General features: G+C 71.8%; 53 protein-coding genes (1 of these 53 only partly in view). 13 read left to right on the top strand and 40 right to left on the bottom strand.

All coding sequences use genetic code 11. The annotated features are described in order from the left end of the window. The 8 genes from ASG88_RS10965 to ASG88_RS10930 all read right to left on the bottom strand — a co-directional run. Positions 1–659, bottom strand: the start of a protein-coding gene (locus ASG88_RS10965; RefSeq protein ID WP_235534809.1) for a rhamnulokinase. The gene continues 808 nt to the left of window position 1, outside the view; the window shows 659 of its 1467 coding nt (coding positions 1–659); the start codon lies at positions 657–659; its stop codon lies beyond the left edge, outside the window. A 59-nt stretch (positions 660–718) separates the two neighbouring features. Further along, entirely contained in the window at positions 719–2773 is a 2055-nt protein-coding gene (locus ASG88_RS10960; protein WP_056887481.1) for a bifunctional rhamnulose-1-phosphate aldolase/short-chain dehydrogenase, read from the bottom strand. Positions 2774–2832: 59 nt separating this feature from the next. Then, positions 2833–3996 (bottom strand): L-rhamnose isomerase, encoded by a 1164-nt coding sequence (gene rhaI / locus ASG88_RS10955; RefSeq protein ID WP_056887480.1) that lies wholly within the window; start codon positions 3994–3996, stop codon positions 2833–2835. Then, on the bottom strand, positions 3993–4385 hold the full coding sequence (locus ASG88_RS10950; RefSeq protein WP_056887479.1) for an L-rhamnose mutarotase: 393 nt from the start codon (positions 4383–4385) through the stop codon (positions 3993–3995). The genes rhaI and ASG88_RS10950 overlap by 4 nt, the downstream gene beginning before the upstream one ends. Positions 4386–4576: 191 nt before the next feature. Beyond that, the gene (gene rhaS, locus ASG88_RS10945; RefSeq protein WP_056887478.1) at positions 4577–5620 is read right to left on the bottom strand and encodes a rhamnose ABC transporter substrate-binding protein; all 1044 of its coding nucleotides are present in this window, start codon (positions 5618–5620) and stop codon (positions 4577–4579) included. A gap of 23 nt (positions 5621–5643) precedes the next feature. Continuing rightward, a complete protein-coding gene (locus ASG88_RS10940; protein WP_056887477.1) occupies positions 5644–6696 on the bottom strand; it encodes an ABC transporter permease in 1053 nt (350 codons plus the stop codon). Further along, complete coding sequence (locus ASG88_RS10935) at positions 6693–7778, bottom strand: ABC transporter permease (protein ID WP_235534808.1); 1086 nt, start codon at positions 7776–7778, stop codon at positions 6693–6695. Before ASG88_RS10935 ends, ASG88_RS10940 begins: the two co-directional genes overlap by 4 nt. Next, positions 7775–9286, bottom strand: a complete 1512-nt coding sequence (locus ASG88_RS10930) for a sugar ABC transporter ATP-binding protein (RefSeq protein WP_056887476.1) — start codon at positions 9284–9286, stop codon at positions 7775–7777. The genes ASG88_RS10935 and ASG88_RS10930 overlap by 4 nt, the downstream gene beginning before the upstream one ends. Before the next feature lie 179 nt (positions 9287–9465). Here ASG88_RS10930 and ASG88_RS10925 point away from each other — a divergent pair, with 179 nt between their 5' ends. Further along, complete coding sequence (locus ASG88_RS10925) at positions 9466–10500, top strand: LacI family DNA-binding transcriptional regulator (protein WP_056887475.1); 1035 nt, start codon at positions 9466–9468, stop codon at positions 10498–10500. Between the two features lie 346 nt (positions 10501–10846). On the opposite strand, the gene ASG88_RS10920 is transcribed toward ASG88_RS10925, so the two are convergent. The 5 genes from ASG88_RS10920 to ASG88_RS10900 all read right to left on the bottom strand — a co-directional run bounded on the left by ASG88_RS10920 (position 10847) and on the right by ASG88_RS10900 (position 14687). Continuing rightward, the gene (locus tag ASG88_RS10920; protein WP_056887474.1) at positions 10847–11173 is read right to left on the bottom strand and encodes a putative quinol monooxygenase; all 327 of its coding nucleotides are present in this window, start codon (positions 11171–11173) and stop codon (positions 10847–10849) included. Positions 11174–11278: 105 nt separating this feature from the next. Next, positions 11279–11758 (bottom strand): DUF1097 domain-containing protein, encoded by a 480-nt coding sequence (locus ASG88_RS10915; protein ID WP_056887473.1) that lies wholly within the window; start codon positions 11756–11758, stop codon positions 11279–11281. 11 nt (positions 11759–11769) lie between these two features. Further along, positions 11770–12804, bottom strand: a complete 1035-nt coding sequence (locus ASG88_RS10910; RefSeq protein WP_235534807.1) for an NAD(P)-dependent alcohol dehydrogenase — start codon at positions 12802–12804, stop codon at positions 11770–11772. Between the two features lies 1 nt (position 12805). Beyond that, positions 12806–13621, bottom strand: coding sequence for an iron-sulfur cluster assembly protein (locus ASG88_RS10905; protein WP_082600286.1), 816 nt, complete (start codon positions 13619–13621; stop codon positions 12806–12808). 1 nt (position 13622) lies between these two features. Next, positions 13623–14687 (bottom strand): amidohydrolase family protein, encoded by a 1065-nt coding sequence (locus ASG88_RS10900; protein WP_056887472.1) that lies wholly within the window; start codon positions 14685–14687, stop codon positions 13623–13625. Positions 14688–14878: 191 nt separating this feature from the next. Here ASG88_RS10900 and ASG88_RS10895 point away from each other — a divergent pair, with 191 nt between their 5' ends. After that, a complete protein-coding gene (locus ASG88_RS10895) occupies positions 14879–16411 on the top strand; it encodes a helix-turn-helix domain-containing protein (RefSeq protein WP_082600285.1) in 1533 nt (510 codons plus the stop codon). A gap of 6 nt (positions 16412–16417) precedes the next feature. On the opposite strand, the gene ASG88_RS10890 is transcribed toward ASG88_RS10895, so the two are convergent. Continuing rightward, positions 16418–17101 carry an SGNH/GDSL hydrolase family protein gene (locus tag ASG88_RS10890; protein WP_056887471.1) on the bottom strand — a complete coding sequence of 228 codons (684 nt, stop codon included), beginning with the start codon at positions 17099–17101 and terminating at the stop codon, positions 16418–16420. A gap of 96 nt (positions 17102–17197) precedes the next feature. Between ASG88_RS10890 and ASG88_RS10885 the strand changes: the two genes are divergently transcribed. Continuing rightward, positions 17198–17575: a DUF1622 domain-containing protein gene (locus ASG88_RS10885; protein WP_056887470.1), complete on the top strand. Its 378-nt coding sequence runs from the start codon at positions 17198–17200 to the stop codon at positions 17573–17575. 67 nt (positions 17576–17642) lie between these two features. Continuing rightward, on the top strand, positions 17643–18557 hold the full coding sequence (locus ASG88_RS22630) for an ATP-binding protein (RefSeq protein ID WP_157559686.1): 915 nt from the start codon (positions 17643–17645) through the stop codon (positions 18555–18557). A 10-nt stretch (positions 18558–18567) separates the two neighbouring features. On the opposite strand, the gene idi is transcribed toward ASG88_RS22630, so the two are convergent. The 13 genes from idi to ASG88_RS10815 form a co-directional block, all read right to left on the bottom strand. Next, positions 18568–19173, bottom strand: a complete 606-nt coding sequence (gene idi, locus ASG88_RS10875; protein ID WP_056887469.1) for an isopentenyl-diphosphate Delta-isomerase — start codon at positions 19171–19173, stop codon at positions 18568–18570. After that, on the bottom strand, positions 19170–20204 hold the full coding sequence (locus ASG88_RS10870) for an NAD(P)/FAD-dependent oxidoreductase (RefSeq protein WP_056887468.1): 1035 nt from the start codon (positions 20202–20204) through the stop codon (positions 19170–19172). The genes idi and ASG88_RS10870 overlap by 4 nt, the downstream gene beginning before the upstream one ends. Beyond that, positions 20197–20736: an isoprenylcysteine carboxyl methyltransferase family protein gene (locus tag ASG88_RS10865; protein WP_056887467.1), complete on the bottom strand. Its 540-nt coding sequence runs from the start codon at positions 20734–20736 to the stop codon at positions 20197–20199. The genes ASG88_RS10870 and ASG88_RS10865 overlap by 8 nt, the downstream gene beginning before the upstream one ends. After that, positions 20733–21788, bottom strand: a complete 1056-nt coding sequence (locus tag ASG88_RS10860; protein ID WP_056887466.1) for a type III polyketide synthase — start codon at positions 21786–21788, stop codon at positions 20733–20735. The genes ASG88_RS10865 and ASG88_RS10860 overlap by 4 nt, the downstream gene beginning before the upstream one ends. A gap of 61 nt (positions 21789–21849) precedes the next feature. Continuing rightward, positions 21850–22677: a UbiA family prenyltransferase gene (locus ASG88_RS10855; protein WP_056887465.1), complete on the bottom strand. Its 828-nt coding sequence runs from the start codon at positions 22675–22677 to the stop codon at positions 21850–21852. Positions 22678–22773: 96 nt separating this feature from the next. Further along, positions 22774–23142, bottom strand: a complete 369-nt coding sequence (locus ASG88_RS10850; RefSeq protein ID WP_056887464.1) for a hypothetical protein — start codon at positions 23140–23142, stop codon at positions 22774–22776. 58 nt (positions 23143–23200) lie between these two features. Further along, entirely contained in the window at positions 23201–23824 is a 624-nt protein-coding gene (locus tag ASG88_RS10845) for a DedA family protein (protein WP_056887463.1), read from the bottom strand. Between the two features lie 400 nt (positions 23825–24224). Then, on the bottom strand, positions 24225–24989 hold the full coding sequence (locus ASG88_RS10840; RefSeq protein WP_082600278.1) for a SurA N-terminal domain-containing protein: 765 nt from the start codon (positions 24987–24989) through the stop codon (positions 24225–24227). A 103-nt stretch (positions 24990–25092) separates the two neighbouring features. Further along, the gene (locus tag ASG88_RS10835) at positions 25093–26502 is read right to left on the bottom strand and encodes an NAD(P)/FAD-dependent oxidoreductase (RefSeq protein ID WP_235534806.1); all 1410 of its coding nucleotides are present in this window, start codon (positions 26500–26502) and stop codon (positions 25093–25095) included. Continuing rightward, positions 26499–27890 carry an aspartate aminotransferase family protein gene (locus ASG88_RS10830; protein WP_082600276.1) on the bottom strand — a complete coding sequence of 464 codons (1392 nt, stop codon included), beginning with the start codon at positions 27888–27890 and terminating at the stop codon, positions 26499–26501. Before ASG88_RS10830 ends, ASG88_RS10835 begins: the two co-directional genes overlap by 4 nt. Next, the gene (locus tag ASG88_RS10825) at positions 27883–29406 is read right to left on the bottom strand and encodes a CoA-acylating methylmalonate-semialdehyde dehydrogenase (protein ID WP_056887460.1); all 1524 of its coding nucleotides are present in this window, start codon (positions 29404–29406) and stop codon (positions 27883–27885) included. Before ASG88_RS10825 ends, ASG88_RS10830 begins: the two co-directional genes overlap by 8 nt. A gap of 17 nt (positions 29407–29423) precedes the next feature. Then, positions 29424–30662: a saccharopine dehydrogenase family protein gene (locus ASG88_RS10820; protein ID WP_056887459.1), complete on the bottom strand. Its 1239-nt coding sequence runs from the start codon at positions 30660–30662 to the stop codon at positions 29424–29426. Between the two features lie 2 nt (positions 30663–30664). Beyond that, on the bottom strand, positions 30665–32110 hold the full coding sequence (locus tag ASG88_RS10815; RefSeq protein WP_056887458.1) for a gamma-aminobutyraldehyde dehydrogenase: 1446 nt from the start codon (positions 32108–32110) through the stop codon (positions 30665–30667). Positions 32111–32232: 122 nt separating this feature from the next. Between ASG88_RS10815 and ASG88_RS10810 the strand changes: the two genes are divergently transcribed. The 3 genes from ASG88_RS10810 to ASG88_RS10800 all read left to right on the top strand — a co-directional run bounded on the left by ASG88_RS10810 (position 32233) and on the right by ASG88_RS10800 (position 34790). Beyond that, entirely contained in the window at positions 32233–33633 is a 1401-nt protein-coding gene (locus ASG88_RS10810; protein WP_056887821.1) for an aspartate aminotransferase family protein, read from the top strand. Positions 33634–33709: 76 nt separating this feature from the next. Further along, positions 33710–34225, top strand: coding sequence for an AAA family ATPase (locus ASG88_RS10805; RefSeq protein WP_056887457.1), 516 nt, complete (start codon positions 33710–33712; stop codon positions 34223–34225). A 112-nt stretch (positions 34226–34337) separates the two neighbouring features. Then, positions 34338–34790, top strand: coding sequence for a hypothetical protein (locus tag ASG88_RS10800; RefSeq protein ID WP_157559684.1), 453 nt, complete (start codon positions 34338–34340; stop codon positions 34788–34790). Between the two features lie 127 nt (positions 34791–34917). On the opposite strand, the gene ASG88_RS10795 is transcribed toward ASG88_RS10800, so the two are convergent. Genes ASG88_RS10795 through ASG88_RS10780 form a run of 4 tightly spaced genes read right to left on the bottom strand, consistent with a single transcriptional unit; the run spans position 34918 to position 38973 of the window. Beyond that, on the bottom strand, positions 34918–35721 hold the full coding sequence (locus tag ASG88_RS10795) for an ABC transporter permease (protein WP_082600274.1): 804 nt from the start codon (positions 35719–35721) through the stop codon (positions 34918–34920). Further along, positions 35718–36635, bottom strand: coding sequence for an ABC transporter permease (locus ASG88_RS10790; protein WP_235534805.1), 918 nt, complete (start codon positions 36633–36635; stop codon positions 35718–35720). Before ASG88_RS10790 ends, ASG88_RS10795 begins: the two co-directional genes overlap by 4 nt. Beyond that, on the bottom strand, positions 36632–37750 hold the full coding sequence (locus ASG88_RS10785; protein WP_056887455.1) for an ABC transporter ATP-binding protein: 1119 nt from the start codon (positions 37748–37750) through the stop codon (positions 36632–36634). The genes ASG88_RS10790 and ASG88_RS10785 overlap by 4 nt, the downstream gene beginning before the upstream one ends. Continuing rightward, complete coding sequence (locus ASG88_RS10780) at positions 37750–38973, bottom strand: spermidine/putrescine ABC transporter substrate-binding protein (RefSeq protein WP_235534804.1); 1224 nt, start codon at positions 38971–38973, stop codon at positions 37750–37752. The genes ASG88_RS10785 and ASG88_RS10780 overlap by 1 nt, the downstream gene beginning before the upstream one ends. A gap of 159 nt (positions 38974–39132) precedes the next feature. On the opposite strand from ASG88_RS10780, the gene ASG88_RS10775 reads away from it, so the two are divergent. Next, on the top strand, positions 39133–39606 hold the full coding sequence (locus tag ASG88_RS10775; RefSeq protein ID WP_056887454.1) for an Lrp/AsnC family transcriptional regulator: 474 nt from the start codon (positions 39133–39135) through the stop codon (positions 39604–39606). Between the two features lie 51 nt (positions 39607–39657). On the opposite strand, the gene gabT is transcribed toward ASG88_RS10775, so the two are convergent. The 4 genes from gabT to ASG88_RS10755 all read right to left on the bottom strand — a co-directional run bounded on the left by gabT (position 39658) and on the right by ASG88_RS10755 (position 45650). Next, entirely contained in the window at positions 39658–41013 is a 1356-nt protein-coding gene (gabT, locus tag ASG88_RS10770) for a 4-aminobutyrate--2-oxoglutarate transaminase (protein WP_056887453.1), read from the bottom strand. Positions 41014–41017: 4 nt separating this feature from the next. Continuing rightward, on the bottom strand, positions 41018–42448 hold the full coding sequence (locus ASG88_RS10765) for a flavin monoamine oxidase family protein (RefSeq protein WP_056887452.1): 1431 nt from the start codon (positions 42446–42448) through the stop codon (positions 41018–41020). 103 nt (positions 42449–42551) lie between these two features. Then, a complete protein-coding gene (locus ASG88_RS10760) occupies positions 42552–44213 on the bottom strand; it encodes an amidohydrolase (protein ID WP_056887451.1) in 1662 nt (553 codons plus the stop codon). A gap of 48 nt (positions 44214–44261) precedes the next feature. Beyond that, positions 44262–45650, bottom strand: a complete 1389-nt coding sequence (locus ASG88_RS10755; protein WP_056887450.1) for an NAD(P)/FAD-dependent oxidoreductase — start codon at positions 45648–45650, stop codon at positions 44262–44264. Positions 45651–45785: 135 nt separating this feature from the next. Between ASG88_RS10755 and ASG88_RS10750 the strand changes: the two genes are divergently transcribed. Beyond that, on the top strand, positions 45786–46286 hold the full coding sequence (locus tag ASG88_RS10750; protein WP_056887449.1) for a hemerythrin domain-containing protein: 501 nt from the start codon (positions 45786–45788) through the stop codon (positions 46284–46286). Between the two features lie 50 nt (positions 46287–46336). Here the strand turns inward: ASG88_RS10750 and ASG88_RS10745 are convergent, their stop codons facing one another. Then, positions 46337–47503 carry a mandelate racemase/muconate lactonizing enzyme family protein gene (locus ASG88_RS10745; protein ID WP_056887448.1) on the bottom strand — a complete coding sequence of 389 codons (1167 nt, stop codon included), beginning with the start codon at positions 47501–47503 and terminating at the stop codon, positions 46337–46339. Between the two features lie 92 nt (positions 47504–47595). Here ASG88_RS10745 and ASG88_RS10740 point away from each other — a divergent pair, with 92 nt between their 5' ends. Both ASG88_RS10740 and ASG88_RS10735 read left to right on the top strand, forming a co-directional pair. Continuing rightward, entirely contained in the window at positions 47596–48273 is a 678-nt protein-coding gene (locus ASG88_RS10740) for a GntR family transcriptional regulator (protein ID WP_056887447.1), read from the top strand. 16 nt (positions 48274–48289) lie between these two features. Then, complete coding sequence (locus tag ASG88_RS10735; protein ID WP_056887446.1) at positions 48290–49186, top strand: helix-turn-helix transcriptional regulator; 897 nt, start codon at positions 48290–48292, stop codon at positions 49184–49186. An 18-nt stretch (positions 49187–49204) separates the two neighbouring features. On the opposite strand, the gene ASG88_RS10730 is transcribed toward ASG88_RS10735, so the two are convergent. Continuing rightward, positions 49205–49912, bottom strand: coding sequence for an ANTAR domain-containing protein (locus tag ASG88_RS10730; RefSeq protein WP_056887445.1), 708 nt, complete (start codon positions 49910–49912; stop codon positions 49205–49207). Between the two features lie 175 nt (positions 49913–50087). Here ASG88_RS10730 and ASG88_RS10725 point away from each other — a divergent pair, with 175 nt between their 5' ends. Beyond that, positions 50088–51125: an NAD(P)-dependent alcohol dehydrogenase gene (locus tag ASG88_RS10725; protein WP_056887444.1), complete on the top strand. Its 1038-nt coding sequence runs from the start codon at positions 50088–50090 to the stop codon at positions 51123–51125. Positions 51126–51268: 143 nt separating this feature from the next. After that, positions 51269–51967: a VOC family protein gene (locus ASG88_RS10720; protein ID WP_056887443.1), complete on the top strand. Its 699-nt coding sequence runs from the start codon at positions 51269–51271 to the stop codon at positions 51965–51967. Between the two features lie 138 nt (positions 51968–52105). Here ASG88_RS10720 and ASG88_RS22625 read toward each other — a convergent pair whose 3' ends face one another. The 3 genes from ASG88_RS22625 to ASG88_RS10715 form a co-directional block, all read right to left on the bottom strand. Then, positions 52106–53974: an alpha-amylase family protein gene (locus ASG88_RS22625; RefSeq protein ID WP_082600270.1), complete on the bottom strand. Its 1869-nt coding sequence runs from the start codon at positions 53972–53974 to the stop codon at positions 52106–52108. A 34-nt stretch (positions 53975–54008) separates the two neighbouring features. Then, positions 54009–54263 (bottom strand): hypothetical protein, encoded by a 255-nt coding sequence (locus ASG88_RS23090; protein ID WP_235534837.1) that lies wholly within the window; start codon positions 54261–54263, stop codon positions 54009–54011. A gap of 60 nt (positions 54264–54323) precedes the next feature. After that, on the bottom strand, positions 54324–56217 hold a 1894-nt coding region (locus ASG88_RS10715; RefSeq protein ID WP_056887817.1), incomplete at both ends, for a bifunctional FO biosynthesis protein CofGH.

Here is a 56217-nt window from a genome sequence, read left to right as displayed (position 1 = left end):
CGGACGAGATCGGCGAAGACAGTGCGCGGCAGACCGAGCATCGCGATGAGCTCGTCGTCCCACCGCCCCGTGCCCGGGTCGAGCAGACCGGTGGTCGAGGCGTTGGTGACCTCGGCGACCTCCCGGCCGGTGAGCCAGTGGCCGAGCAGGTCGGGCACCAGCAGCAACCGGTCGGCGTCGTGGACCCACGGGTCGGCGGCGATCTGGTAGATCGTGTTGAACGGCAGGAACTGCAGCCCGTTGCGGCGCTGGAGGTCCTCGGCGTGCACCGCGGCGTGCACGATCTCGGGGCCGACGGTGCAGCGCCGCTCGTCGCGGTAGTGGTAGGGCGTGCCGAGCAGCCGGCCGTCGCGGAGCAGGCCGTAGTCGACCGCCCAGCTGTCCACGGCGACGCTGGCCAGCGGCCCCGAGGCCGAGGTCTCGGCGAGCCGGGCCGCCGAGCGCAGGCCCGCCAGCGCCGCGGCGTACAGGCCCAGGACGTCCCAGTGCAGGCCGTCGGGCGTGCGCACCGGGGTGTTGGCGAAGCGGGCGACCGGCTCGAGGTGCAGCCGGCCGGGACCGACCTCGCCGAGCATCACCCGGCCGCTGGACGCGCCGAGGTCGACGGCCGCGACGCTGACGGACGGTCTCGAGGCTCGCTGCGCTCGCACCTCAACCACCGGGACCTCCCCATCGGACCTCACCCACCGGTCCCTCCTTCTCGCACCCTAGTCGTCGGTCAGCGGAGGAACGCCGCGGCGACGCCGGCATCGACGGGGATGTGGAGGCCGGTGGTGTGGGTCATGTCGGGTCCGCAGAGCGCGAAGACGGCGTTGGCGCAGTGCTCGGGCAGGACCTCGCGCTTGAGCAGGGTGCGCTGGGCGTAGAACTCGCCGAGGTTCTCCTCGTCGACTCCGTAGACCGCGGCCCGCTGGGCGCCCCAGCCGCCGGCGAAGATCCCGGACCCGCGGACCACGCCGTCGGGGTTGACACCGTTGACCTTGACGCCGTGCTCACCGAGCTCGGCGGCGAGCAGCCGCACCTGGTGGGCCTGATCGGCCTTGACCGCGGAGTAGGCGATGTTGTTGGGCCCGGCGAAGACGGAGTTCTTCGACGAGATGTAGACGATGTCCCCGCCGAGCTTCTGGTCGATGAGCACCCGGGCCGCGGCCCGCGAGACGAGGAACGAGCCCTTGGCCATCACGTCGTGCTGGAGGTCCCAGTCCGCGACGGTGGTGTCGAGCAGCGACTTGGACAGCGACAGCCCGGCGTTGTTGACGACCAGGTCGAGACCACCGAAGGCGAGCACCGCGCCGTCGACCATGGCCTGCACGGCCCGCTCGTCCGACACGTCGACCTGCACGCCGACGGCCACGTCCGGCCCGCCGATCTCGGCGGCGGCGGCCTGCGCCTTCTCGAGCGACAGGTCCGCGATCACGACGCAGGCACCCTCGGCAGCGAGCTTCACCGCGATGGCCTTGCCGATGCCGGACGCGGCACCGGTGACCAGCGCGATCCGGGTGGCGAGCGGCTTGGGGGCGGGCATCCGCTGGAGCTTGGCCTCCTCGAGGGCCCAGTACTCGATGCGGAACTTCTCCGACTCGTCGATCGGGGCGTAGGTCGAGAGCCCCTCCGCGCCACGCATCACGTTGATCGCGTTGGTGTAGAACTCCCCCGCCACGCGGGCGGTCTGCTTGTCCTTGCCGTAGGAGAACATCCCGACGCCGGGCACCAGGATGATCAGCGGGTCGGCGCCGCGCATGGCCGGCCACGTCCCGCCGAGGGCCTTCGCGTTGCGGTCGTAGTACGCCGCGTAGTCGGCGCGGTAGGCCTCGTGCAGCTCGGCCACCCGCTCGCGGACCTTCTCCAGCGACGCGGTGGGCGCCACGTCGAGCACCATCGGCTTGACCTTGGTGCGCAGGAAGTGGTCCGGGCAGCTGGTGCCGAGCTCGGCCAGCCGGACGTGGTTCTTCGCGGCCAGGAAGTCGAGGACGACCCGGTCGTCGGTGAAGTGCCCGACCATCGGGCGGTCCTGCGAGGCGACACCGCGCAGCAGCGGCGCGAGCTCGGCGGCGCGGGCCCTGCGCTTCGCGGGGGCCAGGGGCTCGTACTTCTTGAGCCGGGCGCCGAAGGGGTCCTTCTTCGAGTGCTTCTTGATGTAGCGCTCCGCGGTGCGGATCATCCACAACGAGTTCTTCTCGCACGCGGCGCTCGTGTCGCCCCACGCCGTGATCCCGTGGCCGCCGAGGACGCAGCCGATCGCCTGCGGGTTGGCCTCCTTGATGGCCGCGATGTCGAGGCCGAGCTGGAAGCCGGGCCGGCGCCACGGCACCCACACCACCTTGTCGCCGTACACCTGCTGGGTGAGCGCCTCGCCGTCAGCGGCGGTCGCGATGGCGATCCCGGAGTCCGGGTGCAGGTGGTCCACGTGCGCCGCGTCCACGAGCCCGTGCATGGCGGTGTCGATCGACGGGGCCGCGCCGCCCTTGCCGTGCAGGCAGTAGTCGAACGCCGCGACCATCTCGTCCTCGCGCTCGACGCCCGGGTAGACGTCGACCAGCGCCCGCATCCGGTCCAGCCGCAGCACGGCCAGCCCGGCGGGGGTCAGCGTCCCGAGGTCGCCGCCGGAGCCCTTGACCCACAACAGCTCGACGTCCTCGCCGGTCACCGGGTCGGTCTCGACGCCCTTAGCGGAGGTGTTGCCGCCGGCGTAGTTGGTGTTCTTCGGGTCCTGGCCCAGGCGGTTGGACCGCTCGACCAGATCGGAGACGGCAGAGGTGCTGGGGTCACTCACGGTGGTGTCCTTCGGTGTCGTACGTCGGGTGGCGTCGGTCGGTCGAGGCGTGCGGGCGGTCAGTTCCAGCCGGCCTGGGCGCCGCCGACCCGGTCGGCCGCGATCTGCTGCTGGTAGCCGGAGTCGAGGTAGGCGCGCATCGGGTCGCCCGGCAGGCCGCGCTCCTCGCGCCAGCCGGCGAGGTCGGCGCGCACGTCGGTGTAGAAGGCGTCCATGAAGACCGCGTTGGCGGCGAGCACGTCGCCCGCGGCCCGGGCCGCGGCCAGCGCCTCGGCGTCGAGGAGCAGGGCACGGGCGGTCATCTCCTGGACGTTCAGCACCGACCGGATCTGGCCGGGCACCTTGTCCTCGATGTTGTGGCACTGGTCGAGCATCAGCGCGACGTCGCTCTCGGGTCCGAAGCCACCGCCCCGGATGACCTCGACCATGATCCGGAACAGCTGGAACGGGTCGGCCGCGCCGACGATGAGGTCGTCGTCGGCGTAGAAGCGGCTGTTGAAGTCGAACGACCCCAGCCGGCCCAGGCGCAGCAGCTGCGCCACGATGAACTCGATGTTGGTGCCGGGCGCGTGGTGACCGGTGTCGAGGCAGACCAGGGCCCGCTCGCCGAGGGCCGTGCAGTGGGCGTACGACGTACCCCAGTCCGGGACGTCGGTGTGGTAGAACGCCGGCTCGAAGAACTTGTACTCCAGGACCAGTCGCTGGTCCTCCGACAGCTGCGCGTAGATCTCCGCGAGGCCCTCGGCCAGCCAGTCCTGACGGGCGCGGATGTCGCCCTGGCCGGGGTAGTTGGTGCCGTCGGCGAGCCAGATCTTGAGGTCGCGGGAGCCGGTCCGGTTCATCACCTCGATGCACTCGACGTTGTGCTCGACCGCCTTGCGACGGACCGCGGGGTCGGCGTTGGTGAGGCTGCCGAGCTTGTAGTCGTCGTCCTGGAAGGTGTTGGAGTTGATCGTCCCCAGCGCGACGCCGTGCTCCTTGGCGTAGGCACCGAGCGCGGCGTAGTCGTCGACGTGGTCCCACGGGATGTGCAGCGCCACCGTGGGCGCGAGCCCCGTGAAGCGGTGCACGGTCGCGGCGTCGGCGATCTTCTCCTGCACCGTGCGGGGGGTCCCGGGGCTGCCGAACACCTTGAAGCGGGTGCCGGAGTTGCCGTAGGCCCACGACGGGACCTCGATGGCCAGCCCCTCGAGGGCGGTGGCGATGTCGGCGAACACGGTCATGACGGATCCTTCGTCCTGGAGGTCGAGCTGGGAGTCGAGCGGGTGCTGGCGGGGTGGGTCGCGGGGAGCTGGTCCTCGAGGTGGAAGACCTCGTCCAGGAGCAGGAACCCCTCGTCGGGAGGGACGTCGAGGTCCTCGAAGAACCCACCCATCGCGGCCTGCCACCGTTCGTTGACCTCGGTGGCCGCCATCGCGCGCTGGGCGGCGGCCAGGTCGTCGCTCTCGACGTAGCCGATGAGCAGGCCGTCACGCCGGAGGAAGAGCGAGTAGTTGTGCCAACCGGTGTCCGCGAGGGCCGCGACCATGTCGGGCCACACGGCCGCGTGGGCCTCGACGTACTCGTCGATGCGGTCAGGCCTGACCTGGAGCTGGAAGCAGTAGCGCGTCATGGCAGGCTCACGCCTCCTCGTCGGTAGCGGGTGGTGGTTGTCGCCGGTTGAGGAGGGCCCTCTGGGACCCGTCTCGAAACGTGACTGAGGTTTCGAGACGGGCTCCGCAGCCCCTCACACGTTCGGGTCTGCGGAGACCCTCCTCAACCTGATCGCCGTGTCCGGGCCCTCGCGGGCTCGGGCCGGGGCGATCAGAAGTCGAAGTCGGCGATGTTGTCGGCGTTGAACGTGAACGGCTCGCCCAGCAGGACGACGCCGTCGGGGCCGACCTCGAACTCGCCGAGCTCACCGGCCTCGAAGGTGTCGCCCTCCTCGCCGGTGATGTCACCGTTGACGAGCGCTGCCGTGGCGTAGACCGCGAGGGAGCCCAGGTCGGCCGGGTTCCACAGGGCGAAGGCCTCGACGGTGCCGTCCTCGACGAACGGCCGCATCTGGTTGGGGGTGCCGAGCCCGGTCAGCATGACCTTGCCCTTGGCCTCCGACTCGGAGAGGTAGCGCGCCGCGGCCGCGATCCCGACCGTGGTGGGCGAGATGATGCCCTTGAGGTCCGGGTGGTTCTGGAGGAGGGCCTCGGTCTGGTCGAAGGACTTCTGGTCCTGGTCGTCGCCGTAGACGGTGTCGACCAGCTCGATGTCGGCGTAGTCCGGGTTGGACTCGAGCTCGGCCTCCATCATCTCGATCCAGGCGTTCTGGTTGGTGGCGTTGGCCGCCGCCGAGAGGATGGCGATCTCACCGGCGCCGCCGATCTGCTCCGAGATCAGCTCCAGCTGCTTGGCGGCGATGCCCTCCGAGGTGGCCTGGTTGATGAAGAGGTCGCGGCACTCCGGGTTGGTGTCGGAGTCGAAGGTGACGACCTTGACGCCCGCGTCACGGGCCTCGCCGATGGCGTCACAGATCGCCTCCGGGTCGTTGGCCGACACGATGAGCCCGTCCTCACCCTGCTGGGCGACGGTGTTGATGAAGGGCACCTGTCCGGCGGGGTCGTCGCCGGTCTCGGGGCCGACCTGCTCGATGGTCGCGCCGACCTCCTCGGCCGCCGCCTCGGCACCCTCGGTGCTGGTGTCGAAGTAGGGGTTGCCGAGGTTCTTGGGGAGCATCGTCAGCGACACGTCTCCGCCGCCGTCGGACTCGCTGCCGGAGTCGCTCCCGGAGTCCTCGGAGCCGCACGCGGTCAGGAGGGACAAGCTGAGCACCAACGCTGCCAGCGCGGTCGCCCGGTTCGAATGGAGGTTCATTCCATCCAACCTTTCTCTTGGTTTCAGACGCCGGCCGGTGTGGCCTGCTTCGGAGTGGTCGGCTCCTCGGACGGAGGAGCCTTGCGTGGGAGCCGGGTGGCGACCCACGACAACAGGGGGGTGGAGATCACCGAGGCGATGAGCAGCAGCCCGATGATGATGTTGGTGACGTTGACGGTCACGCCCTCGAGGCGGAGCGCGCTGGCGATCACGCCGATGAGCACGACGCCGGCGATCACGCCGTGGAGGCGGCCGCGGCCGCCGAAGATCGAGACCCCGCCGAGCAGCACCGCCGCGATCACCTGGAGCTCCATGCCGGTCGCGTTGTCACCGCGGGCGCTGCCGAAGCGGAGGGTGTAGTAGACGCCGGCGAAGGCCGAGACCACGCCCGAGAGCACGAACAGGATCCACTTGGTGCGCGCCACGTTGACGCCGGTGAAGTGGGCGGCCTCGTCGTTGAGCCCGATGTCGTAGACGCCGCGGCCGAAGGTCGAGAAGTGCAGCAGCAGGGAGAACCCGATCGCGAGGACGACGAACGGGACCATCACGACGGGGATGTTGCTGGAGCCGAGCGTGTCGGTCGCCAGGTCGGTCCAGCGCTCGGTGAACTCGGTGACCGCCTTCGTCCCGAGCAGGCCCACCGCGATCCCTCGGAAGAGGGCGAGGGTGCCGATGGTGACGGCCAGTGACGGCAGGCCGACGTAGGCGATCAGGAAGCCGTTGAGCGCTCCGCAGGCCGCGCCGAGGAGCAGCGCCAGCACGGCGGCGACCGGCACGGAGAGGCCGTTGTCGTGGAGCACCCCGAGCATGACGCTGCTCAGGCCCACGATGCTGGCCACCGACAGGTCGATCTCCCCGGTGATGATGATCAGGGTCATCGGCAGGGCGATGAGCAGGATGGGGGCGATGTCCTGCAGCAGGAACTGGACCGTCAGCGGACCGTCGAAGTTGGGCACGTTGGCCAGCGAGTAGAGCACCACCGCGACCGTCAGGACGATCACCGCCATCTCGCGGGTCAGCAGCACCCGCCTCCACAGCGGCTGGGAGAAGTCGGAGTAGGTACGCGGCGACGTCATGTCGTCATCTCCCTTGCTTCGGCGAGCTTGCGCGCCTGGCGGTTGGCCAGGAGACGGTCGAGCACGATGGCGCCGAGGATGAGCACGCCGACCACGGCGCGCTGCCAGAAGTCCTCGATGCCCAGGCTGGGCAGGGCGCGGTTGATGGTGACGAGGAGGAAGGCCCCGATGGCCGCTCCCCACACCGTGCCGCTGCCACCGAAGATGGCCACGCCGCCGACCACCACGGCCGCCACCGCCTGCAGCTCGATGCCCGAGCCCACGCCGGAGCTGACCGTGCCGTACCGCGCGGTGTAGAGGACGCCGACCAGGCCGGCCAGGGCTCCGCTCAGCACGAAGGCGGCGAGCACCCGGCGGCGTACGTCCAGTCCGTAGAGGACGGCCGCGTCGGGGTCCGAGCCGATGGCGTAGAACTCGCGACCGCCGCGTGCTGTGTAGAGGTAGTAGCCGACCGCGGCCAGCACCGCCATGGCGATGATCGTCAGCACCGGGATGGTCAGGATCGCCTTGTTGCCCAGCGCGAGGAAGCCGCTCGGCAGGTCACCGGCGTTGATCCGGTCGCTCCCGGCCCACGAGAGGACGATGCCGCGGTAGATGTAGAGGGTGCCCAGCGTGATCACCAGCGAGGGCACGTTGAAGTAGGCGACCAGCATGCCGTTGACCAGGCCGAGCAGGGCGCCGGCGAGGATGCAGATGGCGAAGACCGCCACGATGGGCAGGCCCGGCTGGTCGATGAAGAGCCGCCCGGTGAGGTAGGCCGTCAGCGCCATCACCGATCCGACCGACAGGTCGACGTTGCGGGTGATCACCACCACCGCCTGACCGACCGCGAGGAGCAGCAGGAGCGACGGGTTGACCCAGAAGTTGCGCCAGCCGTCGGCGCTGAAGAGGAAGCTCTCGTTCTTGAGGGTGGCGACGACCGTGACGGCGACGAGCACCAGGAAGATCGACAGCTCGCGGGACCGCAGGACCGTGGTGGCCATGCGTCGCGCGGGCGACAGGGTGCTCGGCTCGACCAGGAGCACCTCGCTCGTGGAGGCCTCGGTGCCGTCCGGGTGCCTGATCTCGGCGTGGGGTGTCATCCGGCAACCTCCAGCTGGCGGGTGGCCGCGTGCATCACGGCCTCGGGGGTGGCGTCCGCACGCGGCAGGTCGGCGGTGATCCGGCCCTCGCAGACGACCAGGACGCGGTCGGCCATGCCGAGCACCTCGGGCAGCTCGCTGGAGATCATCAGGATCGCCATGCCCTGCCCCGCGAGCTCGGACAGCAGGCGGTGCACCTCGGACTTGGTGCCGACGTCGATGCCGCGCGTGGGCTCGTCGATGATCAGCAGGTCGGGCTCGGTGGCGAGCCACTTGGCGATGACGACCTTCTGCTGGTTGCCGCCGCTCATGGTGCGCGCGCTCATGTCCAGGGCGTTGGTCTTGACCTCGAGCCGGCCGGCCCACGGACCCGCGGCCCGGTTCTCGGCTCCGGTGGTGAGGAGCCCGGCCCGGGCGAGCCCGCCCCGGATCACCGAGGCCACGTTGCGGGCCACGGACGCCTCGGTGACGAGGCCCTGGGCGCGCCGGTCCTCCGGCACGAAGGCCATGCCCGCGTCGATGGCGGCGCGGGGGCTGCGCCGGCGGATATCACGACCGTTGAGCCGGACGCGGCCGGCGTCGTAGCCGTCCACGCCGAAGACGGCGCGGGCGATCTCGCTGCGGCCGGCGCCGACGAGTCCGGCCAGGCCGACGATCTCTCCGCGGCGCACGGTGAACGAGACGTCGTGGAAGACGCCGCGCGACTGGAGCCCCTCGACCTCGAGGACCGGCTCACCGATCTCGGCGGGTGTCTTGGGGAACAGGTCGGCGACCTCGCGGCCCACCATCTCCGCGACGATGGCCGGGGAGGACGTGTCCTCGGTGCGGTGCGTGGCGACGTAGGAGCCGTCGCGCATCACCGTGATCGTGTCGCACAGGTCGAAGACCTCGTCGAAGCGGTGCGAGATGAAGACGAGGGCGCGGCCCTCGTCGCGCAGGCTGCGGGCCACGGCGAAGAGGCGCTCGACCTCGACCCCGCTGAGGGCGGCGGTCGGCTCGTCCATGATCAGGAGGCGCGCGTCGAGGGAGATCGCCTTGGCGATCTCGATGATCTGCTGGTCGGCGATGGAGAGGCCGCGGGCCGGCCGGCGCGGGTCGAGGTCGACGCCCAGCCGGCCGAAGAGGCCCTCCGCCTCGGCGTACATCGCCGGCCGGTCGATGCGTCGGCCGCGGCCGACGATCTGGCGGCCCATGAAGATGTTCTCCATGACCGAGAGGTCGGGGAAGAGCGTCGGCTCCTGGTAGATCACGGCGACGCCCGCGTCCTTGGAGTCGGACGTCGAGCCGAAGTCGACGCTGTCGCCACCGAGCAGGAAGTCACCGCCGTCGCGGCGGTGCACGCCGGCGACGACCTTGACCAGCGTCGACTTGCCGGCGCCGTTCTCCCCCACCAGGGCGTGGATCGAGCCGGCCTCGACGCGCAGGCTGCCGGCGCGCAGGGCGACGACCGGGCCGAACGACTTCGAGACGTCGCGGAGCTCGAGCACGGGGGTGCTGCTGCCGGTCACGGGTCCTCCTCGTCATCGATTGAAAGGTTTCAATCCGATGGCTGAGACGTTAAGTGATGGCAGTCACAGTCGTCAAGGCCCTTCTGGACCATTTCCGGCTAGAGTGCGGCTCACGCGGATGGCGGACTCGCACCCCATCAGCGTTCGATCGTTTCAACTTCTCGGAAGGAGGCGTCGTCGTGCCGCACTCACGCGACGGCTCGGGGCGCAGCGCATCCGTCAAGGACGTGGCGCAGCGCGCCGGGGTCTCCCTGGGCACCGTCTCCAACGTGCTCAACCGACCCGAGCGGGTGAGCGCCGACACCCGCACCCGGGTGGAGAAGGCGATGGCCGACCTCGGCTTCGTGCGCAACGAGTCGGCCCGCCAGCTCCGGGCCGGACGCAGCCGGACCATCGGCTACGTGATGCTCGACGCGACCAACCCGTTCTTCACCGACGTCGCCCAGGGGATGGAGCACGTCGCCGAGGACCGCGACCTCTCGCTCTTCCTCTGCAACAGCGACAACCGCGCCAGCCGCGAGGCCGCGCACCTCGGGCACCTGCAGGAGCAGCGGGTGCAGGGCATCCTGGTCACGCCGGTCGACCCGGACTCCCCCACCCTGGCCGACCTGGCCGGGCGCGGCACCCCCCTGGTGATCGTCGACCGGACCCGTCCCGGGGCTGCCTTCTGCACGGTGTCGGTGGACGACGTGCTCGGCGGGCGGCTCGCGGTCGACCACCTCGTCGACCGGGGGCACCGTCGCATCGCCTTCGTCGGCGGCCCCGACTCGCTCGGCCAGGTGCGCGAGCGCCTCGAGGGCGCCCGCCAGGCGTGGCGCGAGGCCGGGCTGCCCGAGGCCGACCTCGTCGTCGTGCCCACCACCGCGCTCTCGGTCGCCGAGGGTCGCGCCGCCGGCGAGCGGCTCGCCGGGCTCCCGGCCCGGCGTCGCCCCACCGCCGTCTTCTGCGCCAACGACCTGGTCGCCCTCGGGCTGCTCCAGCAGGCCACCTCCGCGGGGGTCCGGGTCCCGGACGACCTGGCGATCGTGGGCTTCGACGACATCGACTTCGCCGCCGCCGCGGCCGTCCCGCTCACCTCGGTGCGCCAGCCACGCGCCGAGCTCGGCAGCACCGCCGCCCGCCTGCTGCTCGCCGAGGCCGACGACCCGGCCCACGTTCACGAGCAGGTCGTCTTCGAGCCCGAGCTGGTCGCCCGGCGCTCGACGCTGGGCTGACCCGCCCGTCGTACGCCGGTCGGCCCTGGTCGGCGGCCAGCCTCCTGTCGCGCCGGCTGCTGGGGAACGCGACGAGCCTACGGTGACGGCCCGGCGCGGACCTGGTTCCCCGGTCAGATGGCTGGGGAAAGGGGATCGGCTCAGCTGATCACGAGAACGCCGATCTGGTTCCCGGGTCCCTCCCCGGGCACACCTCCACCCCACGCGGCGCGCCGGTCACGACCCACCGATCCCTGGGCTGCACGCCCGCCGTACGGCGGTCCACCGCAACAGGACTGCGGCCCGTGCAGTCCACCGGGTGGATCGCACGGGCCGCTGTCGCGGGTGGAGCGTCACCGCAGGTGGCTCAGGCCTCGACAGCCAGCTCGCCGAGCTCGGACCAGCCCGAGCCCTCGATCGTGGTGTTGATGATCTTCGGCGTCGCAGCGAGGTGCGGCGGCAGGTCGTGCTGCGCTGCCTTGAAGTGGTCGGACCCGACGTGGGCGGCGCCCGCCGCGTCGTCGGCGAAGGCCTCCACGAGGACGTACTCACAGCTGTCGTCGAGGCTGCGGGACCACTCGTACCAGAGACAGCCCGGCTCGGCGCGGGTCGCCTCGGTGAAGGCCCGGCTGATCTCTGGCCACTGCTCGGCGGACTCGGGGCGGACCTGGAACTTGGCGGTGATGAAGATCAAGGATCTCTCCGTTCGCTGTGGTGCTGCGGTGATGGGTGGTGGACCGGGGAGACGCTCCTCCCGACGCCGATCGTGGCAGGCCGGGAGACGCGTCTGTCGAGGTGGTCAGGCCGACGACTCCGCCGCGGACGCCCGCGGCCCGTCGACGGCGTGCTGGATCCGCTGGGCAGCGACGTCCGAGAGCCAGCCGAGGCAGGCGCCGACGACCAGCGCGACCAGCGTCCCGGTGAGGTCGAACGACGTCCCGAAGAACACCGCCGTGCCGGCGAAGGCCCCCGGGATGAACGACAGCAGGTCCACCGCCGCCTGCACGCAGAGGATGAAGGCGACCGCGGTGACGGCCAGCGCCACCGCCCCGGTGAAGGTCGCCCGCTCGAGCACCAGGCTGGCGGCGTACCCCCAGAGGGCACCCGCGACGTTGGCGGCGAGCCCGTGCACGAAGCCGCTGCGCCCACCCCCGGCGGCGAAGTAGCAGGCCCAGGCGACGAAGGCCACCCACGTGATCAGGGCGAGCTCGATGCTCACCTGGGTCCAGATGCCGGCCAGCAGGCCGACCGAGATCCCCACTCCGAGGAAGTTCTTCATGGCAGTGCCTTTCAGGGGACGAGGATCGCTCGGCCGCGGACGCGACCGGCATCGAGGTCGGAGATGGCGGACTGGAAGTCGTCGAGGGTGTACTTCACGGTGTGCAGGGTGACGGCACCGCGGGCCGCGAGAGCCATCAGGTCCTGGAGGTCGTTGTAGGAGCCGACCAGGTTGCCGATGATGTTCTTCTCGGCCGAGATCAGGTCGATGGTCGGGACGTCGACGTTCTCGCCGTAGCCCACCACGTGGTAGTCCCCCGCCTGACGCGTCATCGCCAGCCCCTCGGCCGTCGAGCCGCCCTCGCCGACGAAGTCGACGACCACCTCCGCGCCGAACCCGCCGGTGAGGTCGAGCACCTCCTCGACGTGCTTGCCCTCCGCGACGACCCCGTGGTCGGCCCCGATCGACACGGCGAGCTTGACCGCGTCGGCGTTGCGGTCGACCACGATCAGCTCGGCCGGGCTGAGCGCCTTGAGCACCTGGATCCCGATGTGGCCGAGTCCACCGGCGCCGATCACGACGCACCGGTCGCGCGGGGTCAACCGGCGGGCCGCCTTGGCGGCCGCGTGGTAGGCCGTGAGCCCGGCGTCGGCCAAGGCTGCCACGTCCGACGGCTCCAGCGAGTCGTCGATGCGCACGACGCTGCGCGCCGAGGTCCGCAGGTACTCCGCGTAGCCACCGTGGGTGTCGATGCCCGGGAACGCGCTGGTCTCACAGTGCACGTCGTCCCCCGACCGACAGGCGCGGCACAGCCCGCAGGTGATGAGGGGGTGGACGATGACCTTGTCCCCCTCGGCGACGTTGGTCACGGCCGCCCCCACGGCGTGCACCCAGCCGGCGTTCTCGTGGCCGATCGTGTAGGGCAGCGCGACCCCGGACTTCTCGGCCCACTGGCCCTCCAGGATGTGGAGGTCGGTGCGGCAGACGCCGGCACCGCCGATGCGGACGACGACGTCGAACGGCCCGACGGGCTCGGGGACCGGGACCTCGGTCATCTTCAGGTCCTGGTGGTAGCCGACCACCTGGACGGCTCGCATGGTGCTCATGTCAGGGCTCCTTCGTGGGTGCGGGGATCGTGAGTGCGGTGACGGGGACGAACGTCGGGTCGTACGTCGCGTCCGCGGGCTCCGCGCCCTCCGGACGGTGGGCCTGCTCCTGCTCCGCCCCGGCGTAGCGGGTGCGGAGCAGGCCGCGGCAGAAGTGCGCGTTGCCGTCGATCGAGATCCGGGTCGACCGGGCGCGACGCAGGGCCATCGGCACGTCGTCGTACGACGCCCCGGTGTGGTCCACCATGGCGAGCGCGTCGGGCGCGGTCGGCAGGCCGAGCGCCTCCCGGCGCCGCAGCAGGGCCTCGACCTCGCGGCCGGCGCCGAGCTCGCCGAGGGTGACCTCGCCGAGGCCCTCCACGTCGCGGCCCGGCTCGGCCCTCAGCAGCGCGGTCAGGCAGCGCTCCATGGCGGCCGTGTGCGCCTTGCGTCGGAACGTCAGGCGCAGCCCGTCCAGGCTCGACTCCGCCTCGTGCCCGAAGGTACCGACGTAGCCGGCGTCGGCGGCGAGCCCGGCGTTGATGAGGTCGGAGTCGTGGTGGTCGTCGAGCTCGACGAGCACGTCCCCCGTCCACGGCAGCGCTGCCAGCACGTCCTTGGTGTCCGACGCCATGAGGTAGGCGAAGTTGGGCGAGCAGAACGACGTCGGCAGGCGCAGGTGCACCTCGACACCGGTGTCGACCACGACGAGCGAGCGCACGAAGCCGAGGTCGGTGATCGGTTCGTCGAGCTCGGGGTCGAGCACCGCGTGCAGTGCGTCGTACGCCGCCCGCTCGAGCGCCGCGGCCCGCGGCGGGGAGTCGGTGAGGACGCTCATGTCAGGCCCTCACGAGGTGCGGGTCGTCGGCACGGGCTGCCGTGTCGTCGGCGCCGCGCGGGCCGGTGGCCGGCTCGTCGGCGTCGGGCAGGCGCAGCTCGGCGGGCACCTCGATGTCGTACATCTTCGCGGCGTTGAGGCCGAGGACCTTCTTCTTCTGCGCGGTCGTGATCGGGGCGTACTCGGTCAGGTCCTCGGGGATCTGGAAGTCGACGAACGACTCGACGAGCCACTTCGGGGTCCACAGGGCGTAGTCGGAGGAGAACTGGATCCGGTCCTCGCCCACCCAGTAGAGGAGCTCGCCGATGATCTGCGCGAAGTACCGCGGCCGGGTGTGGATGAACGGCATCGCGACCGCCAGTCCCGCGTGCACGTTGGGCTCCTGGGTGGCGATCCAGCAGAAGTCCTCGAGGCGCGGCAGGCCGCAGTGCTCGACGACGAAGTTGAGGTCGGTGAAGTCGGTGGCCACGTGGTCCACGTCGGCGACGTCGAACGCGTCACGGTCCAGGGGCCGGATGGTCGGGCCCTTGTGGACGTGGATGTTGGTGATCCCGAGCTCGCGGCAGAGCTCGAAGTAGCGGTAGGCCCACGGGTCGTCGAGGCGCCACCCGCGGGAGTCGCCGTGCCACTCGGCGGTGTAGAGCTTGACGCCCGTGAGGCCGAAGCGCTCGGCGTCCGCCCGGAGCTGGTCGAGCCCGGCCTCACCGTTGCGGGGGTCCCAGTTGTGGTTGTAGGTGAGCTTGTCGGGGTGCGCGGCCGCCAGCGCGGACGCCTCCTCGGTCTGCCCGAAGCCGTTGACGTAGAACTCGGTCAGGGCCGCCGGCTGGAAGATCGCGTGGTCGACGTACCCGTCCTCGAACAGGTCCTTCATCAACCGCTCGCCGCCCTGGTAGAGGTAGTCCTCGTAGGTCCACGTCTCCGACTCGGGGCTGAGGTTGGCGTGGTAGTCGTAGAAGCAGTCGATGAACTGCTTGCCGTGGACGTTGCGCTGGTTCTCCGGGCGTCCGTCCCACAGGGCGATGTGCGCGTCGACGATGAAGTAGCTCTCGCCGTCCTTGGTGTACATGCAGGTGACCTCCGTCCACCGTGACGGGCGTCACGGGATGTCGGAGAACGTAGGCAACGGGAGCGGTCCGGGAAGCCCCTCGCCTGTCTCAATCTGAGACCGGGAGGTGTCTCAATCTGAGACGCCGACCCGGGTTCATCCGGCGCCCGTGTGTGTAACGTCCGTCACACGAGCGGGCTCGGAGGTGAGGCGTGTCAGACGACGACCTCGAGCGCGCGCGGATCCACGACACCCTGGACCGCATCGTCCCCGGCGCCGGTGCGACGGTCCCCGCGACACGGCTCCCCCAGCGGCTGCGTGCGTCGTGGCAGCGCAGCCAGGAGTACGGCGTGTCGCTTGAGGAGGTCGCCCCGGCCTTCACCGGGACCCTCGACCAGGAGTCGCTGTTCTTCGAGTGCGGCAAGGAGGTGCTGACCGACCTGCACCGCACTCTCACCGCCGAGCCGATCAGCCTGATGCTCACCGACTCCGACGGCCTCGTGCTCAACCGGTTGTGCGGCGACCACAGCCTCATGCGCGCCCTCGACGCCGTGCACCTCGCGCCCGGCTTCGCCTACTCCGAGCGCGAGGCCGGCACCAACGGGCTCGGGCTGGCCCTGGCCGACCGCGTCCCGACCCTGGTGCGCGCCGAGGAGCACTACTCCCTGTCGCTGTGCACCTACACCTGCGCCGCCGTGCCGGTCATCGACCCCGTCACCGGGCGCCTCGAGGGCAGCGTCAACCTCACCACCTGGTCCAGGTCGTCCAGCGGCCTCCTGCTCGCGCTCGCGGAGTCGGCGGCGAGCAACACCGCCGCGCTGATGCTGGCCCGCTCCCAGGGGCGCCGACCCCGTCCGGCCGCCCGCGGCGAGGTGTTCCGTGTCGAGACGTCGCGCCTCGAGCCGGGCTCGGGCAGCCTCCACGACGACCTGTCGAGCGCGTGGACCCAGGCGGTCGACGCCGCGCACGCGGGGCTGGCCGAGGGCCGGGTGGTCGCGGCCGTGGGCGAGCCCGGGTCGGGTCGTACGACGCTGCTCGCCCAGGCGGAGCGCCGCATCCGGCGCCACGAGCGGATCCTCGCCGCGAGCACCCCGGCCCCGCAGGACGTCGAGGCGTGGCTCGCGCTGTGGACCCCGGAGCTCGGCAAGCCGCACACCGCGGTCGTCGTGCGCGACGTCGACGCGATGCCGACCTGGGTGGCCGAGCGGCTGCGGGACCTGGTGGTCCGGGCCCGGGCCGAGCTCCACGCCGCCGCCGACGCGCCGCTGCCCTTCTCGGTGACCGCGGAGCGCTTCGAGGACATCCCGGCACCGCTGGCGACCCTCGTCGAGGTCATCGTCCCGGTCCCGCCGCTGCGGGAGCGCCCGGACGACGTCATGCCCCTGGCCCGGCACGCCGCGCGGCGGGCCCGCGGTCGCGACATCGACCTCACCCCGGCGGCCGAGCACGTGCTGCGCGACCACGCCTGGCCGGGCAACGTGGAGCAGCTCCTGCGGCTCGTGCAGCAGGCCGCCCGGCGGGCCGACGTGATCGACGTACGCCACCTGCCGCCGGAGGTGCTGTCCTCGCCGACGCACCGGCTGACCCGGATCGAGTCCTTCGAGCGGGACGAGATCGTGCGCACGCTCACCGAGCCCGGGACCACCATGAAGGAGGCCGCGGAGCGGCTGGGGATGGGGCGCGCGACGCTCTACCGCAAGCTCGGGCAGTACGGCATCTCGCTGCCGCGCGGCTCGGGGCACTGACCCGGCTCAGCGCAGCACGTCGGCCTCGAGGAGCTCGTCGGCCACCCGGGTCCCGAACACCACGTGGCTCTCCGGGGTCAGGTGCAGGCGGTCGGGGAGGTAGCCCAGGTCGTCCCAGGCCAGCGTCGAGACGTAGACGATGCCCGTCTCGTCGGCGGCCCGGGCCAGCGCGGCGTCCACCTCCCCGGTCGACTCGAGGTCACGCTGCGGCGCCGGGGGCGGACCGATGACCGCCTCGGCGTCCGAGGTCTCGATCACCGCGACCGCGGCGGACTCGATCAACCCCGGGTCCGCGTTGACGTCGTTGAGGCCGCCCTGGATCACCAGCACCTCGTCGTCGCCGCGGGCGAGGCCCTTGGCCCGGGTGCCGAACTCCTCCCCGTCACAGAACGCTGATCCGGTGAAGCCGGAGCCGGCGAAGCCGTCGACCCGCACGGTGACGTCCGCCTCACGGGCGAAGGCGGTGGGCCAGGACTCGGTCTGGTCGCCGAGGCCGAAGCCCTGGGCGTAGGAGTCGCCCATCACCACGACCTTGCGCGGCCCGGTCCCGACCGCCTCGTCGGGCCGGCGCTCGACGCCGGCACGGATGATCTCGCACGCCTCGCCCTGCTGGTGGGCGCGCCAGAGCCACGCACCACCGGCGGCGACCGCCAGGACCACGACGATGACGGGCACCACGCGCTTGACCACCGACCGACCGTACTGACCGACCGCCCCGGGCGCCGAACCCGCTCCCCCGCAGGTAGGGGGAGGCGCTCGACCCCCCGGTGCTGTCATCCTCGCAGGATGGACACGCTGACCTTCGACGAGGTGATGGAGCTCGTCGTGCACGGCTTCGAGATCGGCGGGGTCGCGATCCTCGTCGTGGGCTCCCTGGCCGCCTGCCTGCACGCCGCCTGGTCCTACCGCACGGTGGGCGGGCAGCAGGCCTACGAGTCGGCCCGTCGCAACGTGGGCCGGGCCATCCTGCTGGGCCTGGAGTTCCTGATCATCGCCGACATCGTGCTCACCATCACGGTGGACCCGACGCTGGAGAGCGCGCTCGCGCTGGGGCTGATCGTGCTGGTGCGGACGTTCCTCAGCTTCTCCCTCGAGGTCGAGCTGGAGGGGACGCTGCCCTGGCGCAAGGCCTCGACGCGCGAGGCCAGCACGCCGCCCGGCTGAGGCCGGCGTCCCGGCGTACCCACCTCGGAGACTGACCACGGCCGCCCAGCGGGACTAGTCTCATTGCGTGCAGAGTGCGCGGGGCCGGGGCCAGCGCAGGGACGCGGACGTCCCTGAGTGGGCTCGTGCAGCCCTGATCTCGCTGAGCGAGCTGCCCGGCGTACGTCGTGCGGGCGTCGGTCTCGTGGAGGGCGGCGGCCGTCGCCTGCGCTTCACCGCCAGCGACCGGGGCGACGTCGGCGACGACAGCGCGGCCGTGGAGTGGTGCCACGTCGACGCGTACGACGACGTCCCCCTCACCACCGTGGTCCGCTCCGGGCAGGCGGTGCTGGGCGCCCTCGCGGACCTGGCACCCACGTTCCCCGACTTCGTCGAGCGGCAGCGCGACACGGCGACGGTCTGCGTCGCGGCGGTGCCGATGACCGTGGCGGGCCAGGTCCTCGGCGGCTACGTCCTGATGTACGACCAGGCGCAGGACTTCAGCGTCGGGCAGCGCGAGATGCTGGCCAGGCTGGGCGTCGAGCTGGGGCGGGGACTGCGCCGCGCACAGCGGGGCGACCTGCGTCGTCGCGACCACTGGTCCTCCGAGCCGGCGCCGCCCGGGGCCGACGTCGCGGTCCACGACGTGCCGGGCGACCCGGCGGCCGTCGCCGGGGCCCGACACTTCCTGCGACGCACCTTCAGCGACTGGGGTGTCGACGAGGACACGACCGACGTGGCCACGCTCTGCCTGTCCGAGCTGGTCACCAACGCCGTCGTCCACGCCCACGACGGGTGCGTGGTCCGCATCCTGCGCGAGCCCGGCGTCATCACGACCGCGGTGCGCGACAACGGCGTGCAGTCGGGCTCGGCGGTCAAGGAGCCCGACGACCCGCTGCGCGTCCACGGCCGCGGGCTTCAGCTCGTCGACGCCCTCGCGCCCCGGTGGGGCTCGGAGCTCGACGCGGTCGGCACCACGGTGTGGTTCGTGCTCGAGGCCTAGCGCTCCGTGCCTAGGCGGTCGGTGCCTGGCCGCGCGCGGCCGGTGGCAGGTCGTCGTACGACGCCGCGGGCGCGGCGAGCGGGTCGTCCGGGAGCTCGGCGACCTGCTCGCGGCACCACGGGGAGATGTCCCGGCTGCCGTCGAGCACGCCGGCGCGGAACGCGTCCCACGGCTCCCACCGCGCCTCCTCGACCTCGGCCGGGTCGGGGCGGACCTCGTCGGTGGTGGTGGCCGCGAAGACCGGGCACATCTCGTGCTCGACCATGCCGTCGTCCATCACCGCGCGGTAGCGGAAGCGCGGCATCAGCAGCCGCAGCCCCTCGACGCGCACGCCGAGCTCCTGCCCGACGCGACGTCGTACGGCGTCCTCCAGGTCCTCGCCGGGCGCCGGGTGGCCGCAGCAGCTGTTGGTCCAGATCCCCGGCCAGGTGGGCTTGTGCAGGGCGCGTTGGGTGACCAGGACGGAGCCGGCACCGTCGAAGAGGTAGCAGGAGAACGCGAGGTGCAGGGGCGTGGCCGTGTGGTGCACGCCGCGCTTGTCCGCGGTGCCGATGGCGCGGCCCTCCTCGTCGAGCAGGACCACCGACTCGGCCGGGGACAGGGGGACGGACGTCATGCGGGCACCTCGATCGGTCGGGCGAGCTGGTTGACGGCGGCGGAGAAGAGCCAGGGGGCGCGGGCCGCGGCCGGCACCAGGTGCCGGCGCAGCGGCCGGTGCGCGGTCGCGCGGAGCAGGGCGTGGGTGAGCAGCTCGTGGCGACGGCTGAGCCTCCGGGCCACCGCCTCGAAGCGGGCCGGGTCGTCCGCGACCGCACAGGCCACGGCCGCCCGTGCGTGGGCGAGCCCCAGCGCGATGCCCTCACCGGTGAGGGCGTCGACGTAGCCGCCGGCGTCGCCGACCAGCATCGTCCGGCCGGCCACCCGACGCCGGGACCGCTGCCGCAGCGGACCGGCGCCCATCACCTTGGTGCGCTCCCCGGTGAGCCGCTCGCGGAGGGCAGGGAAACCGAGGAGCACCTCGTCGAAGGGCGCGCCGCTGTCGGTGAGCACGGCGACCCCGACGAGGTCGTCGGCGACGGGTGTCACGTAGGCCTCCGCACCCGGCGACCAGTGCACCTCCACGAAGGGGGTCCACGGCGCCTGCCGGACGTGGCAGCGCAGGCCGAAGCGGCGTGGGCCGCGCGCGGCGACCTCGAGGCCGAGCAGGCGCCGGACGGGCGAGTGCAGGCCGTCGGCGGCGACGAGGTGGCGGGCCGGCTCGTCGTCGACGAGCACGTGGTCGCCGGCGTCGCGGACCGAGCGGACCGGCTCGGGCTCGACCTCGACGCCCGCCCGGTCGAGCGCGTCGCTCAGGGCGGCGTGGAGGGTGGTGCGTCGTACGCCGCGCCCGGGACCGGCCCCGAAGACGGCCTCCGCGGCCGCGCCGGAGCCGTCGACGTAGCGGATGCCGGACAGGGGATGCCCGTCCGGGTGGACCCCGAGGGCCGCGAGGTCCGCCACGGCTCCGGGCATCAGCCCCTCGCCGCACGCCTTGTCGACGGGGCCGGTGCGCGGCTCGCGCACGACGACGTCGAGCCCGGCGCGGGCGGCGTACAACGCGACAGCCAAGCCGACCGGGCCGCCGCCGGCGACGACGAGGTCACGCATCGCTGGCCTCGCGCTCGGGCAGGGTCGCGAGCGCGGCGTCCTCGGCGCGGATCCGCACGGTCAGGAGGGCGGCGTTGAGGACCGTGAAGACCAGCGCGGTGATCCACGCGGCGTGCACCATCGGCAGGGCCACGCCCTCGACCACGACGGCGACGTAGTTGGGGTGCCGGAACAACCGGTAGGGGCCCGAGCGCACCGGGGGCAGGCCGGGGACGATGATCACCCGGGTGTTCCAGCGCCGGCCCAGGGTGGTGATGCACCACCAGCGCAGTGCCTGGGAGGCGACGACCAGCGCCAGCATCGACCAGGCCAGCGCGGAGGGCACGTCGGGTCGGCGCAGCCAGGCCTCGGCGAGCGCGCCGACCAGGAGGCCCGCGTGCAGGACGACCATGAACGGGTAGTGCCCGCGACCCGACTCGACCCCGCCGTGCTCCATGCTCCACGCGGCGTTGCGGGTCGAGACCACGAGCTCGGCGATCCGCTCGAGGCCGACCAGCGCGACGAGGACGGTGAAGGCGAGGAGCGTGGTCATGCGGTGGCTCGCAGCAGGACCAGCTCGGAGCAGAAGCCCGGGCCCATCGCGAGCAGCACCCCGTGGCTGCCGGGCGCGGGCGGTCGCTCGCGGAGGGTGTCCTCGAGGACGTGGAGGACCGACGCGGAGGACAGGTTGCCGACCCGCGCCAGCGAGTCCCACGTGAGCTGGACCGCGTCGCGCGGCACCTCGAGCGCGGCCTGGAGGGCCTCGATCACCTTGGGACCACCCGGGTGGCAGACCCACCACCCGATGTCGGCGCGGGTGAGCCCGTGCTCGGCGAGGAACCCGTCGACGTCGCCGCGCAGGTGGCGTTCGACGATCGCCGGCACCTCGGCGTCGAGGACGATCCGCAGGCCCCCGCCGGTGACGTCGAAGCCCATCGTGCGCTCGCTGTCGGGGTAGAGCCGGCTGCGCGACGCCAGCACCTCGACGGGTCCGTCCGGGCCCTGCGAGCCGACCGCCACGACGGCGGAGGCGCCGTCGCCGAAGAGCCCGCTGGCGACCAGGTTGGGCACCGACACGTCGTCGCGCTGGAGGGTGAGCGAGCACAGCTCGACGGCGACGAGGACCGCGGTGTGGTCCGGGTGGCCGAGGAAGTAGTCGTGCAGGCGGGCGATGCCGGCCGCGCCCGCCACGCAGCCGAGGCCGACGAGGGGCATCCGGCGGACGTCCTCGCGGAGGCCGACCACGGAGGCGATGCGGGCGTCCAGCGACGGGATCGCGAGGCCGGTGACGGTGGCCGAGACGATGAGGTCGACGTCGGAGGGGGTGAGATCGGCGGCCTTGAGGGCGTCGACGAGCGCCTGGGCACCCAGCTCGACTGCGTGCTCGATGAACAGGTCGTTGGCGTGCCCGAAGTCGCGTACCCCGGCGTACTCCTCCAGCGGCAGCACGGTGTACCGCCGCTCGACCCCGGCGTTGCGGTGGAACCGGCGCAGCAGGGCGCGGTCGAGGCTGCGCTGCGAGATGACCTCGCCGAACGCCTCGGTGATCTCCTCCTGCGGGTAGGAGTGCTGCGGCAGCGCACCACGTGCGGACAGGATCCTCATGACAGCCTCCGGAGATCTGGACGGATGGACGAGCGGGTGGACGAACGGGTCATCGGGCGGGTCATCGGGCGACGACCAGGAGCGTGGCGTCGACGAGGGCGATGCCGATCGCGGCGAAGAACGGCAGCCGGCCCCGGCCGCCGACCACCAGGATCGCGAGCCCACCGACGACGACTCCGACAGCCACCGCGAGCGCCACCGGTGGCGACGAGCCGACCACCACCACGGCGGTCGCGGCGACGAGCACGACGGTCGCGACGGGGGCGATCCAGCGCTCCCCGAGCCGGTGCGGGAGGCCGCGGACCCCGGTGCCGGCGTCGTCCTCGAGGTCGGGCAGCACGTTGAGGAGGTGCGCGCCGACCCCGAGCAGCGCGCCGCCGACGGGCCACCACCACGGGGGCGTCGTGGACCCGGCGAGGGCGACGAAGACGGGCAGGCAGCCGAACGCCACGGCGTACGGCACCCACGACCAGGCCGTCGACTTGAGCCCGAGGTTGTAGGCCCAGCCCGCCGCGACACAGACGAGGTGCACTGCCCCGGCGGCGACGCCGCAGGCGAACGACAGCACCAGGCAGGCGGCCAGGGCCAGGAGGCACGCCGCCCGGACCAGCCCCACGGGGACGGCGCCACTGACGAGCGGCTTGTCGGTGCGCCCGCTGCGACGGTCGCGCTGGAGGTCGAGCAGGTCGTTGCTCCAGCCGATCGACAGCTGGCCGGTGAGCACGGCCGCGGCGACGAGGAGCACGCGGCCGGGGCCCAGGTCCGCGGCGACGGCGAGCAGCACGGCGAGGACGGTGACCGCGAGGGTGGGGCCGGCGTGAGCGGCGGCCACCAGTCCGGTCATCCGCGAGGTGGCGGGCGCGCGACCGGGAGAGACGTCAGCGGTCATGGCCTCCCCTGTCCGCCCGGCCCCGGGCCCGTGCCCGGGGTGCTGTCCCCGACGGTACTCACCGGACGCTCATCATCCGCACTCAGCCAGCGAGGGTCACGCCCGACGGCGCCGCTCGTCGACCACCAGGGCGAGCGCGTTGAGCACGCCGTAGCCGGCCGCGACGGCGACGGCCTTCTTGCGCGCGGAGGCCGAGGAGGCGGTCGTCCCGAGCGTGACCGCGTCCGTGACGTCGCCGGCGATGCGCAGGAGGGCCGCGGTGCGGGCGCCCCCGGCCCCGCCGAGCAGCGCCAGGGTCGAGATCGGCACGTCCCGCCCGGCGTAGGTGAAGGCGAGCCGCGACGCGGGCTTGTGCCAGTCCGCCGGGTCGTCGAGCTGGGTCCGCAGGGTGTCGCTGCTGGTGACCACCCAGGCGCTGTAGCCCAGGGTCACGACGGCCAGGGCCTTGGTGAGGGGATACTCCATGCCTCGAACGTAGGTCGTGCCCGGTGACCCGGTCAGACCCGCAGGGGTACGACGCGGGCTAGCGCTCGGCGGCCGTCTGCTGCGAGCGCCGCACCAGGCGTCGGACGACGAACCAGAGCACGGCCACGCCGAGGACCGCGTAGATGACCACCGACGCCTCGCCGACGTACGCCTCGACCCGGTGCCACTGGGCGCCGAGCTCGTAGCCGGCGACGATGAGGGCGCTGTTCCACAGCAGGCTGCCGGCCGTCGTGTAGAGCGCGAACCGGAGCAGCGGCATCCGGTCGATGCCGGCGGGGATGGAGATGAAGCTGCGCACGCCCGGCACCAGGCGGCCCAGGAAGATCGCCGACCGGCCGTTGCGGCCGAACCACGCGATGGCCCGCTCGACGTCGCGGGCGTGGAGGAGCGGGATGCGCTCGGCCATCGCCTCGAGGCGCTCGGCGCCCCAGAGCGCGCCGAGCCAGTAGAGGACCAAGGCTCCCACCAGCGAGCCGACAGTCGCCCAGATGATGGCGGCGACAAGGCCGTAGTGGCCCTGGCTGGCCGTGTAGCCGGCGAGCGGGAGGACGACCTCGCTCGGGACCGGCGGGAAGACCGTCTCCAGCGCGGTGGCGAGGCCGACGCCGGGCGCGCCCAGCGTGCGCATCACCTCGACGACCCAGTCGAGCACGGAACCCATGGAGCACCTCTCGTCGTCGGGTCGGCGCGGCCAGCATGCCGCACGGGTGGGTGCGCCTACCCGGTCGGGTTTGCGCCAACACGCCTGAATTCCCCCCGCAGGCGGCCGCGCTGGCCTAGCATCGCGACGCCCGATGAGGGCCGGGTCCGGCCCGCCACCCCCCCCATGACCAGGCGACGCCGGACCTGCCGCGCCGGCGAACCGTCGACCCCCCGTCGACGTGGCGCCGGCGCGGGTCTTCCGGGCCGATCGCGAGGGTGCAGGCTCGTGCGATTACCCCATCGTGGGACTGTCTGCCGCCCCGAGCGGGCCCTATCGTGTATCAAGACGCGTCTGGCGATGCACCCATCCCCCGGGGTTCCGCCAGACGCGTCGAGGACCACCGGGCCGGCCCGGTGGGTCAGAGGTTGATCGTGATGTCCGCGTCCTTGCGGAGCTGCTCGACGAGCGTCTGGGCAACCGTGCCCACCCGCTGGGACTCGGCCTGCTCCACGAGCTGCGGCTTGACGTCGGCGAACGGCGGGATCTCCTGCTGCTGGCCGCCCTGCTGGGCCATCTGCTCCTGCTGCTGCACGGCCTGGCGGTAGAGAGTGCGCAGCTCCTTGTCGGTGACCTCGGCCGGTCCGGCCTCGTCGTCGACGAGCTGCTCGACCATGACCTGGGTCTCGAGCTGGGCTCGGGCCTGCTCCTCGGTGGTGCCCTGCTGCTCCAGCGCGGCCAGGAGCTCCTCGGCGGAGCCGAGCTGGTTCTGCTCGGCGAGTGCCGTGAGCTCGGCGTCGACGTCCTCGTCAGAGACCTCGAGGCCCCGCGACTCGGCCTCCTGGGCCAGCAGTTCGGTGTCGACGAGGTTGTCGGCCGTCTGCTTCTGGAGGGCGGCCTCGTCGGGCGCCTCGCCGCCCATCTGCTCGGCCTGGGTCGTCGCCTGCTCGAGCTGCGCCTGGTAGATCGGCGCGAACTCGTCCTTCGTCACCTCCTCGCCGTTGACCTCGGCCACGACGTCGGGGATCCCCTCGAGCTCGGGCGCCGAGGCCTCCTGCGAGGTCGACTCGGAGGTGTCTCCCCCGGCTGCGGAGCTGTCGTCGCCACCGCCGCAGGCGGTCAGGGCGATCATGGCGGCGGCCATGGTGAGGCCGAGGACGGTGCGGGTGCGCTTCACGTGAGTCATCCGTCCCGACGGTACGGAACGACCCTGAGTGCCACCTAAATGGCACCCGGAGTGGCCACGTGGCGGCCACACACCGGCGTACGACGTGACCGTCCGGGTGCGCTCAGGAGTCGAAGCCCAGCCCGAGGCGGTCCAGCAGCCGCAGCCACACGTTTCGGCGACCCGTGGCGTCCTCACGGGCCAGCGACCAGCGGGTGGCCTGGATCCCCAGCCAGGCGAACGGCTCGGGCGGGAAGGGCAACGGCCGCCGGCGGACCATCTCCAGGCGGGTGCGCTCGGTCGCCTGCCCGTCGAGCAGGTCGAGCATCACGTCGGCGGCGAAGCGGGAGGCCCCGACGCCGAGGCCGGTGAAACCGGTGGCGTACGCCGTCCGGCCGCGGTGGGCGGTCCCGAAGAGGGCGCAGAAGCGGGTGGAGGTGTCGATGACCCCGGACCAGCGGTGCGTGAAGCGGACCCCCCGCAGCTGGGGGAAGGTCTGCGCAAAGTTGCGGGCGAGGACCTCGAAGGTCTCCCGCCGGTCCGCGTGCTCGTCGGAGATCGAGCGCCCGTAGTGGTAGATCGCGTCGTACCCGCCCCACAGGATCCGCCGGTCCGGCGTCACGCGGTAGTAGTGGAACTGGTTGCCGGAGTCGGAGATGCCGATGCTGGGGTCCCACCGCAGCGCGGCGAGCTGCTCCTCGGTCAGCGGCTCGGTCGCCAGCACGTAGTCGTAGACCGGGACCACCGACCAGCGCGGGCGGCGGAGCAGGTTGCGGAAGACGTTGGTGGCCAGGACGACGCGGGTGGCCCGGATGACCGCCCGGTCCGTCCGCACCTCGACCCCGGCGCCGCGGCGCCGGGCCGAGACCACGCGGCTGTGCTCGTGCAGCCGGACGCCGAGCTCCTCCGCGGCGTCCGCCAGTCCCCACGCCAGGCGCGCGGGGTCGACGACGGCCGTGCCGTCCGGCTCGAGGCGTCCGGCGAGGTACGTCGGGGAGTCGACGAGGGCGCGCACGGCCGCGGCGTCGAGGAAGCCGGGCTCCTCCGGGTCGAGGTGTCCCACCTCGTGGGCCCGGGTGGCCACCGCGAGGGTGCCGCCGCGGGCGAAGCCGCAGTCGATCTCGTAGCGCTCGACCGTCTCCTCGATGGCGTCGAGGTTGCGCAGGCCGAGCTCGTGCAGCCGGTCGTACTCGTCGGGCCAGCGGGTGCGCCCGTTGGACTCGCCGTGGGTCAGGCTGGCCTCGCAGAAGCCGCCGTTGCGACCGGTCGCGTGCTCGGCGATCCGGTCGCCCTCGACCAGCACCACCGACATTCCCGGGTCCCGCTCGACCGCGCGCAGCGCCGTCCACAGCCCGGTGAAGCCGCCGCCCACGACGAGCAGGTCGGCGTGCACCACCCCCGAGGCGGCGGGCCGCGGGGCGGGACGGTCGGGGGTGTCCAGCCACAGCGGCGCCAGCACGGAGTCGTCGAACGAGCCGGCGGGCCACTCGTCGTGCCGCTCGTGGGACCTGGACCGTCGGGAGGTGCGGATCACGAGGCAGCTGCTGCCTCGGCGAGGGCCTCGCCGAGGACGGCGATGGCCTCGCGCACCTCGTCGGCCGAGGTGGTCAGCGGCGGCACCAGGTGGATGCGGTTGAAGTTGGCGAAGGGCAGCATCCCGCGGCGTTTGCACCCGGCGATGATCGCGGCCATCTGCGGGCTGCTGCCGCCGTACGGCGCGAGCGGCTCGCGGGTCTCGCGGTCGCTGACCAGCTCGATCGCCCAGAAGGCCCCGGTGCCGCGGACCTCGCCGATCCAGGCGTGGTCCTCGAGCAGTGCCTCGAGCCCGGGACGGAACACCTCATCGCCCAGGGCCGCCGCGTGCTCGACGACCCGGTCGTCCTCCATGGTGCGGATCGTGGCGACGGCTGCGGCGCAGGCCAGCGGGTGGCCCGAGTAGGTGAGCCCGCCGGGGTAGGCACGGTCGGCGAAGGTCGCGGCCACGGCCTCGCTCATCGCGACGCCCCCGAGCGGGACGTAGCCGGAGTTGACCCCCTTGGCGAAGGTCAGCAGGTCGGGCACGACCCCGTCGAGCTCGCAGGCGAACCACCGGCCCGCGCGACCGAAGCCGGACATCACCTCGTCGGCGACCAGCATGATGCCGTGCCGGTCGCACAGCTCGCGCACCCCGGAGAGGTAGCCGGCGGGCGGGACCATGATCCCGGCGGTGCCGGGGATGGACTCGAGCACGACCGCCGCGATCGTCGAGGGACCCTCGAGGGCGATGACCTGGGCGAGGTGCTCCAGCGCCCGCTCGCACTCCTCCTCGCTCGTGGTGGCGTGGAAGGGGCTGCGGTAGAGGAACGGCCCGAAGAAGTGGACCGTGCCGGTCGACCCCTGGTCGTTGGCCCACCGCCGCGGGTCGCCGGTCATGTTGATCGCGAGCTGGGTGCCCCCGTGGTACGACCGGTACGTCGACAGCACCTTGGGTCGGCCGGTGTGCAGCCTGGCCATCCGGACGGCGTGCTCGTTGGCGTCGGCGCCGCCGTTGGTGAAGAACACCCGGTCGAGGTCGCCCGGCGTGTGGGTGGAGATCAGGCGCGCGGCCTCGGACCGGGCGGCGTTGGCGTGCTGGGGAGCCACCGTGCACAGGTGCGCGGCCTGCTCCTGGATCGCTGCCACGATCCGCGGGTGCTGGTGGCCCAGGTTGGTGAAGACGAGCTGCGAGGTGAAGTCGAGCAGCCGGTTGCCAGCGCCGTCCCAGATGTGCGACCCCTCGGCCCGGGTGATGACCATCGGGTCGAGGGACGCCTGGGCCGACCAGGAGTGGAAGACGTGGCGTCGGTCCAGCTCGTGGGTGCGCTCGGCGCCGATGTCGACGAAGTCCGGCGAGGTGGTGAGCAGCTCGGACATGGCGGTGTCAGTGGTCGCGGTGTCAGACATTGCGCGGGAACCCCAGCTCCAGGCCGCCCTGCGGCCGGTTGGCCGGGTCGACCCACCGGGTGGTGACCACCTTGCCGCGGGTGAAGAAGTGCACGCCCTCGGCACCGTGGGCGTGGGTGTCGCCGAAGAGCGAGCGCTTCCACCCGCCGAAGGAGTAGTAGGCGACCGGCACCGGGACCGGCACGTTGACGCCGATCATCCCGACGTGGACGTCGGCCTCGAAGCGGCGGGCCGCTCCCCCGTCGTTGGTGAAGACGGCCGTGCCGTTGCCGTACTGGTTGGCGTTGACGAGCGCCACCGCCTCCTCGTAGGTCTCCACGCGGACGACGGACAGCACCGGCCCGAAGATCTCCTCGGTGTAGACGTCCATGTCGGGGGTGACGTGGTCGAAGAGCGTCGGGCCGAGCCAGAAGCCGTCGGCGGCACCGCGTGCCTGCACGTCGCGGCCGTCGACGACGACCTTGGCGCCCTGGTGCTCGCCGGAGTCGATGAACGACGCGACCTTGTCGCGGTGGGCCTTCGTGACGAGCGGACCCATGTCCACCTCGCCACCGTCCTCGTCGCGCGCACCGCCGTCGCCGATGACCAGCGTGCGGGTGCGGTCCGCGATCCGGGCGACGAGCTCGTCGGCGACCGAGCCGACCGCGACGAGCACGCTGATGGCCATGCAGCGCTCGCCGGCGCTGCCGTAGCCGGCGTTGACGGCCGAGTCGGCGGCAAGGTCGAGGTCGGCGTCGGGCAGCACGACCATGTGGTTCTTGGCCCCGCCCAGGGCCTGCACGCGCTTGCCGTGCCGCGACGCGGTCTCGTAGACGTACTCAGCGATCGGGGTCGAGCCGACGAAGCTGATCGACTGGACCTGCGGGCTCTCCAGCAGGGCGTCGACGGCCTCCTTGTCGCCCTGGAGGACGTTGAAGACACCGTCGGGGAGACCGGCCTCCTTCCACAGCTCGGCGAGCCAGACCGCGGCCGAGGGGTCCTTCTCGCTGGGCTTGAGCACGACGGTGTTGCCCGCCGCGATGGCGACCGGGAAGAACCACATCGGCACCATGGCCGGGAAGTTGAAGGGCGAGATGATCCCGACGACGCCCAGCGGGTCGCGCTTGGAGTGCACGTCCACGCCCGTCGAGACGCCCTCGGAGTGGCCGCCCTTCAGCAGGTGGGAGATCCCGCACGCGAACTCGACGACCTCCTGGCCGCGGGCGATCTCGCCCATCGCGTCGGACAGCACCTTGCCGTGCTCGGCGGTGATGAGCGCGGCGAGCTCGCCCTTGCGGGAGTTGAGCAGCTCGCGGAACGCGAACATCACCTGCGTGCGCGCCGCGAGCGACGTACGCCCCCAGGCCGGTGCGGCCGCGGCGGCGGCCGCGATGACGGCGTCCGCGTCGGCGCGGGACGCCAGCGCGAGCCGGCCGGTCACCTCGCCGGTCGCGGGGTTGGTGACGTCGGCGGTCCGCTCGCTCGTGCCGGCGAAGGCCTCGCCGCCGGCCCAGTGGCCGATGTGCTTCGTGGTCATGTCGTCCTTCTCTCTCGTCAGCTCGTCCGGAGGGCCTGCTCGGGGAGCGCCTGCTCCCGCATGCCCCAGGGACTGCCGTAGTCCTCCAGCAGCTGCAGGAACGGCGCGGCGTCGAAGGCCTCCGGGCCCAGCACCCCGACCCCGGACCACCGGCCGTGGGCCAGCAGCTCGAGTGCGATCACCGGGTTGATCGCGGTCTGCCAGACCACGCACTGGTGGCCGTACTCGCGCATCGTCCACTCGTTGTCGACCACGTGGTAGAGGTACGTCGAGCGCGGCTCGCCGTCCTTGCCCTTCCCGGTCACCCACAGTCCGGCACACGTCTTGCCCGACATCCGCGGACCGACGGTCGCGGGGTCGGGCAGCACGGCCGCGACCACGTCGCGCGGGCTGACCTCGACGCCCTTGACCGTGATCTTGTCGGTGCGGTCGAGGCCCAGCGTGTGCAGCACCTTGAGGATGGTGATGAACTCGTCGCCGAGGCCGTACTTGAAGGTCGCCCGCTTGCAGTCGATCCAGCGCGGCATGAGGAGGACCTCCTCGTGCTCGACGTTGACGCACTCCACCGGACCGATGCCCTCCGGGAAGTCGAAGACCTCCGGCTCGGAGAAGGGCGCGGTCGTGTGCCAGGCGCCGTCCTCCCAGATCACCGGCGGGTTGAGGCACTCCTCGATCGTCGTCCACATGGAGAACGACGGCGCGAAGACCTCGTTGCCGTCGTCGTCGGTGACGACCAGGTTGGCGCCGTCGCGGGTGCCGAGCTCGTCGATCTCGCTGAAGAGGTGGTCGGCGGCGTACCGCGCGAAGACGTCGGACAGGCCGGGCTCGACGCCCATCCCGACCACCGCCAGCCGGCCGGCGCCCTCCCACTCGTGGGCCACGGCGAACTGCTCGTCGCCGAGCTTGACGCCGGTCTTCTCGTACGGCGCCTCGGGGTGCGGCTGCGACAGCGACATCGCCATGTCGACGTAGTCGGCGCCGGCCGCGAAGGCCCCGTTGAACAGCGGCATGTTGAAGACCGGGTCGACCGCGTTCATCACGTGGGTGATGCCGTGCTCGCGGCACAGCCGCTCGACCGCCGCCGCGTCGGACGCGTCGATCCGAGCCCCGACGAACCGGTCGTCGGCCTCGGCCGCACGCTCCGCCTTCGCCTGGTCGTAGTCGGCGATCACGATCTGCTCGTAGAAGTCGCGTCGGGCCGCGATGGCCGCGAACGCGCCGCCGACGCCACCGGCGCCGGCAAGGAGGATCCGCATGCTCACTCTCCGATGTAGGACATGACGTGCTTGACGCGCGTGTAGTCCTCGAGGCCGTACATGGACAGGTCCTTGCCGTAGCCCGAGTGCTTGAAGCCGCCGTGCGGCATCTCGGAGACGTAGGGGATGTGGGTGTTGATCCACACCACGCCGAAGTCGAGCCCGCGCGACATCCGCATCGCGGTGCCGTGGTCGCGGGTCCAGACGCTCGAGGCCAGGCCGTACTTCACGCCGTTGGCCCACTCGAGCGCCTGGGCCTCGTCGGTGAAGCGCTGGACGGTGATGACCGGGCCGAAGATCTCGTCCTGCACCTGCTCGTCGTCCTGCTTCAGGCCGGACAGGACCGTCGGCTCGTAGAAGTAGCCGGTGGAGCCCTGACGCCGACCGCCGGCGCGCAGCTCGGCGTGGTCGGGGAGGCGGTCGACCATCCCGGTGACCCGGGCGAGCTGGTCGGCGTTGTTGAGGGCGCCGTACAGGATGTCCTCGTCGTCGGGCATGCCGGTGCGGGTGGCCTTGGCCTGCTCGGTGAGGGCGGCGACGAAGTCGTCGTGGATGCCGGGGCCGACGAGCACGCGGGTAGCGGCGGTGCAGTCCTGGCCGGCATTGAAGTAGCCCGCCTCGGCGATGCCCTGGGCGGCCTTCTCCACGTCGGCGTCGTCGAAGACGATGACCGGCGCCTTGCCGCCCAGCTCGAGGTGGACGCGCTTGAGCTGCGTCGCGGCCGCGCCGGCGACCTCCATGCCCGCGCGCACCGAGCCGGTGATCGCGACCATCTGCGGGGTGGGGTGCTGCACCAGCGTGCGGCCGGTGTCGCGGTCCCCGCACACGACGTTGAGCACGCCCGGCGGCAGGAACTCCGCGGCCAGCTCGGCCATCATCGTCGAGGTGGCGGGCGTGGTGTCCGAGGGCTTGAGGACGACGGTGTTGCCCGCGGCCAGCGCGGGAGCGATCTTCCAGACCATCATCGGCAGCGGGTAGTTCCACGGGGTCACCTGACCGACGACACCGATGGGCTCTCGGCGGATGAAGGACGTGTGGTCCTCCATGTACTCCCCGGCCGACTTGCCCTCGAGGACCCGGGCCGCGCCGGCGAAGAAGCGGAAGTGGTCGACGGTCGGGGGCATCTCCTCGCTGGCGGTCAGGCCGAGCGGCTTGCCGGTGTCGCGGCACTCGGCCGCCACGAACTCCTCCGCGCGGGACTCCAGGGCGTCCGCGATCCGGAGCAGTGCCAAGGAGCGCTCCTGCGGCGTCGTACGACCCCAGGAGCCGAAGGCGCGCTGGGCCGCGGCATAGGCGCGGTCCACGTCCTCGGCGCCGGAGAGCGGCGCACGGGCGTACACCTCCCCGGTGCTCGGATCCACCACCTCGTAGGTCTCGCCGGACACGGAGTCGACGGCCTCACCGTCGACGAGGTTGCGGAAGGTCTGGTGCTCAGTCTGCTGGGCCATGGGGGCGAGCGTAGTGATTCCCGCAGCAAATCGGGAGATCCGGCGACGGATTTCGTCGCCAAATGGACACAGAACGCACGGATCGCTTGCACGAGAGCGGTATGGACGAGCACGATAAGGCCATGACTGACGCTCGCCACCCGGACTACGACCACCTCCAGCAGGCCGCCAAGGACCACCTGTGGCTGCACTTCACCCGGCAGGGGCAGTACGCCGACATGGACGTGCCCGTGATGGTCCGGGGTGAGGGCGCCTACCTGTGGGACGCGAAGGGCAAGAGGTATCTCGACGGCCTGGCCGGCCTCTTCGTCTCCCAGCTGGGACACGGCCGCACCGAGCTCGCCGACGCCGCGGCCGCCCAGGCCCGCGAGCTGGCCTTCATGCCGCTGTGGTCCTACGCGCACCCGCCGGCCATCGAGCTCGCCGAGAAGATCGCGTCGTACGCGCCCGGCGACCTCAACCGGGTCTTCTTCACCTCCGGCGGTGGCGAGGCGGTGGAGACGGCGTGGAAGCTGGCCAAGAACTACTTCAAGATGGTCGGCAAGCCGATGAAGCACAAGGTCATCAGCCGGGCCATCGCCTACCACGGCACCACCCAGGGCGCGCTGTCCATCACCGGGCTGCCGTTGCTCAAGCAGCAGTTCGAGCCGCTGGTGCCCTCGACGTTCCGGGTGCCCAACACCAACGCCTACCGGGCATCCGAGATCACCTCGGGCCACCACGACGGCAGCGACCCCGAGGCCTTCGGCCGCTGGGCCGCCGACCAGATCGCCATCGCCATCGAGAACGAGGGCCCCGACACCGTCGCCGCCGTCTTCCTCGAGCCGGTGCAGAACGCCGGCGGCTGCTTCCCGCCCCCGCCCGGCTACTTCCAGCGGGTGCGCGAGATCTGCGACGAGTACGACGTCCTGCTCGTCTCCGACGAGGTGATCTGCGCCTTCGGTCGGCTCGGCCACATGTTCGGTGCCGAGCGCTACGACTACATGCCCGACATGATCACCTGCGCCAAGGGCCTGACCTCCGGCTACGCGCCGCTCGGCGCGATGATCGCCACCGAGCGCCTCATCGAGCCCTTCCTGGCCGACAAGGCGTCGTTCGCGCACGGCTACACGTTCGGCGGCCACCCCGTCTCGACCGCGGTCGGCCTGCGCAACCTGCAGCTCTTCGAGGAGGAGAAGGTCCTCGAGCACGTCCGGGAGAACGAGCCCCGCTGCCGGGCCATCCTGGAGCGGCTGCTGGACCTGCCGATCGTCGGCGACGTCCGTGGCGACGGCTTCTTCTACGGGATCGAGCTGGTCAAGGACAAGGCGACCAAGGAGTCCTTCAGCGACGAGGAGTGTGAGCGCATCCTCTACGGCTTCGTGTCCAAGCAGCTGTACGCCGAGGGCCTCTACTGCCGTGCCGACGACCGCGGCGACCCGGTCGTCCAGCTCGCCCCGCCGCTCATCTGCGGGCCCGAGCACTTCGAGGAGATGGAGCAGATCCTCCGCGTCGTCCTCGACAAGGCCTACTCGATGCTCTGAGCTTCTCGCGGGCGGGACGGCCCGGGGGCCGGGGGGCTGCCGGGCCGTCTGCCGCGCGCCGTGGGAGCATCCGCGGGTGATCGGCAGCCCGGAGACCCGCCTGGTGATCCTGCGAGGCAACAGCGGGTCGGGCAAGTCCTCCGTCGCCCGTGCGCTGCAGCGGCGCCGTGGTCGCGGCCACCTCGCGGTGGTGTCGCAGGACGTCGTCCGCCGCGAGGTGCTCTGGACCCACGACCGTGCGGGCAACCCGGCGATCGCGCTGATGGACCTGATGACGCGGCACTCGCTCGACGCCGGCTTCTCGGTGGTCGTCGAGGGCATCCTGCACCCGGACCGGTACGCCGAGATGCTGCTCCAGCTGGCGCGCGACCACCGCGGCTCCACCCGGGCCTACTTCTGGGACCTCCCCTTCCAAGAGACCCTGCGGCGGCACGCGACCAAGGACAAGGCGTCGGAGTTCGGCGAGGCCGAGATGCGCGAGTGGTGGTACGGCGCCGCGCGCATCCCCGGGCTGGACGAGGAGCCTGTCGGCCCCGAGTGCACGCTGGACGACACCGTCCGTCGCATCGAGGCCGACTGCGGCTGGCTCTGACGACCTCGGCATGCCGGTCAACGTGGAAGATCCGACGCCCCACCGCCGTCGGATGTTCCAGCGTGGCCTGACGTGGGTGGACGTGACCCCGACGCGGTGCTGCACTGGTGGGGTGCGCTTCCACGTCGAGACCGTGGCCTCTCCGGGACAGGTGACGCGCGCGCTGACCGACTTCTCGCCGCGTCGGCTGGAGACGTGGAGCCGGACGCTCGACCCGAAGACCTACGAGCTGCGCGAGCAGGGAGTCACGTGGGCCGTGGCCCGCGAGAGCTCACCCGGCTCGCCCTTCTGGGTCGTCGCCCGCTACGACTGGTCGGAGCCCCTGACAGTCCGGTGGACGGTCGAGGAGAGCAGCTACGGGGGCGGCGGCACCGGCCTGATCAGGATCAGCCCTCGAGCGGACGGTGGCAGCCGGCTGGACGTCGAGTACGACAACACGGACGCCCGACGCATGCAGAAGCCGCTGGTCTTCGTGCTCCACCACGGACCGATGGGGCGGATCATCGCCCGGATGTGGGCCGCCAGCCTGGACCGGTACGCGAGCACCGGAGGCGAGCCCGCGTAGACACGCGGACACAACTGCGGTGACGGGCGCCGCCGCGCGCTCGGGCGTCGTACGCCGCAGGGCTTGTGTCCGCGTGTGTACGACGCGCACGACCGCACGCGTGCCGACCCGACTGACGGGGCGGAGATCAGCGGCCCGCGCGCCGCCTGCTCGCCATCTCCCCCAGCACCACGACGAGCAGCGCGATGAAGAACATGATCGTGCCGATCACGTTGATCTGCGGTGGGATGCCGCGCTGGTTGGCCCCCCACACGAACATCGGGAAGGTGACCTCCTGCCCGGCGTTGAGGTTGGTGATGATGAAGTCGTCGAAGGACAGCGAGAAGGACAGCAGCGCGGCGGCGAGGATGCCCGGGAAGACCAGCGGGAAGCTCACCCGCCAGAACGTCTGCCACTCGTTGGCGTAGAGGTCGGCCGCGGCCTGCTCGAGGCGCGGGTCGAGACCGGAGAGCCGGGCCTTGACCGTCACCACGACGAACGACAGGCAGAACAGGATGTGCGAGATCAGGATGGTCCCGAAGCCCAGCGCCCCGGCGAAGCCGGCGTTGACGAAGAGCGCCAGCAGCGAGGAGCCCATCACGATCTCCGGCGTCGCCATCGGCAGGAAGACGAAGAGGTTGGCCGACGACCGCCCACGGAAGCGGTGCCGGACCATCGCGAAGGCCATCAGCGTGCCGAGGATCGTCGCGCCGAGGGTGGCCAGGAGCCCGATCTCGATGCTGGTGCGCAACGAGGAGCAGAGCTGGAAGGGCTCGCAGACGTTGAGCCAGTTGTCGAGCGTGAAGCCGTTGAAGGTGTAGCTGTTGCGTGCGCCCGGCGCGTTGAAGCTCATCAGGATCACGACGAAGATCGGCACGAACATGTAGAGCAGCACGAGCAGGCCCAGGATGAGCACGAGCCGGTCGCCGAGCCAGCGGGAGAAGGTGTTCACACGAGCTCCTCGGTGCCGGCGCGGCGTACGTAGAGGAAGACGAGCAGCACGATCGCCGACATCAGCGTCACCGAGAGGGCGGCCGCCGTCGGGTAGTCACCGGCCCCGAACAGGTCCTGGATCTCGTTGCCGACCATCCGGGTCTGCGGGTTGCCCAGCAGCTCGGAGTTGATGTAGTCGCCGGCCGCCGGGATGAAGGTGAGCAGGGTGCCCGCGACCAGGCCCGGCATGGCCAGGCGCAGGGTGACCGTGCGGAACGTGGTGATCGGCGAGGCGTAGAGGTCGGCCCCGGCCTCGATGAGCCGCGGGTCGATCTTCTCCAGCGAGGCGTAGAGCGGCAGGACCATGAAGGGCAGGAAGTTGTAGGTCAGCCCGGTGACCACGGCGAAGGGCGTCGCCAGCAGGTAGCCGTCGGGACCGAGGATGTGCAGGGTGCGGAGCAGCGAGACCAGCGGCTCGTTGTCGCCGAGGATGTACTGCCACGACAGCGTGCGGATCAGGAAGCTGGTGAAGAACGGCGCGATCACCGCGACCAGCATGAGGTTCTTGAAGCGGCCGGCCTTGAAGGCGATGGCGTAGGCCAGCGGGAAGCCCAGCAGGATGCACGCGATGGTGGCGATGCCGGCGTAGATCAGCGAGCGCACGAACTGCGGCCCGTAGTCCTGCAGCGCGTCCACGTAGTTCTGCCAGTGCCACGTCATCTGGTAGCCCAGCTGCAGCGAGCCCGCGGGGTCGTAGAGGCTGGTCGCGACGAGGGTGACGGTGGGCACCACGAAGAACAGCAGCAGCCACAGCCCGCCGGGCAGCAGCAGGAAGTAGCCGGCCCAGCCGCGCTTCTGCCCCTCCGGATCGGGAGGCCCGTCGAGCTGGGCCTCCGCGGGACCCAGGGAGGAGATGTGCCCGGCGGCGCTCACGCGTCCTCCCGCTCGACCCCTGCCGAGGCGTCCTGGGAGGCGTCGAGGAGGAACGTGTGCTCCGGGCGCCAGTGCAGGTCGACCTTGTCGCCGGCGCGGAACCGCTCGCGGGCGCCGGTGTTCTGCTCGAAGACGGTGAGCTCCTGGCCCCAGGCCATCCGCACGAGGTACTGCGTGCTGACGCCCACGAAGCTGACGTCGCTCACCACGCCGTCGGAGAGGGTGTTGACCCCCGAGCCGTCGTCGTCGCCGGCGGTGCTGAGGTAGACCTTCTCGGGACGTACGCCGGCCCAGACCTCGCCGCTCGTCACCCGCGCGCGGGCCTTGTCGGCCACGACCCGGGTGCCCTGGACGTCGAGGTCGATGACGTCACCGCGGGCCCCGGCGACCGACCCGGCGACCAGGTTGGACTGGCCGAGGAAGTTGGCCACGAAGGTCGTGGCGGGAGCCTCGTACAGCTCCTCGGGCGGGCCGAGCTGCTCGATGCGGCCCTCGTTCATCACCGCGACCGTGTCGGCCATGGTCATGGCCTCCTCCTGGTCGTGGGTGACGTGGACGAAGGTCAGCCCGACCTCGGTCTGGATCGACTTGAGCTCCAGCTGCATCTGCCGGCGCAGCTTGAGGTCGAGGGCGCCGAGGGGCTCGTCGAGCAGCAGCACCTGCGGCTGGTTGATCAGGGCCCGCGCCAGCGCCACCCGCTGCTGCTGGCCACCGGAGAGCTGGCCGGGACGACGCTTGGCGAGGTGCTCGAGCTCGACCAGCGCGAGCATCTCGCTGACCTTGGCGTCGACGTCCTTGCGGCCCTGGCGCTTGAGCCCGAAGGCGACGTTGTCGCCGATGGTGAGGTGCGGGAACAACGCATAGCTCTGGAAGACCGTGTTGACCGGCCGCTTGTAGGGCTTGAGGCGGGTGATGTCGTCCTCGCCCAGCATGATCGTGCCGGTGGTGGGCTCCTCGAGACCGGCGACCATCCGCAGGGTCGTGGTCTTGCCGCAGCCCGACGGGCCCAGCAACGCGAAGAACGAGCCCTGGGGGACGGTGAGGTCGAGGTCGTCGACGGCTGTGAAGGCGCCGAAGCGCTTGGTGACCGACGTCAGCTGCAGGTCGGTGCCCATCAGGCCCCGATCACCTTCGCGAAGTCCTTGTCGTACTGCTGGCGCGTCTTCTCGTCGAGCTCCATGAAGCCGTACGCGTTGGCGAGGAACTCCTCGTCCGGGAAGATCAGCGGGTTGTCCACGAGCGACGGGTCGATCTTCTCCATCGCCTCCTGGGCACCGGCGACCGGACAGATGTAGTTGACCCACGCGGCCAGCGTCGCTGCCACCTCGGGGTCGTAGTAGTGGTTCATCAGGGCCTCGGCGTTGGCCTTGTGGTCGGCCTTGTTGGGCACCAGCATGTTGTCGGACCAGAGCGAGAGGCCCTCCTCGGGGACGACCCACTTGATGTCGGGGTTGTCGTACTGCATGGCGATCACGTCGCCGGACCATGCCTCGCAGGCCACGATGTTGCCCGCGTTGAGGTCGCGGATGTAGTCGTTGCCCGTGAAGCGGCGGACCTGGCCGGCACTGACGTAGCCCTCGAGGCGGGCGATCGCCGCCGACCACTCCTCGGAGTCGAAGTTCTCCGGGTCGGAGCCCTCGAGCAGCAGCATGAAGGTCATGGTGTCGCCCATCTCGGACAGCAGGCTGATCTTGCCCTTGAGGTCACCGCGGGTCATCAGCTCCTCGAAGGAGCCGACCTCACCGGTGTACTTCGCGTTGTAGGCGATCCCGGTGACCCCGGACTGCCACGGCACGCTGCGGGTGCGGTCGGAGTCCCACGAGGGCGACCGCAGGTCGGGGGCGAGGTTGGCCTCGACGTTGGGCATGTTGGCCTTGTCGAGCTCCTGGATCCAGCCCAGGCCGATCATCCGGGCGGCCATCCAGTCGGTGAGGGTGATGATGTCGCGGCCGATGGGCTCGCAGGCGCCGAGCTGGTCCTTGACCTTGCCGAAGAAGTCGTTGTTGTCGTTGACGTCGGTGTTGTAGGTGACCGAGATCCCGGACTCCGACTGGAACTGCTCGAGCGTGGGCATCGCCTTGCCCTTGCGGTCGATGTACTCGGGCCAGTTGGAGAAGACCAGCTCCTTCTCCTCCGCGGAGATGTCCGTGCTCTCGCACGTGTCCGCGCTCTGCACCTGGGAGTCGGTGCCGCAGGCGGAGACGAGGCTGGGCGCCCCGAGCGCGAGTGCGGCCAGCGAGGCGCCCCGCAGAACGTTGCGGCGACCGAGTGGGCGGCCGGCGACGTTGCTGCGAGCGGCTCGCAGCATCGCGTCGAAGGACGGCTGGTCAGTGGGCATGCGCACTCCTCGTGGTCCGGTGATTCGAAGTGGATCGTGTCAAAGGAACCCCGCCTCCACAAGGGATCCAGTCGAAACGAAACCTCCCCGCAACGAAATCGCTTGTTTTGTGGCGCGATTCCTTTGCTCTGGGGCTCTCGTCCTGCCAGAGTTCGGCCCATGACTCGGAACCAGGAGAAGCCACCGGTGCACCTCGACGACGTGTCGAAGGCGATCATCGAGCAGCTCCAGCAGGACGGCCGTCGTTCGTACGCCGCCATCGGCAAGGTCGTGGGCCTCTCCGAGGCCGCGGTCCGACAGCGGGTCCAGCGCCTCATCGACGGCGGCGTCATGCAGGTCGTGGCCGTCACCGACCCGCTGGAGCTCGGCTTCGCCCGCCAGGCCATGGTCGGCGTCCGGGTCCAGGGCCCGCTGGAGCCGGTCGCCGACGCGCTCACCGCCCTCGACGAGGTCGACTACGTCGTCATCACCGCCGGGTCCTTCGACCTCCTGGTCGAGGTGGTCTGCGAGAGCGACGACCACCTGCTCGACCTGATCTCCACGCGCATCCGCACGGTCGACGGCGTGGTGGCCACCGAGACATTCATGTACCTCAGCCTGCGCAAGCAGACCTACTCGTGGGGCGTGCGCTGACCGCGTGACGGTCCGGCGGAGGAGCGGAGCGCCGCCGGCGTCGTACGACGCTCAGCTGGCCGTCGTGGCGAATGCCGCGTCGAGCACGTCGAAGGCCTCGTGGAGCTGGTCGTCGGAGATGGCCAGCGGCGGCAGGAAGCGCAGGACGTTGCCGTAGGTGCCGCAGGTGAGCACCACGACGCCCTGCCGGTGCGCCTCGGCGGCGACGGCCTTCGCCGTGGCGGGGTCCGGGGTGGTGGTGCCGGCCTCGACGAGCTCGACGGCCATCATGGCGCCGCGCCCGCGGATGTCGCCGACGCGCGGGTCGGCGGCACGGATCCGCTCGAGCCGCTCGGTGAGGATGCGCTCGACCTGGCCGGCCCGCTCGACGAGGCCCTCCTCGACGATCGTGTCCATCACGGCCAGCGCGGCGGCGCAGGCGAGCGGGTTGCCGCCGTACGTGCCGCCGAGACCGCCGGCGTGGACGGAGTCCATCATCTCCGTGCGACCCGTCACGGCCGAGAGCGGCAGCCCGCCCGCGATGCCCTTGGCGGTGACGATGAGGTCGGGCACGACGCCCTCGTGCTCGGAGGCGAACATCGCGCCCGTGCGGGCGAAGCCGGTCTGGACCTCGTCGGCCACGAAGACGACGCCGTTGTCGCGGCACCACTCGGCGAGCGCCCGGAGGAAGCCGGGCGCCGGCACGATGAAGCCGCCCTCGCCCTGGATCGGCTCGATGACGACCGCGGCCAGGTTGTCGGCGCCGACCTGCTTGTCGATGAGGTCGATGGCTCGGGCCGCCGCCTCGGCACCGGACAGCCCGCCGTCGCGGAAGGGGTAGGACAGCGGCGCCCGGTAGACCTCGGACGCGAACGGGCCGAAGCCGTGCTTGTAGGGCATCGACTTGGCCGTCATCGCCATCGTGAGGTTGGTGCGGCCGTGGTAGGCGTGGTCGAACGCCACCACCGCCTGCCGGCCGGTGTGCGTGCGGGCGATCTTGACGGCGTTCTCGACGGCCTCGGCGCCGGAGTTGAAGAGCACGGTGCGCTTGTCGTGGTCGCCGGGGGTCAGCGCGTTGAGACGCTCGGCCACCGCGACGTAGCCCTCGTAGGGCGTGATCATGAAGCAGGTGTGGGTGAAGGCCGCGACCTGCTCCTGCACCGCCGCGACGACCCGCGGGGCGCTCGAGCCGACCGTGGTGACCGCGATGCCCGAGCCGAGGTCGATCAGCACGTTGCCGTCGACGTCCTCGACGACGCCGCCGTGCGCGCGCACGGCGTACACGGGCATCATCGTGCCGACCCCAGAGGCGACCGCGGCGGACTTGCGGGCGGCGAGCTCGCGCGAGCGCGGGCCGGGGAGCTCGGTGACGAGGCGACGCGACCCGGCGACGGGGGCGGTGGCGGGGCGGCTCTCGGTGCTGGTCATGGGTCTACCTCTCGGGGTCTGCGACGGGACGGAGCGGGGACGGGACGGCGAGGATCCGCTCGGCCGCGGCCTCCCCCATGCGGATGCCGCCGTCGACGTGCTGGAAGCCGAGGCCGGCGATGTCGCTGCTGGCGAAGGACAGCGGGCCGACGTCCTCGCGGGTCAGCGGGCCGAAGCGGGTGAGCGAGCCGGTCGCGAAGCTGGTGGCGTAGGCGCCGGCCGTCCACTCCTCGTGCATCCACGGGCTCTCGTAGTAGCCGACCGGGCGCAGGGCCCCGTCGCCGTAGTAGCCGGCCAGCGACTCCAGGACGCGACGGCGGCGCTCGTCGGCCGGGAGCGCGAGCAGCGCGTCGGCCCGCTCGTCGGACACGAAGCCGACCAGGGTGCCGCGGGTCTCGCCGGGGACGTCCTCGTTGGTGTTGTCGTAGGCCTCGTGCACCAGCGCGTAGGGGCTGAATGCAGTGCCGGACAGGCCGGCGTCGCGCCAGAACGGCGTCTCGTAGGTGATGTGCAGCTTGATGACCAGCCCGAAGGACTGGTGCTGCCGCATCTGCTGGTGACCGGCGGGCAGGGCGGGCGTGAAGGCGATGCGGCCCACCAGGGTGGGCGGGACGGCGAGCAGCGCGTGCCGGGCGGTGACCGTGAGGTCGGGGGCGGTGACCGTGACACCGTCGTCGTCCCAGCCGGTCGCGGTCACCGGGGTGGAGACGCGGACGGCGTCACCCAGCCCCTCGGCGAGGCGCAGCGGCACCTCCTGCAGCCCGCCGACGACGCGGCGGTCGAGGATGAAGTCGGCGTCGACGAGGTTGCTGAAGCCTCCGGCACTGGCGGCCATCAGCACCGCGGTGAGCACGGAGAAGGCGTGGGTCGGCTTGGTCAGCATCGCCGGCCCGACGTAGAGCGCGATGTTGTCGCGCGCCTCGACGTCGTCGGTCTGGCGCACCAGCCACTCGGCGAACGTGACGCGGTCGAGCTCCTCGGCGTCGGGGTGCTCCCAGGGCGACAGCGGATCCATCCCGGCGGCCAGCCGGTCCAGCTCCGCGGTGATGCGGTCGACCTCCGCGGCGGTCTCCGCCGGGACCGGGAACGCGTCGCCGGTGAAGGTGCGGCGGACGCCGTCGCGACCGACGTAGACCGACTCGCCCTCGCGGTGGCGGGGGTACGTCGCGAGGTCGAGCTCGTCGAGCACGGCGAGCAGGGCCGTCTGGTCCGGCGAGACCCACTGGCCGCCGACCTCGAGGCGGACACCGTCCACGTCGTCCGTCAGCAGCCGGCCGCCGACCCGGTCCCGGGCCTCGACGACGAGCACGCTCCGACCGGCCGCTCGCAGCCGGCGGGCGGCGGTGAGCCCGGTGACGCCGGCGCCGATGACCACCACGTCGACGTCGACGGCCTCCGCGGCGGAGGTGTCGTGCTCGGGGATGTGGTGGGTCATGGCGTCAGCCTAGCCTCAGACCACCGATTTCGTCGCTTCGAGATTCTTCGACCCATGGAATGCGCAGCAATCGGCACGATTCACCCCCGAAACAGTGGCTCGATCACGCCTCGAACACCGGACTGCCGTCCGCCCAGGTGTGCGTGACCCGGGTCTGCGCCAGGGCCATCGGGTCCCCGCCGAGGACGTCGGCGTCGACGGCGACCAGGTCCGCGGCGTACCCGACCTCGAGGCGGCCGGAGACGTCCTCCAGGCCGTTGAGGTAGGTCGAGCCGGTGGTGTAGCCGGCCAGCGCCTCGACGACGGTGAGCGCCTCGTCGGGGAGCAGGGGCTCGTCGTCGGGGCCCATGTCGGGCGCCCGGCGGTTGACCGCCACGTGCATCCCGTGGAGTGGCTCGGCCTCGGAGACCGGCCAGTCGCTGCCGCAGGCGAGCCGGGCGCCGGCGCGCAGCAGCGACCCGAAGACGTACTGCTGCTGGCGTGCCGTCTCGGACACGAAGGGCAGCGTGAGCTCCTCGACCGCCTGGTCGCGGCACGCCCACAGCGGCTGCGCGTTGGCGGTGACGTCGAGGGCGGCGAAGCGGGCCACGTCGGCGGGGTCGATGACCTGGAGGTGCGCGAAGTGGTGGCGGTTGCCGCGCGGGCCGTTGACCGTCCGGGCGTGCTCGACGGCCGCCAGGCTGTCGCGGACGGCACGGTCGCCGAGGGCGTGGACGTGCACCTGGAAGTCCTCGGCGTCCAGCGCCGCGACGTACACCTCGAGGTCGTCGGCGGCGATGAAGGAGAGGCCGCGGTTGTCGGTGGTGTGCCCGTGCGCGTCGAGGTAGGGGTCGAGCATCGCGGCCGTGTGGGTCTCGCACACGCCGTCCTGCATGATCTTGACGCTGGTCGCGCGCACGCCGACCTCGGCCGCCCGGCGGCGCTTCTCGACGAGCTCGGGCACCTGCTCGAGGCCGCGCTCGCGGTCCCACCACAGCGCCAGCACCACCTTGGCGGTCAGTCGCCCGGAGCGGTGCGCGTCGAGGTAGGTGTCCAGGGTGTCGAGCATGCCGAGGCCGGCACCGACCAGGGCGTCCTGCCAACCGACGATCCCGATCGAGTGGAGGTGCTGCTGCGCGGTCATCAGCCCGGCCATCAGCTCCTCCTGCGTCGCCTTCGGCGCGTGGGCGGCGACGAGGTCCATCGCGCCCTCGTGCAGGGCACCGGTCGGTCGCCCGTCCGGGCCGCGCTCGATCCGGCCGTCCGCCGGGTCCGGCGTGTGCTCGTCGATGCCGGCCAGCTCGAGCGCGCGGGTGTTGACCCACGCGGAGTGGTGGTCGCGGTTGGGCAGGAAGGCCGGGCGGTCCGGGCACGCCCGGTCCAGCAGGTCGGCGGTGGGGACCCCGCCGGGGAAGGAATCCATCGACCAGCCGCCGCCGGTGACCCACGGGCGGTCGGGGTGCGCGGCGACGTACGACGCGATCCGCTCGACGTACTGCTCGATGGTGCCGAGGTCGGTGAGGTTGCAGAGGTTCATCTCGGTGCCCGCCTGCACCGGGTGCACGTGGGCGTCGTGGAAGGCCGGCAGCAGCCAGCGCCCGACGAGGCTCTCGACCCGGGTGTCCGGGCCGACGAGGTGGGCGACGTCGTCGTGGCTGCCGAGACCGGCGATGAGACCGTCGCGTACGACGAGGCAGTCGCCGTCCCAGCGTCCGTCGCGGTAGAGCGGTGCGTCTCGCAGGAGCAGGTCGCCGAGGCGGGTGTCGGTGCGGTCGGTGCGGTCCATGGAAGTTCCGATCGTGGGGTCTCGGCAGGCAGGTCGGGCAAGGGTCCGTCAGCGGCCGGCGACGACGTCGGCGGCCCGGGCGAGGGGCGAGGTGGTGGGCCGGCCGGACGCCTCCTGGCGGTCGGCGGCGTGGTAGGCGCGGTAGAGGGCCTGCACGCCCAGCCACCGCAACGGCTCGGGCTCCCAGCGACGCGCCCGGTGCCCCACCCACGGCAGCCGGGTGATCTCCGTGTCGTGCCCGAGGACCAGGTCGGCCAGGGTGCGGCCGGCGAGGTTGGTGGCGGTCACGCCCGTGCCGACGTACCCGCCGGCCCAGCCCAGACCGGTGCGGGGGTCGTGGCCGACGGAGGCCGACCAGTCGCGCGGGACGCCCAGGACGCCGCACCAGGCGTGGTCGATCGCCGCGTCGCGGGCGGCGGGAAAGAAGGTGCGCAGCAGGCCCGTCAGCGTGTCGATCGTCTCCGGGTGGGTCGCGCCGTCGGTGTCCGTGCGCGAGCCGTAGCGGTAGGGGACGCCGCGGCCGCCGAAGGCGATCCGGTCGTCGGCGGTCCGCTGGGCGTAGATGTAGGCGTGCGCGAAGTCGCCCAGCGCCTCGCGGCCGTGCCAGCCGATGCTCTCCCAGACGTCGGCCGGGAGCGGCTCGGTGACCACGAGGCTGGAGTTCATCGGCAGCAGGGTGCGCCGCTCGCCGGCCAGCCCCGGCGTGAAGCCCTCGGTGGCCCGGATGACGTGACGGGCCCGGACGTCGCCGCGTCCGGTCCGCGCCCGGCCCTCCTCGATCGCGGTGACGGCCGTGTCCTCGTGGATCGTCACGCCGAGCCGCTCGACCGCGTCGGCGAGACCCGCGACGAGTCGCGCCGGGTGGAGGGTGGCGCAGTGCGGGTGCCAGAGGCCGCCGACCGCCCCGGCCACCGCGACGCGCGCGGACGTCGCGGCGGCGTCGAGCAGCTCGGTGTCCGTGTGCGGCCACGTCGCCTCGGAGGCGGCCTTCGCGCGCAGCCGCGCCAGTTGCGCCGCGTTGCGGGCCACCTCGAGCTCGCCGCCGCGGACGATGTGGGCGTCGATCCCCTCGCGCTCCGCGACCTGGATGACCTCGGTCACCGACTCGTTGAGCGCCTTCTGCTGCACGATCGCCGGGCCGCGGTCGCCGGCACGGACGTACTGCTCGCGACCGCCGGTGACGCTGTTGGTGAGCCAGCCGCCGTTGCGACCGGACGCGCCGTACCCGGCGAACCGTGCCTCCAGCACGACGACCCGCAGGTCCGGTTGAGCCCGCTTCAGGTAGTACGCCGTCCAGAGCCCGGTGTAGCCGGCTCCGACGATGCACACGTCGGCGTCGGTGGAGCCGGGCAGCGGCGGCCGCGGCGTCGGCGTACCGACCTGGCTCCACCAGAAGGACACTCCGCCGTTGGCCGGTCCGGCACCCTCGCTCTGCACGGGACGACCTTGGCACCTCGGTGGTCGTCCCGCCAGAGGTGACCCCGCACACAGGACCCCCCGTGGCGGGTATGGACGCCGGCCATCGGGTACGAGCACGGTGGAGGAGCCCCGTCCCCCACCCAGGAGGCACAGATGTCCAGCGACGCCATCGTCCAGCTCAAGAAGGACCACCAGGAGATCCGCAAGGTCTTCCGCCAGTTCCAGCAGGCAGGCGAGAACGCCCATGTCCGCAAGGGCGAGCTCGTCGACCGGATCATCGAGCTGCTCACCGTGCACACCTACATCGAGAACGAGGTCATGTACCCCCGCGTCCGCGAGCTGCTGCCCGAGCTCGAGGACGACGTCCTCGAGTCCTACGAGGAGCACCACGTCGCCGACGTGCTCGTCGTCGAGCTCGCCGCCCTGAAGCCGGGCGACGAGCGCTTCGACGCCAAGACCACGGTGCTCATCGAGAACGTCACGCACCACATGGACGAGGAGGAGCAGGACTGGTTCCCCAAGGTGCGCGAAGGACTCGGCCGCAAGGCGCTCCAGGAGATCGGCGAGGAGCTGCTCGCGGCCCGCGAGAAGGCCCCGACCCGGCCGTCCCAGCCGAGCGCCCTCAAGAAGACGATCGACGCCGTCATCGCCTGACGCGCCCGTCCCGGCCCCGACGTCGCGCGTCGTCGGGGCCGGGACCCGGGTCAGGCGTGCAGGCCGCGCAGGACCTCGTGGAAGACGGCCTTGCCCTCCAGGCCGATGCCCGGGCGCTCCCCCGGCGACACCCGGCCGCCCTCGACGACCGCGTCGTCCGCGAAGCCACCCGTGGGCTGGAACTCCCCGGGGTAGGACTCGTTGCCACCGAGCTTGAGGGCGGCCGCGATGTGCAGGGAGAACTGGTGACCGCCGTGCGGGATGCACCGCCGCGAGGACCAGCCGTGCTGGCGCAGCATGTCCTGGATCCGGACGTACTCGACGAGGCCGTAGCTCAGCGCCGGGTCGACCTGGATCCAGTCCCGGTCGGGCCGCATCCCGCCGTAGCGGACGAGGTTGCGGGCGTCCTGGAGGGAGAAGAGGTTCTCCCCGGTGGCGATCGGGTGGCGGTAGTGCTCCGACAGGGTGGCGTTGAGCCCGTAGTCGAGCGGGTCGCCGACCTCCTCGTACCAGAACAGGCCGTAGGGCTCGAGGGCCCGCCCGTAGGCCAGCGCGGTGTCGAGGTCGAAGCGGCCGTTGACGTCCACCGCGAGACGCGAGCCGTCGCCGTCGAGCACCTCGATGACGGCCTCGATGCGACGCAGGTCCTCGGCGAGGTCGGCCCCACCGATCTTCATCTTGACGACCTCGTAGCCGGCGTCGAGGAAGCGCCGCATCTCGTCCTGGAGGTCGCGGTCGGTCTTGCCTGGTGCGTAGTAGCCGCCGGCGGCGTAGACGAAGACCGAGTCGTCGGTCTCGCCGTCGCCGTAGTGGTCGGAGATCCAGCGGTAGAGCGGGACCCTGGCAGCCTTGGCGGCCAGGTCGTGCAGCGCCATGTCGACGACACCGACGGCGACCGAGCGCTCACCGTGGCCGCCCGGCTTCTCGTTGCGCATCATCACGTCCCAGGCCAGCGTCGGCGAGAGCTCGCCGCCGTCGTCGAGAAGGCTGTCGGCCGGGGCGTCGGTGAGGCGCGGCAGGATCCGTCGGCGCAGGATGTCGCCCGCGTTGTAGCGGCCGTTGGAGCTGAACCCGTAGCCCACGAGCGGCTCACCGTCGACGACCACGTCGGAGACGAGGGCGACGATGGAGCAGTCCATCGTGCTGAAGTCGATGAACGCGTTGCTCATCGACGAGCTGATGGGGATGACGCCCTCGTGGACGGAGACGATCTTCATCGGACTACCCTTCTCGCAGATCTTATAAGATGTGAGAAAGACCGTAGACCGCCGCCGGGCCCATCCGCAAGTCGGTCTTATAAGATCGTCCCGTGGTCGACAACGTGTACTCCAGCAAGAGCGACGTCGCGTACGCCGAGGTCCGCGCCCGCATCCTCGACGGTCGCCTGGAGGCCGGATCCAAGCTGATGCAGTACGTCCTGGCCGACGAGCTGGGCATCAGCATCACCCCGCTGCGCGAGGCCATCCGCCGCCTGAGCGGCGAGGGGTTGGTCGACCTCGACGCCCACCGCAACGCGCGCGTCGCCCCCATGGACGCCGACGAGGCACGCGAGCTCTTCGAGACCCGGCGCGCCCTCGAGTCGGAGGCGGTCGCGCTCGCGGCCGTGCGGCGTACGGATGCCGACATCGAGCGCATGCAGGAGGCCCTGGGCCGGCTGCTGCCGGTGACCCAGCAGTGGGGCGAGGCCGCGCTCGTCGCGCACCGCGACATCCACCGCGCGTTGTACGTCGCGTCGCACAACACGGTGCTGGTCGACCTGCTCGACGGGCTCTGGGACCGATCCGACCGCTACCGCCGCGCGGGCCTCGAGCTGCCGCCCGGCGCCGAGCCGCGGACCCGCGACTTCGAGGAGCACGGACGCCTCGTCGAGCTCGTCGTGGCCGGGGGCGCCGAGCAGGCGGCCGCACTCATGCGCAGCCACATCGACCACAGCCTGACCGCCACCGCGCTCGCCACCGAGGCGGGCGAGGAGGCGCTCAGCAGCTGAGGCCTACCGTGGACCCATGGCCACGACCGACCTCCGCGCGCAGATCCGCGACTTCCTCAGCACCCGTCGCGCCCGGATCACGCCCGAGCAGGCCGGCCTCCCGGCGCACGGCGGCAACCGACGGGTCAAGGGCCTGCGTCGCGAGGAGGTCGCCATGCTCGCCGGCGTCTCGGTCGACTACTACGTCCGCATGGAACGCGGCAACCTGGCTGGCGCCTCCGAGGGGGTCCTGGAGGCCCTCGCCCAGGCCCTGCAGCTCGACGAGGCGGAGCGCACCCACCTCCTCGCCCTGGCCAAGGAGTGCGGAGCCGGTACGAACCGTCGCCGCCGGCCCGCGCCCGTCACCGTCCGACCGGCGATCCAGCAGGTGCTGGACGCCATGACCGACGCCCCGGCGTGGGTGCGCAACGGTCGCCACGACATCGTCGCGATGAACCAGCTGGCGCGCGCCCTCTACAGCCCGGTGCTCGCCGATCCCGAACGCCCGGCCAACACCACGCGGTTCGTCTACCTGCAACGCGAGGCCGCCGAGGAGTTCTTCGTCGACTACGACAAGATCGCCAACGACGCCGCCGCGATGCTCCGGCTCGAGGCGGGCAAGAACCCGCACGACAAGGCGCTGATCGAGCTGGTCGGCCGGCTCTCGACGAGCTCGGAGCTCTTCCGCCAGCGCCGGGCGTCGCACGACGTGCAGTTCCACCGGAGCGGTCGCAAGCGGCTGCGCCACCCAGTCGTCGGGCAGCTGGACCTCGACTTCGAGTCGATGGAGCTCGCCTCGGCGCCCGGGCTCTACCTCAACGTCTACACCGCCCCGGCCGGCACGCCCTCGGCCGACGCCCTGCGCCTGCTCGCCTCGTGGGCGGCCTCGCAGGAGGGCCTCGCCACGGAGTCCGTCGTGTCACGCACCTCCTGACCCCGCCACCATCCGACCTCAGGCGCGCCCCTCGTGGCGCTCGACCTCGATCAGGGTGGCGGCCAGCTCGGCCTCGGTGACACCGGCTCGTCGCGCGGCCCCCCGCAGCTCGTCCAGTGCCTCGTCGACGTCGGTGCCGCGGGCGGCGGCCAGGATCCCGACGGCCACCTGGATGTCCACGTCCTGCTTGAGCTTGTGCGGTGCCTGCTCGGCGACCGCGCGGGTGCTGAACGAGAGGTCTGCGTTGGTCACCGTCCCCGGCGCCCAGGCGTCGAAGATCCGGGCGATCGCCTCGTGGTGCCCCACGAAGGCGTCGGCCGACGCGGCGTACAGGTTGATGCTGCCCACGACCGCGCCGCCGGCCAGCACCGGGAGGGTCACCGTGGAGAGCACGTGCGAGGCGGCCGTGGCCTGCGCGAAGAGCTGCCAGGCCTGCTCGTCCAGCACGTCGTCGTGGTCGAAGGTGACCACCCTGTCGGCCTGCACCGCGTCGACGCACGGCCCGCCGGAGAGGTACTGCACGGCGTCGAGCACCGCGATCTCCGCGCTGGTGGCCACCATCGTGAAGGTCACGTCGTGTCGCGAGGAGGCGAGGCTGAGACCGACGCAGTCCGGGACGAGCGCCTTCACCTGGTCGCTCCGGTGGGAGAGCTGCTCGAGCAGGTCGGCCTCGGCGAACGGGCCGAACTCCTCGATCGCCGCCGCGGTCTCGGGGATGGGATCCATGTCTGCGCCGTACCCCGCTTCTCGAAGTTCCATGGCCCGGGTGGCATCCCTGGGGGGTACTGACAGTACCCCGATCAGCCGAACCCCCCAGATCGGGCATGGATCACGGTCATCCGTCGTTGGCACCGGACGGAACCCGTCACACCACCATGTCGTCACACCCCAAGGAGCACCCATGCAGGTCACAGCATTCGCTGCCCCCGCCGAGGGCGAGGCCCTCGCCCGTACCCAGATCACCCGCCGCGACGTCGGCGCCCATGACGTCCTGATCGAGATCACCCATGCCGGCATCTGCCACTCCGACATCCACACCGTCCGCGGTGACTGGGGTCCGCAGTCCTACCCGCTGGCGCCCGGCCACGAGATCGTCGGCACCGTCACCGAGGTCGGCCCCGAGGTCACCCGCCACGCCGTCGGCGACACCGTCGGCGTCGGTTGCATGGTCAACTCGTGCGGCGAGTGCGCCAACTGCCAGCGCGGCGACGAGCAGTACTGCGTCGAGGGCATGGTCGGCACCTACGGCGCCGAGGACCGCGACGGCACCATCACCCAGGGTGGCTACTCCACCCACGTCGTCGTGAACGACGAGTACGTGCTGTCCGTCCCCGAGGGCCTGGACCCCGCCGCCGCCGCGCCGCTGCTGTGCGCCGGCATCACGACGTACTCCCCCCTCAAGCACTGGCAGGCCGGCCCCGGCAAGCGCGTCGCGGTCGTCGGCCTCGGCGGGCTGGGCCACATGGCCGTCAAGATCGCCCACGCGATGGGCGCCGAGGTCACCGTGCTCTCGCAGTCGCTGAAGAAGCAGGAGGACGGCCTCCGCCTGGGCGCCGACCACTACTACGCGACCAGCGACCCCGACACCTTCGAGGCGCTCGCCGGCTCGTTCGACCTGATCATCAACACGGTCAGCGCCAAGATCGACGTGAGCGCCTACCTCGGCCTCCTCGACGTCAACGGCTCCCTCGTCAACGTGGGCGCCCCGGCCGAGCCGCTGAGCCTCAACGTCTTCGCGCTGCTCACCAACCGTCGGTCCTACTCCGGCTCGATGATCGGTGGCATCGCCGAGACGCAGGAGATGCTCGACTTCTGCGCCGAGCACGGGATCGTCTCCGAGGTCGAGGTCATCGAGGCCGACCAGATCAACGAGGCGTACGAGCGAGTGCTCGCCTCCGACGTCCGCTACCGGTTCGTCATCGACGCGAAGACCTTCTGAGCCGTCCTTCGTCGTCGCTCCCCGGAGCCCTCGCACCCCTCGTGGGTGCGGGGGCTCCGGTGCGTCCGGACAAAGTCGCTCGCGTGCGCGCGGTACGACGCCTAGCCTCCGAGGGTGATGCCGTCCTGCTCGGAGGAGACCCGGTGACCGCACGACTCGAGGCCCTGACGATCCGCGCCACCGACCCCGAGCGGCTGGCCCGCTTCTGGGTCGACCTCCTCGGCTGGGAGGTGTCCCCGGCCTCGACGACCGACCTGCTGCCCACCGACGACACGGGGTTCGGGCTGCGTTTCGACGTGACCTCGGAGCCTCGGGTGGGCCTCAACCAGGTGCACCTCCACCTCACCAGCGCGGAGCCGCAGGACCAGGGGCTCACCGTGCAGCGGGCCCTCGACCTCGGAGCCCGGCACCTCGACGTCGGCCAGCTGCCGGAGGAGGACCACGTCGTGCTGGCCGATCCCGACGGCAACGAGTTCTGCGTGATCGAGGCCGGCAACGGCTGGCTCGAAGGATGCGGGTTCCTCGGCGAGGTCGCCTGCGACGGCACCCCGGAGGTCGGCCACTTCTGGGCCGCGGCCCTCGACTGGCCGCTGGTCTGGGAGCAGGACGGGGAGACCGGGATCCGGTCGCCCCACGGCGGACCCAAGATCGCGTGGGGCGGGCCGCCGCTCAACGAGAAGCACGGGCCGAACCGGATGTTCTTCGACCTCGTCACCGCCGGCGACCTCGCTGCGGAGGTCGAGCGGCTCGTCTCGCTCGGTGCGACGGTGCGCGATCGCGGCGACGGCGCCGCGGTGCTGGCGGACCCCGACGGCAACGAGTTCCGGCTGTCCCTCCGCTGACCGGTTCGGTACTTCTCCGCCCCAGAACGCGCACAACGAAGGCAGTTCGCGGGCCGATCGACATCGCCACGCGGGGCCGAGAGCTGCCGTCCACCAACTGCCTACGTCGTGCTCACTCCTGCTCGGTCCGCGCGCTAGTCAGGGCGCGGTCAGCCACACGGCTTGGTACGGACGCAGGCGCACGTCGCCCGGTCCGGCCAGGTGGGGCGGCTCGCCGCTGACCCGGTCGACGCAGCTGTCGGGGTCGAGGCCGAGCTCGCGCAGCCGGTCGCCCCAGACCCAGCGCTCGGTCGCGGTGACGTTGTAGGCGCTGACCATCGGGCCCAGCGGGTGCTCGCGCAGGGTCAGCAGGACGCCGGTGTCGTGGGGGTCGAGCACCGTGGTGCCGGTCGAGGCGTGCAGGTGCGGGGTCGCCGCGCGGGCCCGGACCAGGCGTCGTACGCGCTGGAGGAGCGCGCCGTCCTCGTCGACGGGCCAGGGCATCCGCGGCCGGTGCGCCCACCTGTTGTCGCCCTCGTGCCCGGGCTCGTCGGCCCAGTCGGGGTCGTTGAGCAGCCCCACCTCGTCGCCCATCCAGAGCACGGGCAGTCCGCCCCAGCCCAGCACGACCGCGTGGGCCAGCAGGATCCGGTCCAACGCCAGGGGGTCGCCGCACTCCAGCCCGGCGAGGCTGGCCAGCGTGCCCGAGATGCGTCGGTCGCCGGTGGCGGGGTTGTGCTGGAAGACCAGCCCACGGGCCCACGACCCGGGGAAGTCGCCGCTGTAGAAGTCCGCGAGGAACGAGCGGTGGCTCCACCCGTGCAGCCCGACCGCCGCGGCGTCGCCGTCGTCGATGGCCCAGCCGATGTCATCGTGGCAGCGGGCGTAGGTGATCCATGCCGTCGAGGCCGGGATCGGGTCGAGCCGCTGGAGCGCCTCGGTGGCCAGCCGGACGTCGCCGGCGGCGAGCATCGACCAGACCTGCACCATGAGCCCGTTGTGGTAGGCGAGGTCGCTGACCTTGCCGTGGTGGCGGCCCTTCCCGAGGTACTGCACGAGGTCGCGCGGCCCGACGATCGCCTCCGCCTTGAAGATGGTGGCGGGGGCGGCCAGGCGGGTGACGGTGCGCAGGGCCTGGGTGAGGGCGTGCACCTCGGGCTGGTTCTGGCAGGCGGTGCCGAGGCGCTTCCACGTGAACGCGATGGCGTCGAGCCGGATCGCCTCCACACCGTGGTTGGCCAGGTGGAGCACGATGTCGGCGTACTCGCAGAAGACGTCCGGGTTGGCCCAGTTGACGTCCCACTGCCAGCTGTTGAAGGTCGTCCAGACCCAGGCCTCGAGGTCGTCGTCCCAGGTGAAGCTGCCCGGCGCGAAGTCCGGGAACACCTCCGGCAGCGTCTCCTCCCAGGCGTCCACGGCCGCCCGGTCCGCCTCGACGTGGAAGTAGTCGCGGTAGCGCTGCTCCCCCGCCCGGGCCCGCACGGCCCACTCGTGCTCCGCGGCGACGTGGTTGAGCACCAGGTCGAGGCACAGCGAGATCCCCTCGCCGCGCAGGGTGTCGGTCAGGTCACGCAGGTCCTCCATGGTGCCGAGGTCCTCGCGGATGCTCCGGTAGTCCATGACCGCATAGCCGCCGTCGTTGTCGCCCGGCCGCGGCTTGAGCAGCGGCAGCAGGTGGAGGTAGGTGACGCCGAGGCGCTGGAGGTGGCCGACCTTGTCGACCACCCCGCGCAGGTCGCCGGCGAAGCGGTCGACGTACGCCGCGTAGCCGACGGCCTCCGGTCGCTGGAACCAGTCCGGGGCCAGGGTGCGACGCAGGTCGAGGGCGTGCAGCTCGTCGTCACGCTCCGCGAAGGCGCGCGCCGCGAGGGCGACGACCCGCTCGCCCACCGCGGCCGGGTCGGCGTACACCGACAGGCCGTCGAGGAGGTCCGGCCACCAGCGCTCGACGCGGGCCCCGAAGAGATCGCGGCGGTGGGGCGGGAGGGCTCCCAGGAGCTCGGTGAGGTCAGGCGGCGGGACCGACATGGGGACATCCAACCGCACGGGCGCGGCGTGGGGGTCAGACCGCGGCGCGGACCGGGACGCCGTACGTCGTGGTGCGCTCGCGCATCGGGCGCCCGATGCCCTCCCCGATCTCGTGGAGGTCGGCGATGGTCTTGGCCGAGCCGTGCTCSGAGCCGGCCATCCGCGAGATGGTCTCCTCCATGAGCGTCCCGCCCACGTCGTCGGCACCKGCACGGAGCATCGCCCGGGTGCCGTCGACACCCAGCTTGACCCAGCTCGTCTGGATGTGGCGGATCGAGCCGTGCAGCATGATCCGACCCATCGCGTGGACCGCGAGGTTGTCACGCATCGTCGACGATGCGTGACAACNGCACGGAGCATCGCCCGGGTGCCGTCGACACCCAGCTTGACCCAGCTCGTCTGGATGTGGCGGATCGAGCCGTGCAGCATGATCCGACCCATCGCGTGGACCGCGAGGTTGTCACGCATCGTCGGGCCCGGGCGGGCGACGCCCGCCAGGTAGATCGGCGACGAGGTGTGCACGAACGGCAGCGGCACGAACTCGGTGAACCCGCCCGTCTCGTCCTGGATGCGGCGCAGCACCCGCAGGTGCGCCACCCAGTGGCGCGGGTTGTCGACGTGGCCGTACATCATCGTCGAGCTCGACGGCAGGCCCACGCGGTGCGCGGTGCTGACCACGTCGATCCAGGTGCGGGTCGGGAGCTTGCCCTTGGTGAGGATCCAGCGGACCTCGTCGTCGAGGATCTCCGCCGCGGTGCCGGGGATCGAGCCGAGGCCCGACTCCTTCGCCCGGATCAGGAAGTCCTCGACCGACAGGCCGGTGCGGGTCGCGCCGTTGACGATCTCCATCGGCGAGAAGGCGTGCACGTGCATGCCCGGCACCCGCTCCTTGACCGCGGCGGCGAGGTCGAAGTACGCCGTGCCCGGCAGCTCGGGGTCGATGCCGCCCTGCATGCAGACCTCGGTCGCGCCCAGCTCCCACGCCTCCTGTGCGCGGTCGGCGACCTGGTCCAGCGAGAGCGAGTAGGCGTCCGCGTCCGTACGCCGCTGCGCGAAGGCGCAGAACCGGCACCCGACGTAGCAGACGTTGGTGAAGTTGATGTTGCGGTTGACGACGTAGGTCACCTCCTCGCCCACGGTGTCGCGGCGCAGGTCATCGGCGAGGCGGCACACCTGCTCGAGGAGGTCGCCCTCCGCGGTCATCAGGGCCAACGCCTGCTCATCATTCAGGCCGGCGGGATCCTTCTCCGCCGCCGCCAGGGCCGCCCGCCCCTCGGCGGCTAGTTGGGGACCGGACGGTCGGTCTCCGGCTCCTGAACCGACCAGAGTGTCCCCAACTACCCCACCACCGACCTCTTCGCGCAGCTCGTCCCAGTCGCCGTACACGCTGTCGAAGTCGGCCCGCCGGTCCTCGGTCCGACCGTCGGTGTCGATGCTCGCGTGCAGGTCGACACGACCMCGACCGCCACCGTGGGACTCCAGGCCACCGTCGGGTGCCTGCCACGGCAGACCAGCAGGGCGTACGCCGTCCCKGGCCAGGCCGTCGGGCCCGGCCAGCGCCGCCACGTGGGACGCGACGCGCGGGTCGAGCCACGGCTCCCCGGCCAGGACGTACTCCGGGTGCACCGTCAGCCTCGGCCGCAGCTCCAGACCGGCCTCCGCGGTCAGCGCCCGCAACCGCTCCAACGAGGGCCACGGACGCTCGGGGTTGACGTGGTCCGGCGTCAGCGGTGACACCCCGCCCCAGTCGTCGATGCCGGCGTCGAGGAGCAGCCGGCACTCGGTGGTGTCGGTCAGGTTGGGCGGCGCCTGGATGTGCGTCTTGGGGCCGAGCACGATCCGGGTGACCGCGATCGCGGCGCGGTACTCGTCGAGCCCGAGGTCGTCGRCGTGSCGCATCGCGGTGTCCGGCTTGGCCCGGAAGTTCTGCACGATGACCTCCTGCAGGCCGCCGTACCGGCGCCCCACCGCGCGCAGCGCGAACACCGTCTCCGCGCGCTCGGCCAGCGTCTCGCCGATCCCGACCAGCAGGCCGGACGTGAACGGGACCGACAACCGGCCCGCGTCCTCCAGCACCCGCAACCGGACGTCSGGGTCCTTGTCGGGCGACCCGAAGTGCGCCAGCCCCTTCGTCTCGAAGAGCCGCCGCGAGGTCGTCTCGAGCATCATCCCCATCGACGGCGAGACCGGCTTGAGGCGCGTCATCTCCTCCCACGACATGACACCCGGGTTGAGGTGCGGCA

This window comes from Nocardioides sp. Soil777, from assembly GCF_001428425.1.
In the GTDB taxonomy this organism is placed as follows: Bacteria; Actinomycetota; Actinomycetes; order Propionibacteriales; family Nocardioidaceae; genus Nocardioides; species Nocardioides terrigena.
The sequence above is the reverse complement of the archived record's forward strand: the minus strand, read 5'-3'. Positions and strand labels throughout refer to the sequence as shown.

Coding starts and splice junctions, on each gene's coding strand:
- ASG88_RS10825 (WP_056887460.1), bottom strand. CDS start 29,406: ATGACCACGAAGCACATCGGCCACTGGGCCGGCGGCGAGGCCTTCGCC.
- ASG88_RS10810 (WP_056887821.1), top strand. CDS start 32,233: ATGACTGACGCTCGCCACCCGGACTACGACCACCTCCAGCAGGCCGCC.
- ASG88_RS10900 (WP_056887472.1), bottom strand. CDS start 14,687: ATGTACACCAAGGACGGCGAGAGCTACTTCATCGTCGACGCGCACATC.
- ASG88_RS10775 (WP_056887454.1), top strand. CDS start 39,133: ATGACTCGGAACCAGGAGAAGCCACCGGTGCACCTCGACGACGTGTCG.
- ASG88_RS10885 (WP_056887470.1), top strand. CDS start 17,198: ATGGACACGCTGACCTTCGACGAGGTGATGGAGCTCGTCGTGCACGGC.
- ASG88_RS10830 (WP_082600276.1), bottom strand. CDS start 27,890: ATGTCTGACACCGCGACCACTGACACCGCCATGTCCGAGCTGCTCACC.
- ASG88_RS10870 (WP_056887468.1), bottom strand. CDS start 20,204: ATGCGTGACCTCGTCGTCGCCGGCGGCGGCCCGGTCGGCTTGGCTGTC.
- ASG88_RS10730 (WP_056887445.1), bottom strand. CDS start 49,912: ATGGATCCCATCCCCGAGACCGCGGCGGCGATCGAGGAGTTCGGCCCG.
- ASG88_RS10935 (WP_235534808.1), bottom strand. CDS start 7,778: ATGACACCCCACGCCGAGATCAGGCACCCGGACGGCACCGAGGCCTCC.
- rhaS (WP_056887478.1), bottom strand. CDS start 5,620: ATGAACCTCCATTCGAACCGGGCGACCGCGCTGGCAGCGTTGGTGCTC.
- ASG88_RS10840 (WP_082600278.1), bottom strand. CDS start 24,989: ATGACTCACGTGAAGCGCACCCGCACCGTCCTCGGCCTCACCATGGCC.
- ASG88_RS10785 (WP_056887455.1), bottom strand. CDS start 37,750: ATGGGCACCGACCTGCAGCTGACGTCGGTCACCAAGCGCTTCGGCGCC.
- ASG88_RS10845 (WP_056887463.1), bottom strand. CDS start 23,824: ATGGGTTCCGTGCTCGACTGGGTCGTCGAGGTGATGCGCACGCTGGGC.
- ASG88_RS10780 (WP_235534804.1), bottom strand. CDS start 38,973: ATGCCCACTGACCAGCCGTCCTTCGACGCGATGCTGCGAGCCGCTCGC.
- ASG88_RS10940 (WP_056887477.1), bottom strand. CDS start 6,696: ATGACGTCGCCGCGTACCTACTCCGACTTCTCCCAGCCGCTGTGGAGG.
- ASG88_RS10865 (WP_056887467.1), bottom strand. CDS start 20,736: ATGACCACGCTCCTCGCCTTCACCGTCCTCGTCGCGCTGGTCGGCCTC.
- ASG88_RS10735 (WP_056887446.1), top strand. CDS start 48,290: ATGGCCACGACCGACCTCCGCGCGCAGATCCGCGACTTCCTCAGCACC.
- ASG88_RS10815 (WP_056887458.1), bottom strand. CDS start 32,110: ATGGCCCAGCAGACTGAGCACCAGACCTTCCGCAACCTCGTCGACGGT.
- ASG88_RS10820 (WP_056887459.1), bottom strand. CDS start 30,662: ATGCGGATCCTCCTTGCCGGCGCCGGTGGCGTCGGCGGCGCGTTCGCG.
- ASG88_RS10910 (WP_235534807.1), bottom strand. CDS start 12,804: ATGAGCACCATGCGAGCCGTCCAGGTGGTCGGCTACCACCAGGACCTG.
- ASG88_RS10915 (WP_056887473.1), bottom strand. CDS start 11,758: ATGAAGAACTTCCTCGGAGTGGGGATCTCGGTCGGCCTGCTGGCCGGC.
- rhaI (WP_056887480.1), bottom strand. CDS start 3,996: ATGACCGTGTTCGCCGACATCGCCACCGCCCTCGAGGGGCTGGCCATC.
- ASG88_RS10725 (WP_056887444.1), top strand. CDS start 50,088: ATGCAGGTCACAGCATTCGCTGCCCCCGCCGAGGGCGAGGCCCTCGCC.
- ASG88_RS22625 (WP_082600270.1), bottom strand. CDS start 53,974: ATGTCGGTCCCGCCGCCTGACCTCACCGAGCTCCTGGGAGCCCTCCCG.
- ASG88_RS10855 (WP_056887465.1), bottom strand. CDS start 22,677: ATGACCGCTGACGTCTCTCCCGGTCGCGCGCCCGCCACCTCGCGGATG.
- gabT (WP_056887453.1), bottom strand. CDS start 41,013: ATGACCAGCACCGAGAGCCGCCCCGCCACCGCCCCCGTCGCCGGGTCG.
- ASG88_RS10760 (WP_056887451.1), bottom strand. CDS start 44,213: ATGGACCGCACCGACCGCACCGACACCCGCCTCGGCGACCTGCTCCTG.
- ASG88_RS10850 (WP_056887464.1), bottom strand. CDS start 23,142: ATGGAGTATCCCCTCACCAAGGCCCTGGCCGTCGTGACCCTGGGCTAC.
- ASG88_RS10950 (WP_056887479.1), bottom strand. CDS start 4,385: ATGACGCGCTACTGCTTCCAGCTCCAGGTCAGGCCTGACCGCATCGAC.
- ASG88_RS10750 (WP_056887449.1), top strand. CDS start 45,786: ATGTCCAGCGACGCCATCGTCCAGCTCAAGAAGGACCACCAGGAGATC.
- ASG88_RS10745 (WP_056887448.1), bottom strand. CDS start 47,503: ATGAAGATCGTCTCCGTCCACGAGGGCGTCATCCCCATCAGCTCGTCG.
- ASG88_RS10765 (WP_056887452.1), bottom strand. CDS start 42,448: ATGACCCACCACATCCCCGAGCACGACACCTCCGCCGCGGAGGCCGTC.
- idi (WP_056887469.1), bottom strand. CDS start 19,173: ATGACGTCCGTCCCCCTGTCCCCGGCCGAGTCGGTGGTCCTGCTCGAC.
- ASG88_RS10905 (WP_082600286.1), bottom strand. CDS start 13,621: ATGAGCGTCCTCACCGACTCCCCGCCGCGGGCCGCGGCGCTCGAGCGG.
- ASG88_RS10860 (WP_056887466.1), bottom strand. CDS start 21,788: ATGAGGATCCTGTCCGCACGTGGTGCGCTGCCGCAGCACTCCTACCCG.